This is a genomic window from Periweissella ghanensis (assembly GCF_918814755.1).
GTDB lineage: Bacteria > Bacillota > Bacilli > Lactobacillales > Lactobacillaceae > Periweissella > Periweissella ghanensis.
On sequence record NZ_CAKKNT010000010.1, the window covers coordinates 1 to 57,671 of the forward strand.

At 39.8% G+C, this 57,671-nt stretch carries 61 protein-coding genes, 1 tRNA gene and 1 other annotated feature (1 of these 63 running past the window's edge); of the genes, 2 read left to right on the plus strand and 60 right to left on the minus strand.

The window, feature by feature from the left end; all coding sequences use genetic code 11:
• Positions 1 to 210: 210 nt before the first annotated feature.
• From thrS to LQZ76_RS04600, 6 genes are all read right to left on the minus strand, one after another.
• Positions 211 to 2,160 carry a threonine--tRNA ligase gene (gene thrS / locus LQZ76_RS04575; RefSeq protein WP_230098589.1) on the minus strand — a complete coding sequence of 650 codons (1,950 nt, stop codon included), beginning with the start codon at positions 2,158 to 2,160 and terminating at the stop codon, positions 211 to 213.
• A 319-nt stretch (positions 2,161 to 2,479) separates the two neighbouring features.
• On the minus strand, positions 2,480 to 4,018 hold the full coding sequence (locus tag LQZ76_RS04580) for a UDP-N-acetylmuramoyl-L-alanyl-D-glutamate--2,6-diaminopimelate ligase (RefSeq protein WP_230098590.1): 1,539 nt from the start codon (positions 4,016 to 4,018) through the stop codon (positions 2,480 to 2,482).
• A 24-nt stretch (positions 4,019 to 4,042) separates the two neighbouring features.
• Positions 4,043 to 5,338 (minus strand): bifunctional folylpolyglutamate synthase/dihydrofolate synthase, encoded by a 1,296-nt coding sequence (locus LQZ76_RS04585; protein ID WP_230098591.1) that lies wholly within the window; start codon positions 5,336 to 5,338, stop codon positions 4,043 to 4,045.
• A gap of 124 nt (positions 5,339 to 5,462) precedes the next feature.
• Positions 5,463 to 6,125, minus strand: a complete 663-nt coding sequence (gene trmB / locus LQZ76_RS04590) for a tRNA (guanosine(46)-N7)-methyltransferase TrmB (protein WP_230098592.1) — start codon at positions 6,123 to 6,125, stop codon at positions 5,463 to 5,465.
• Positions 6,126 to 6,141: 16 nt separating this feature from the next.
• Positions 6,142 to 7,347, minus strand: coding sequence for an ABC transporter permease (locus LQZ76_RS04595; RefSeq protein ID WP_230098593.1), 1,206 nt, complete (start codon positions 7,345 to 7,347; stop codon positions 6,142 to 6,144).
• Positions 7,348 to 7,349: 2 nt separating this feature from the next.
• Positions 7,350 to 8,078 carry an ABC transporter ATP-binding protein gene (locus tag LQZ76_RS04600; RefSeq protein WP_230098594.1) on the minus strand — a complete coding sequence of 243 codons (729 nt, stop codon included), beginning with the start codon at positions 8,076 to 8,078 and terminating at the stop codon, positions 7,350 to 7,352.
• 187 nt (positions 8,079 to 8,265) lie between these two features.
• On the opposite strand from LQZ76_RS04600, the gene LQZ76_RS04605 reads away from it, so the two are divergent.
• Complete coding sequence (locus tag LQZ76_RS04605) at positions 8,266 to 8,694, plus strand: HIT family protein (RefSeq protein WP_230098595.1); 429 nt, start codon at positions 8,266 to 8,268, stop codon at positions 8,692 to 8,694.
• An 11-nt stretch (positions 8,695 to 8,705) separates the two neighbouring features.
• Positions 8,706 to 8,993 (plus strand): hypothetical protein, encoded by a 288-nt coding sequence (locus tag LQZ76_RS04610; RefSeq protein ID WP_230098596.1) that lies wholly within the window; start codon positions 8,706 to 8,708, stop codon positions 8,991 to 8,993.
• A gap of 168 nt (positions 8,994 to 9,161) precedes the next feature.
• Here the strand turns inward: LQZ76_RS04610 and LQZ76_RS04615 are convergent, their stop codons facing one another.
• The 54 genes from LQZ76_RS04615 to recA form a co-directional block, all read right to left on the minus strand.
• Positions 9,162 to 10,121 (minus strand): peptidylprolyl isomerase, encoded by a 960-nt coding sequence (locus LQZ76_RS04615; protein ID WP_230098597.1) that lies wholly within the window; start codon positions 10,119 to 10,121, stop codon positions 9,162 to 9,164.
• 223 nt (positions 10,122 to 10,344) lie between these two features.
• Complete coding sequence (locus tag LQZ76_RS04620; protein WP_230098598.1) at positions 10,345 to 11,115, minus strand: YibE/F family protein; 771 nt, start codon at positions 11,113 to 11,115, stop codon at positions 10,345 to 10,347.
• Complete coding sequence (locus tag LQZ76_RS04625; protein WP_230098599.1) at positions 11,112 to 12,239, minus strand: YibE/F family protein; 1,128 nt, start codon at positions 12,237 to 12,239, stop codon at positions 11,112 to 11,114. The genes LQZ76_RS04620 and LQZ76_RS04625 overlap by 4 nt, the downstream gene beginning before the upstream one ends.
• 71 nt (positions 12,240 to 12,310) lie before the next feature.
• Positions 12,311 to 13,246: a primosomal protein DnaI gene (gene dnaI / locus LQZ76_RS04630; protein WP_230098600.1), complete on the minus strand. Its 936-nt coding sequence runs from the start codon at positions 13,244 to 13,246 to the stop codon at positions 12,311 to 12,313.
• Positions 13,246 to 14,646, minus strand: a complete 1,401-nt coding sequence (locus LQZ76_RS04635) for a DnaD domain protein (protein ID WP_230098601.1) — start codon at positions 14,644 to 14,646, stop codon at positions 13,246 to 13,248. The genes dnaI and LQZ76_RS04635 overlap by 1 nt, the downstream gene beginning before the upstream one ends.
• A gap of 17 nt (positions 14,647 to 14,663) precedes the next feature.
• A complete protein-coding gene (gene nrdR, locus LQZ76_RS04640; RefSeq protein ID WP_230098602.1) occupies positions 14,664 to 15,119 on the minus strand; it encodes a transcriptional regulator NrdR in 456 nt (151 codons plus the stop codon).
• A 184-nt stretch (positions 15,120 to 15,303) separates the two neighbouring features.
• Positions 15,304 to 16,239, minus strand: coding sequence for a dihydroorotate oxidase (locus LQZ76_RS04645; RefSeq protein ID WP_230098603.1), 936 nt, complete (start codon positions 16,237 to 16,239; stop codon positions 15,304 to 15,306).
• A gap of 20 nt (positions 16,240 to 16,259) precedes the next feature.
• Complete coding sequence (gene pyrE / locus LQZ76_RS04650; RefSeq protein ID WP_284706019.1) at positions 16,260 to 16,898, minus strand: orotate phosphoribosyltransferase; 639 nt, start codon at positions 16,896 to 16,898, stop codon at positions 16,260 to 16,262.
• A 1-nt stretch (position 16,899) separates the two neighbouring features.
• Entirely contained in the window at positions 16,900 to 17,613 is a 714-nt protein-coding gene (gene pyrF / locus LQZ76_RS04655) for an orotidine-5'-phosphate decarboxylase (RefSeq protein WP_230098604.1), read from the minus strand.
• Positions 17,614 to 17,640: 27 nt separating this feature from the next.
• The gene (carB, locus tag LQZ76_RS04660) at positions 17,641 to 20,814 is read right to left on the minus strand and encodes a carbamoyl-phosphate synthase large subunit (protein WP_230098605.1); all 3,174 of its coding nucleotides are present in this window, start codon (positions 20,812 to 20,814) and stop codon (positions 17,641 to 17,643) included.
• Positions 20,814 to 21,893 carry a carbamoyl phosphate synthase small subunit gene (locus LQZ76_RS04665; RefSeq protein WP_230098606.1) on the minus strand — a complete coding sequence of 360 codons (1,080 nt, stop codon included), beginning with the start codon at positions 21,891 to 21,893 and terminating at the stop codon, positions 20,814 to 20,816. The genes carB and LQZ76_RS04665 overlap by 1 nt, the downstream gene beginning before the upstream one ends.
• Positions 21,894 to 21,903: 10 nt before the next feature.
• Complete coding sequence (locus LQZ76_RS04670) at positions 21,904 to 23,160, minus strand: dihydroorotase (RefSeq protein ID WP_230098607.1); 1,257 nt, start codon at positions 23,158 to 23,160, stop codon at positions 21,904 to 21,906.
• 1 nt (position 23,161) lies between these two features.
• Complete coding sequence (locus LQZ76_RS04675; RefSeq protein WP_230098608.1) at positions 23,162 to 24,085, minus strand: aspartate carbamoyltransferase catalytic subunit; 924 nt, start codon at positions 24,083 to 24,085, stop codon at positions 23,162 to 23,164.
• A gap of 392 nt (positions 24,086 to 24,477) precedes the next feature.
• On the minus strand, positions 24,478 to 24,981 hold the full coding sequence (locus LQZ76_RS04680; protein ID WP_230098609.1) for a hypothetical protein: 504 nt from the start codon (positions 24,979 to 24,981) through the stop codon (positions 24,478 to 24,480).
• 9 nt (positions 24,982 to 24,990) lie between these two features.
• Positions 24,991 to 25,371, minus strand: a complete 381-nt coding sequence (locus LQZ76_RS04685) for a hypothetical protein (RefSeq protein WP_230098610.1) — start codon at positions 25,369 to 25,371, stop codon at positions 24,991 to 24,993.
• A gap of 18 nt (positions 25,372 to 25,389) precedes the next feature.
• On the minus strand, positions 25,390 to 26,400 hold the full coding sequence (gene lplA / locus LQZ76_RS04690) for a lipoate--protein ligase (protein ID WP_230098611.1): 1,011 nt from the start codon (positions 26,398 to 26,400) through the stop codon (positions 25,390 to 25,392).
• 27 nt (positions 26,401 to 26,427) lie between these two features.
• On the minus strand, positions 26,428 to 26,865 hold the full coding sequence (locus LQZ76_RS04695) for a universal stress protein (protein ID WP_230098612.1): 438 nt from the start codon (positions 26,863 to 26,865) through the stop codon (positions 26,428 to 26,430).
• A gap of 120 nt (positions 26,866 to 26,985) precedes the next feature.
• A complete protein-coding gene (locus tag LQZ76_RS04700; protein ID WP_230098613.1) occupies positions 26,986 to 27,558 on the minus strand; it encodes a xanthine phosphoribosyltransferase in 573 nt (190 codons plus the stop codon).
• A gap of 75 nt (positions 27,559 to 27,633) precedes the next feature.
• The gene (gene nusB, locus LQZ76_RS04705) at positions 27,634 to 28,053 is read right to left on the minus strand and encodes a transcription antitermination factor NusB (RefSeq protein WP_230098614.1); all 420 of its coding nucleotides are present in this window, start codon (positions 28,051 to 28,053) and stop codon (positions 27,634 to 27,636) included.
• Between the two features lie 2 nt (positions 28,054 to 28,055).
• Positions 28,056 to 28,490, minus strand: a complete 435-nt coding sequence (locus tag LQZ76_RS04710; protein WP_230098615.1) for an Asp23/Gls24 family envelope stress response protein — start codon at positions 28,488 to 28,490, stop codon at positions 28,056 to 28,058.
• A 106-nt stretch (positions 28,491 to 28,596) separates the two neighbouring features.
• Entirely contained in the window at positions 28,597 to 29,163 is a 567-nt protein-coding gene (gene efp, locus LQZ76_RS04715; protein ID WP_230098616.1) for an elongation factor P, read from the minus strand.
• A gap of 70 nt (positions 29,164 to 29,233) precedes the next feature.
• Positions 29,234 to 30,601, minus strand: coding sequence for a DEAD/DEAH box helicase (locus LQZ76_RS04720; protein WP_230098617.1), 1,368 nt, complete (start codon positions 30,599 to 30,601; stop codon positions 29,234 to 29,236).
• 14 nt (positions 30,602 to 30,615) lie between these two features.
• Positions 30,616 to 31,572, minus strand: a complete 957-nt coding sequence (locus tag LQZ76_RS04725; RefSeq protein ID WP_230098618.1) for a DHH family phosphoesterase — start codon at positions 31,570 to 31,572, stop codon at positions 30,616 to 30,618.
• A gap of 91 nt (positions 31,573 to 31,663) precedes the next feature.
• Positions 31,664 to 32,740: a DNA polymerase IV gene (gene dinB / locus LQZ76_RS04730; protein ID WP_230098619.1), complete on the minus strand. Its 1,077-nt coding sequence runs from the start codon at positions 32,738 to 32,740 to the stop codon at positions 31,664 to 31,666.
• A 114-nt stretch (positions 32,741 to 32,854) separates the two neighbouring features.
• Positions 32,855 to 33,271 (minus strand): preprotein translocase subunit YajC, encoded by a 417-nt coding sequence (gene yajC / locus LQZ76_RS04735; protein ID WP_230098620.1) that lies wholly within the window; start codon positions 33,269 to 33,271, stop codon positions 32,855 to 32,857.
• 95 nt (positions 33,272 to 33,366) lie between these two features.
• Complete coding sequence (gene ruvB, locus LQZ76_RS04740; protein WP_230098621.1) at positions 33,367 to 34,383, minus strand: Holliday junction branch migration DNA helicase RuvB; 1,017 nt, start codon at positions 34,381 to 34,383, stop codon at positions 33,367 to 33,369.
• 22 nt (positions 34,384 to 34,405) lie between these two features.
• Positions 34,406 to 35,002 (minus strand): Holliday junction branch migration protein RuvA, encoded by a 597-nt coding sequence (ruvA, locus tag LQZ76_RS04745; RefSeq protein WP_230098622.1) that lies wholly within the window; start codon positions 35,000 to 35,002, stop codon positions 34,406 to 34,408.
• Between the two features lie 32 nt (positions 35,003 to 35,034).
• Positions 35,035 to 37,086 carry a DNA mismatch repair endonuclease MutL gene (gene mutL / locus LQZ76_RS04750; RefSeq protein WP_230098623.1) on the minus strand — a complete coding sequence of 684 codons (2,052 nt, stop codon included), beginning with the start codon at positions 37,084 to 37,086 and terminating at the stop codon, positions 35,035 to 35,037.
• Between the two features lie 15 nt (positions 37,087 to 37,101).
• The gene (gene mutS, locus LQZ76_RS04755) at positions 37,102 to 39,726 is read right to left on the minus strand and encodes a DNA mismatch repair protein MutS (RefSeq protein WP_230098624.1); all 2,625 of its coding nucleotides are present in this window, start codon (positions 39,724 to 39,726) and stop codon (positions 37,102 to 37,104) included.
• 189 nt (positions 39,727 to 39,915) lie between these two features.
• On the minus strand, positions 39,916 to 40,383 hold the full coding sequence (locus LQZ76_RS04760) for a DUF1453 domain-containing protein (RefSeq protein WP_230098625.1): 468 nt from the start codon (positions 40,381 to 40,383) through the stop codon (positions 39,916 to 39,918).
• Positions 40,384 to 40,591: 208 nt separating this feature from the next.
• Positions 40,592 to 41,479, minus strand: coding sequence for a 3-hydroxyacyl-CoA dehydrogenase (locus tag LQZ76_RS04765; protein WP_230098626.1), 888 nt, complete (start codon positions 41,477 to 41,479; stop codon positions 40,592 to 40,594).
• 28 nt (positions 41,480 to 41,507) lie between these two features.
• Positions 41,508 to 42,395 (minus strand): 3-hydroxyacyl-CoA dehydrogenase, encoded by an 888-nt coding sequence (locus tag LQZ76_RS04770; protein WP_230098646.1) that lies wholly within the window; start codon positions 42,393 to 42,395, stop codon positions 41,508 to 41,510.
• A 172-nt stretch (positions 42,396 to 42,567) separates the two neighbouring features.
• Positions 42,568 to 42,651, minus strand: a tRNA-Leu gene (locus LQZ76_RS04775).
• Positions 42,652 to 42,711: 60 nt separating this feature from the next.
• The gene (locus LQZ76_RS04780; protein WP_230098627.1) at positions 42,712 to 43,248 is read right to left on the minus strand and encodes a 3'-5' exonuclease; all 537 of its coding nucleotides are present in this window, start codon (positions 43,246 to 43,248) and stop codon (positions 42,712 to 42,714) included.
• A 188-nt stretch (positions 43,249 to 43,436) separates the two neighbouring features.
• The gene (locus tag LQZ76_RS04785; protein ID WP_230098628.1) at positions 43,437 to 44,180 is read right to left on the minus strand and encodes a class I SAM-dependent DNA methyltransferase; all 744 of its coding nucleotides are present in this window, start codon (positions 44,178 to 44,180) and stop codon (positions 43,437 to 43,439) included.
• Positions 44,181 to 44,182: 2 nt separating this feature from the next.
• Complete coding sequence (gene rsfS, locus LQZ76_RS04790; protein ID WP_168722101.1) at positions 44,183 to 44,542, minus strand: ribosome silencing factor; 360 nt, start codon at positions 44,540 to 44,542, stop codon at positions 44,183 to 44,185.
• Between the two features lie 42 nt (positions 44,543 to 44,584).
• Positions 44,585 to 45,187 (minus strand): bis(5'-nucleosyl)-tetraphosphatase (symmetrical) YqeK, encoded by a 603-nt coding sequence (gene yqeK / locus LQZ76_RS04795; protein WP_230098629.1) that lies wholly within the window; start codon positions 45,185 to 45,187, stop codon positions 44,585 to 44,587.
• Entirely contained in the window at positions 45,174 to 45,815 is a 642-nt protein-coding gene (locus tag LQZ76_RS04800; protein WP_230098630.1) for a nicotinate-nucleotide adenylyltransferase, read from the minus strand. The genes yqeK and LQZ76_RS04800 overlap by 14 nt, the downstream gene beginning before the upstream one ends.
• A 37-nt stretch (positions 45,816 to 45,852) precedes the next feature.
• Positions 45,853 to 46,167, minus strand: coding sequence for a YhbY family RNA-binding protein (locus LQZ76_RS04805; RefSeq protein ID WP_230098631.1), 315 nt, complete (start codon positions 46,165 to 46,167; stop codon positions 45,853 to 45,855).
• A gap of 16 nt (positions 46,168 to 46,183) precedes the next feature.
• Positions 46,184 to 47,320 carry a ribosome biogenesis GTPase YqeH gene (gene yqeH, locus LQZ76_RS04810; protein WP_230098632.1) on the minus strand — a complete coding sequence of 379 codons (1,137 nt, stop codon included), beginning with the start codon at positions 47,318 to 47,320 and terminating at the stop codon, positions 46,184 to 46,186.
• Complete coding sequence (locus LQZ76_RS04815; RefSeq protein ID WP_230098633.1) at positions 47,313 to 47,843, minus strand: YqeG family HAD IIIA-type phosphatase; 531 nt, start codon at positions 47,841 to 47,843, stop codon at positions 47,313 to 47,315. The genes yqeH and LQZ76_RS04815 overlap by 8 nt, the downstream gene beginning before the upstream one ends.
• Before the next feature lie 94 nt (positions 47,844 to 47,937).
• On the minus strand, positions 47,938 to 48,270 hold the full coding sequence (locus LQZ76_RS04820) for a hypothetical protein (RefSeq protein ID WP_230098634.1): 333 nt from the start codon (positions 48,268 to 48,270) through the stop codon (positions 47,938 to 47,940).
• Between the two features lie 92 nt (positions 48,271 to 48,362).
• The gene (gene rplT, locus LQZ76_RS04825) at positions 48,363 to 48,722 is read right to left on the minus strand and encodes a 50S ribosomal protein L20 (protein WP_230098635.1); all 360 of its coding nucleotides are present in this window, start codon (positions 48,720 to 48,722) and stop codon (positions 48,363 to 48,365) included.
• Positions 48,723 to 48,773: 51 nt separating this feature from the next.
• On the minus strand, positions 48,774 to 48,971 hold the full coding sequence (rpmI, locus tag LQZ76_RS04830; RefSeq protein ID WP_168722109.1) for a 50S ribosomal protein L35: 198 nt from the start codon (positions 48,969 to 48,971) through the stop codon (positions 48,774 to 48,776).
• Positions 48,972 to 49,028: 57 nt separating this feature from the next.
• Positions 49,029 to 49,526 (minus strand): translation initiation factor IF-3, encoded by a 498-nt coding sequence (infC, locus tag LQZ76_RS04835; protein ID WP_230098647.1) that lies wholly within the window; start codon positions 49,524 to 49,526, stop codon positions 49,029 to 49,031.
• 56 nt (positions 49,527 to 49,582) lie between these two features.
• Positions 49,583 to 49,712 (minus strand) — a sequence feature (ribosomal protein L20 leader region).
• A 110-nt stretch (positions 49,713 to 49,822) separates the two neighbouring features.
• The gene (locus LQZ76_RS04840) at positions 49,823 to 50,218 is read right to left on the minus strand and encodes a hypothetical protein (RefSeq protein ID WP_230098636.1); all 396 of its coding nucleotides are present in this window, start codon (positions 50,216 to 50,218) and stop codon (positions 49,823 to 49,825) included.
• Complete coding sequence (gene recN, locus LQZ76_RS04845) at positions 50,211 to 51,911, minus strand: DNA repair protein RecN (protein WP_230098637.1); 1,701 nt, start codon at positions 51,909 to 51,911, stop codon at positions 50,211 to 50,213. Before recN ends, LQZ76_RS04840 begins: the two co-directional genes overlap by 8 nt.
• 22 nt (positions 51,912 to 51,933) lie before the next feature.
• Positions 51,934 to 52,386, minus strand: coding sequence for an arginine repressor (locus tag LQZ76_RS04850; RefSeq protein WP_230098638.1), 453 nt, complete (start codon positions 52,384 to 52,386; stop codon positions 51,934 to 51,936).
• A complete protein-coding gene (locus LQZ76_RS04855; protein ID WP_230098639.1) occupies positions 52,386 to 53,231 on the minus strand; it encodes a TlyA family RNA methyltransferase in 846 nt (281 codons plus the stop codon). Before LQZ76_RS04855 ends, LQZ76_RS04850 begins: the two co-directional genes overlap by 1 nt.
• Before the next feature lie 2 nt (positions 53,232 to 53,233).
• Positions 53,234 to 54,094 carry a polyprenyl synthetase family protein gene (locus LQZ76_RS04860; protein ID WP_230098640.1) on the minus strand — a complete coding sequence of 287 codons (861 nt, stop codon included), beginning with the start codon at positions 54,092 to 54,094 and terminating at the stop codon, positions 53,234 to 53,236.
• Positions 54,095 to 54,106: 12 nt separating this feature from the next.
• Positions 54,107 to 54,340 (minus strand): exodeoxyribonuclease VII small subunit, encoded by a 234-nt coding sequence (locus tag LQZ76_RS04865; protein ID WP_230098641.1) that lies wholly within the window; start codon positions 54,338 to 54,340, stop codon positions 54,107 to 54,109.
• A gap of 1 nt (position 54,341) precedes the next feature.
• Positions 54,342 to 55,679 carry an exodeoxyribonuclease VII large subunit gene (gene xseA / locus LQZ76_RS04870; RefSeq protein WP_230098648.1) on the minus strand — a complete coding sequence of 446 codons (1,338 nt, stop codon included), beginning with the start codon at positions 55,677 to 55,679 and terminating at the stop codon, positions 54,342 to 54,344.
• A gap of 8 nt (positions 55,680 to 55,687) precedes the next feature.
• Positions 55,688 to 56,545, minus strand: coding sequence for a bifunctional 5,10-methylenetetrahydrofolate dehydrogenase/5,10-methenyltetrahydrofolate cyclohydrolase (locus LQZ76_RS04875; protein ID WP_230098642.1), 858 nt, complete (start codon positions 56,543 to 56,545; stop codon positions 55,688 to 55,690).
• Positions 56,546 to 56,752: 207 nt separating this feature from the next.
• Positions 56,753 to 57,671 carry the 3' portion of a recombinase RecA gene (gene recA, locus LQZ76_RS04880; protein WP_284706021.1) on the minus strand. The gene runs 152 nt beyond the window's last position, so only the last 919 of its 1,071 coding nucleotides appear in the window; the start codon falls outside the window, past its right edge; it ends in the stop codon at positions 56,753 to 56,755.

A 57,671-nucleotide genomic window follows, 5' to 3' on the forward strand; every position in this document is an offset into this window, starting at 1 on the left:
TAACAAACGAATTAAAGAAAAATTGGATGGCATGAGTCCGGTTGAATTCCAGAATCATGCCATCCAATTAATCGCTTAAAACATCACTCCAATTTATGGGGGTCAGTTCATGCGCATGTGCGCATCCTTTTTTGACGTACCATTAGCATACGTCCGCTAAACTATTTAATTTTAAGGTTCACATTGGCTAAAGATGATGTGCCTAATTAATTACTTAGTTTCACGTGAGTAATTAGCAATATCACTCAAGATAACATCGTAGAATTCACCAGCGGCCATTGGCGTAGTCTTTTCTTCTCCGTAACGACGAACTGTAACTGTGCCGTTTTCTTTTTCTTGATCCCCAACTACGATTGTGTATGGTACTTTACTTGTTTGGGCATCCCGAATCAAGTAACCCATCTTTTCGTTACGAGTATCAACCGTTGCCCGGACGTTCATTACTTGTAACTTACGCATAATTTCATCAGCGTAAGCTCCGTGAGCTTCTTGGTTAACTGGAATAATAACCACTTGCTTAGGTGCTAACCAAGTTGGGAAAGCCCCCTTGTACAATTCAGTCAAGTAAGCCGTGAACCGTTCCATAGTTGAAATTAAACCACGGTGAATCATTACGGGACGGTGAGTGTTTTGACCATCTTCACCAACGTAAGTTAAATCAAAACGTTCTGGTAACAAGAAGTCTAATTGAATTGTTGAAAGCGTTTCTTCACCACCAAGGGCTGTCTTGATTTGAACATCAAGTTTTGGACCGTAAAAGGCTGCTTCACCTTCAGCTTCAAAATATTCAAGACCCATGTCGTCCATGGCTGTTTTCAACATCTTTTGGCTCTTAATCCACATGTTGTCATCATCAAAGTACTTTTCAGTATTTTCAGGATCACGGTATGAAAGCCGGAAACGGTAGTCAGTAATGTTAAAGTCCGCATATACTTCAACCATCAACTTCAAGATTGATTTGAATTCTTCTTCAACTTGTTCAAGCATCACAAACGTGTGACCATCATTTAATGACATTTCACGCACACGTGATAAACCAGTCAAGGCACCTGATTTTTCGTAACGGTGCATCATCCCAATTTCAGCAATCCGAATTGGCAATTCACGGTATGAGTGTACGTGGTGGTTGTACACTTGGATGTGTGAAGGACAGTTCATTGGCCGTAATTCAAGGAATTCACCATCACCCATATCCATTGGTGGGAACATGTCATCATGGTAGTGGTCCCAGTGGCCTGATTGCTTGTACAAGTTCAAGTTAGACATGATTGGTGTGTAAACGTGTTCGTAACCGTGTTGTAATTCCTTATCAACAATGTAACGTTCCAACGTCCGACGGATTGTAGCCCCATTTGGCATCCAAACTGGTAACCCAGCCCCAACTTCTGGTGAAGTAAAGAACAAGTCTAAATCTTTACCAATCTTACGGTGGTCACGTTCTTTAGCTTCTTCACGACGGGCAAGTTCAGCTTCAACGTCAGCTTCTTTCCATAAGGCTGTTCCGTAAACCCGTTGCATCATTGGGTTTGATGACTTACCACGCCAGTAAGCACCGGCCACTGAAGTAAGCTTAAAGTGCTTGATCAAACCAGTTGAAGCCACGTGGCCGCCACGGCAAAGATCAGTAAATTCACCTTGTGAGTAAACCGTAATTTTTTCATCTTCAGGTAAATCGTTAATTAATTCAACCTTGTATGGATCGTTTTTGAATAATTCCAACGCGTCAGCACGTGAAATTTCACGACCTTCGATTGGTAAGTCTTCTTTAACAATTTTTTTCATTTCCGCTTCAATTGCTGGGAATTCATCAACTGAAATTTGGCCGGCTGGACGATCAGTATCGTAGTAAAAACCGTTCGCAATTGCTGGACCCACACCAAAGTGTGTATCAGGGTGCAAGCGCTTGATAGCTTGCGCTAATAAGTGCGCAGCTGAGTGACGAAGAATTTCTAATGATTCTTCTGAGTCCTTTGTAATGATTTCCAAAGCACCATCAGTGGCTAAAGCATCGTTTAAACCAACAAACTTACCTTCAAACTTACCTGCAATTGACTTCTTAGCTAATGAAGTTGAAATGCTTTTAGCAATTTCAAGTGTTGAGATACCACTTTCAAATGGTTTTACTGAACCATCTGGAAATGTGATTTTAATTTCTGACATTGACTTACTCCTCAAATTTATTTAATAAAAAAAGTCCCCCACGACATAATTAATTATGTCATGAAGGACGTTATATACAAACGTGGTACCACCTAAATTCGCTTTAGTCATCATGCCTAAAGCCTCAGCTGTTTTATAACGGAAACAACCCGAACATAGTTGGCTATGCCATTTCACAAGTAGTCAACATTAGTCCTCTATTCGCAAAGTTCCAGCCATGCTTTGCGTTCTCTGATAATAGAATTCCCTAACGAAGGTATCTTGATCATTAATTTATGCTTTAATTAAAACACGTTTATTTTAATTACGCAAGGATAATTTATAGGCCAGCTTCAATTTCTGCAATGACATCTTTGGCCACTTGCATATCACCACGATATGGTGTGTCAACGCCATTTAATTTTTGGTATGGATCTAAGCCCTTACCAACAATTGCGACCACATCCGTTGGAGTACTCATTAATAGGGCCGCTTTAATCGCCGTTGGTCGATCCATTTCATAGTGTAATTCCACAACACTTTCATCAGTGGCCGCGGCAATTTCAGCAGCAATCGCACGTGGATCTTCATATTGTGGATCATCAGCGGTTAACCAAACAATATCAGCTTTTTCCTCACTAACGGCTTGACCAAAACCAGCCCGGCGTGATTCCCCTTTGTTCCCTGGCGCACCTAAGACGACAATCACTTTGCCTACCGGATGTTGCTGGTGCAAGAAATTTAACAAGGCTTTTACTGAAATATAATTGTGCGCATAATCGACGTATACCATGCCATGGGCTTTGGTAGCAAATGATTCCATCCGACCAGGGACGGTAACTTCGTTTAATCCCGTTACCATACTGGCGTGATCAGCCTGCGCTAAACCAGCAGCAATTAAGACACTAGCGGCATTACTTTCATTATAATCACCGGGCACGTTTAAATTATAAGTTCCTGCCACATCTAATTGTTTGACCTTATCGCTGACAGCCGTAATCATCAACGCACTTTGCGTCAAATCAGCTTGGCCAGTAAAGCTAAGGTCAAGTTGGGCACCGGCAACTAAGGGACACCCTGCATGGCCATAAACAAAAATATCATCAGCCGTGTGCTTAGCTTGAGCATGAGTGTAAATTTCGGTAAAATGATCGCTTTCAGCATTAACAATTACTTGCTCACTATTATCAAGTAGCATCAATTTGTGGGCTAAATAATCTTCAAAAGTTGGGTGTTCTAATGGACCAATGTGATCTGGTGAGATATTTAAGAAAATCCCGACATTATACCGGAGACCGTACACCCGACTTTTTTTGTAAGCTTGAGATGACACTTCCATCACTAAGTGGGTCATTCCATTATCAACGACGCGGCGCATATCATGAAATAAATCTAGTGATTCCGGCGTTGATAAATCAGATTTAAATTGTTCATTAGGGCCTAAAATGCGATCAATGGTTGAAAACAACGCTGTTTTACCATTAGTACTATTTTGTAAAATTTCGTGGGTGAAGTACGCGGCCGTTGTTTTACCTTTGGTACCAGTATAGGCAATAATGAACAAATCATTTTGTGGATAGCCATAAAAAGCGGCACTCAATAATGCCATTGCTTTTTGAACGTCTTTAACAATTAGGGCTGACGTGGCCCCAGCTTCAGGATGACTGGCTTCCGCAACATAGGCTTGGGCCCCTTTGGCAATCGCACTTGTCAAAAATTCGGGTTTGAAATTCCCCTTTACAAAAAATAAGGTATTAGCCGTCACTTTACGTGAGTCATACGCAATCGCCGTAAATTCGACCGGAGCACTTGGAGTCGCACTCACTAATAAATCGTGTTTCGTTAAAATATCAATACTATCTTGCCAACTAATGGCCATATGCTTTCTCTTCTTTCCTTATTCCTAAAAATTAATTCCTTTAACCGCTCGTAACGTATAAAACGAACCCGTAATAACAATCATTGCATCACTAGATTCCCGCACTTGCCGTGCCACGGTAATCGCTGCCGTTGGATCATCTGCAATTGAGACTTCCACATTATCATCCATCTCTAAAATTTGGGCTGCTAATTCGTCAGCCGTTAATGAACGGGTCGGATTAGCCGGCGTAATCGCTATTATGCGTGCGACATGCGGTAACAATGTTTCAAGCATCGTCATATAATTTTTGTCCCGTAATATCCCTAAAACGACCGTGGGTTTAAATGGTAACCGCAAAGCTTTAAGCGATGCAACTAACGCATCCATCCCATCTGGATTATGTGCAGCATCCCGAATAATATTATTCTTAGCATCATATTCCATCCGGCCTGGTAATTTTGCTTGTGCTAGGCCGTTTTTAATTGCCGCAGTTGGAACATTATAATCTAATTGGCGTAACACATTAACAGCTTGTAAAACGGTATTTAAATTAAGTAATTGGAATTGTCCACTCAAGATCAAGAAAACATCCAATTCATCATTAATCTTAACATTTGTACCCGCTGGCGTTGTTTTAACTGGGATGATTAGTGGCCGCGGTCCTGCATATAAAGATGCTCCAATGGCGGCACTTCGCTTTTTAATTACCGCTTGGACTTCTGCTTGTTGGCCACTGTAACTAATTACTTGCGCCCCTGGTCGTAAAATACCACACTTAGCTTCGGCGATTGAAACTAAATCATCACCTAAAATGTTTTGATGATCATAGGTGATTTTAGTAAAAATATTTATCATCGACGTCGTAATGGCATTCGTGGCATCCAAATCACCACCAACCCCCACTTCAACAATCGCTAAATCCAGTTGTTGCTTGGCAAAATAATTTAGTGCGATAATGACCCACCATTCAAAAAACGATAAAGCTTGCATGTCTAAATCATGAGTTTTAAGCATCGCCAGAATCTGTTTAAATTCGGTCACAAATTCATCTTGAGTAATGTAAGTACTATTAACCATGACTTGCTCACGATGAGTATATAGCCCTGGACTCGCAAATTTACCAACCCGATAGCCACTTGCTTGCAAAATTTGATTCAGCATTTCACTGGTTGACCCTTTACCATTGGTCCCAGCAATATGAATTATTTTATACTTTTGGTCCGGGTTACCAAGCCAATTTAAGACTTCCCGTAAAAATGGCACGCGATTTTCATCAATTACGCGCCAACCTTTATCTAATTGTTTGGTTATTTTTAAGTACTCATCATTATTTATCATCTTAAATTTCTCCAACCAGCCTTACAGCTTTAAAACTATTAGTCCAATTTTATCATAATTAAGCATTTACATACGCAAAAAAGGTAGATTCTATCCGAGAATCTACCTTTTTAAAATTAATAATTTACTTCGTTGTAAAGTGACCCAAGTACTTGTAAATTGGGCCTTTCACTTTAAATTTTTGTTCGTATTCAGTTTCAACGTTTTGTGCCAAGTTAGCTGGATCTTCGTTGTGCATATCAAGCCATACTTTATCAAACGTCATGCCGTAGTTTGCAAAACTACCTAATGAGTATTCAAACAAACCGCGATTATCCGTCTTGAATTCAACTTCACCATTTGCCGGTAAAATGTTTTCGTAACTTTGTAAGAACGCTTTGTAAGTTAACCGACGCTTTTCGTGCCCTGACTTAGGCCATGGATCAGAAAAGTTCAAGTAAACTTTGGCAACTTCACCCTTAGCAAAGTAGGTGTCAACCCCAGCTCCATCACCATACACAAAGCGTAAGTTAGGTAATTCATCGGCATCTTCAAAGGCTTTACGGCCCGCAACGGCAACCGCACCTTCTTGAATTTCCATCCCGATAAAGTTAATTTCAGGGAATTTTTTGGCCATTCCAATAATAAATTGGCCTTTCCCAGTTCCAACTTCAATCATAATTGGTTGTTCTTTTGGGAAAATACTTTGCCAGTTGTTTTTTAAAGTTTCTGCCTTAGCTTGTGTAATTACTAAATCAGCTTGGTCAGCAAGCCATTTCACTGCCCAAGGTTTTCGACGTAAACGCATCTGAGTTCCTCAATTTCTATTTCATTAATTCTTTACGTGCAATTCGCTTTGGCACTAACCAATAGCTAAACAACACAATTTCAACAATAATAATTCCTAAACTAATAAAGAAGGTTGACCATGGAGCACTACCGACTAAATTAGCTAGAAGTAAGATAATACCAATCACACTTAATACCTTAGTCATAACGTATTTAAAGTTATTTTGGCGAATTTGTGGATCCACCGGATACAAGTGCGTAAATACTATTTCATCATATTTATGGTAAAGTGGCAACAACTGAATTCCGATTAAGTACAGAATTAACACTAAAATCAATGGCGTGACAATTTGATTATGCACAAAATACGCAATTAATGCCCCAATTGCTGTTAAGCGAACAATTAAACCAAAATATTCACTACTCCGCAATAAGCCGCGCCAGTATAAATTAGTATACACATGTTGCGGATTTTTGGGTAGGCGGTCAAACCAGAAATTCAACCACCGCCGGCGCTTCGTTTGCCCACCAACTTGCGGCACATCAGTAAATAAATTAAAGAACCGTAGCATGTTTAATTGGCGGCCGTTTTCAATGGCAATTGCTTCATTCCAATCAAAAATACCTTGCCAAAATTTATCCCGAATACCAAAGCGGGCCGCGGCCGCAATCAAAACAAAAATAAAAGCCCACGCCATATCAAGTCGAACCCCAAAGAGCGCAAAGGTTAATAATGGTAAGGCCACGCGTAACCATAATAAATTATGATGGCTGTAGTAGCTTTGCATTTGATCATACAAAATCAAAATTTTAAAGACGATAAACGTTGGAATTAACCATAATGTTTCAATAAAGTTAGCTTGGAAGGCCACCTCAATAAATGGTAATAAACAAATTACCCCCACAATTTGGACTAATAAGCTTAACCACAAACTATGGCGTAACGCGGCTTTTAAATACCGTTCCATATTAATTTCTTGGGGTAATAAAAACACTTTATCGGCTGGTTTTAACAATGTTGCTAAGTTACCAAACTGTAATAGCCCAATCATTAAAAACATTGCGATAAATTTTTCCCACCACGCATATTGAAGCGTTTGTAAGAAGCCAGCATACCAATAACCTAAGCCCCCAATTAAGAAAACAAAGGCAATCGTAAACTGATCATTAAAAACGAGCCGTAAATAGCGAAACATGCGTTGCATATGCTTTTGACGCCGTTGTTGAAATAATTTATCCATCTTTAGACCTCTTTCGCAAGTGTCAAATAGATATCATTTAATGATTCACCCGCTTCGGGGAATTGTTGCCGCAAGTAATCAAGTGTGCCATCTGCACGCACTTCACCGTTATGTAACAAAACAAAGCGGTCAGCAATCTTTTCGGCGGTGTCTAGCACGTGCGTTGACATTAATACCGCCGCTCCACGGGCTTTAACTTCAGCAATTAAGCCTAATAAATCATGGACGGCTAACGGATCTAACCCAATAAATGGTTCATCAATAATAAAGACATCCGCATTCGTCATAAACGCATTCACTAACATGACCTTTTGCTTCATCCCTTTTGAAAAATTAGCTGGAAACCAGGCCAATTTATTATCTAAGCGAAAAATTTTCAATAACTTATTCGCACGATTCCATGCGGCCGCATCATCCAACTGATATGCCATAATGGTTAATTCTAAATGTTCTTTGAGTGTTAATTCATCATATAAGACTGGTTGTTCGGGCACATAGGCAATTTTTTGCTTATAAAGTGCTGGGTTGGCCATTAAGGATGTCCCATCAATGGTAACATCCCCATGTTGGGGCGTTAATAAACCAATGATATGATTAATCGTGGTTGACTTACCAGCCCCATTTAGACCAATCAAGGCAACCAACTCTTGATCTGCGACTTCAAAGTTCACATCTTTAATGACTGGAACTTGTGAATATCCACCAACTAAATGATTAATTGTTAATGTCATTACCGTAACTTGCCTCTCGTTTTAAAATAAATTTTAAGTTAATTTTCTCAATAATAATCCTATCAAATCAGTATACCATACTCAATTATCGAAGTTATGTTAGAATTAATTCACTAAAAGTATTACCTTAATTTTATAAATGGGCTAAAATTAGGTTAATAAATAATTTATTTAAAGGAGCTCTTTAATGGAAGATTGTATTTTTTGCAAAATTATAAATGGCGACATTCCTAGCTACAAAGTCTATGAAGATGACGATGTCCTCGCATTCCTTGATATTACTCAAGTTACACCGGGCCACACATTGTTAATTCCTAAAAAACACGTAGCCGATATTTTTGAATATGATGCTGATTTGGCAACCAAGGTTTTTGCTAAATTACCAGAATTAGCCCGGGCTATTAGAGCGATTAACAGTGATATCAAAGGGCTAAATATTATTAATAATAATGGCCAAGTGGCTTATCAATCCGTATTCCACTCACACATCCACTTAATTCCACGTTATAGCTCCGATGATGATATGAGTATTAAGTTTGCTGATAACTCCGCTTTATACAGTCCTGAACAATATGCGGATGTCCAAAAAGCCATCGCAAATCACTTAACTAACTAAAGGAGGTCTTGATGATGTTTGCTCAATTAACTAATCGTTGGCGTCACCTATTGAACCAAATTAAATCAAACTTTCAACAACTAATTGCTCAAGTTAGTCAACTTAAGCAAGCAATCTCAAGCCTTAAAGCATCGAGTGAACAATTACAAGCAACTTTACCCCAACTCGAAGCATTACAAGCTGACTTGGAACGATCAGTTGCTAAATTTGAATTCAAAACCCAACCAAGATTGGAACGGATTCAACAACGTTTGGAGCATATTCAAGCCGAACTTGATAAGTACCAACCAAATAAATAGCCAAATAGAGCTGTGACAGAAGTCGGGCGATATCGAGAAATACACTAAAAATCCTCTATGAAGAAATTCTTCGTAGAGGATTTTGTCGTATTTCGAATATATCGGACTTCTGGAGCGCGTTTTGGTAGCAATTTAGTACTTGAAAAGAGTTATGTCACAACCCCTTATTTAGTTACCGGCTGGATTAGCTGGATTTTGTTGTTGGGCGGCTGCTGAATTTGGGTTCAAGTAAGCTTGTAAAACATCCTTTAAATCGTTGTCTTTGATTTGTGGATCAGCTTTTTGAATAACCTTCTTAATAACTGCTGAAACCTTAGTTTGGTCGTTTAAGTTAGCAGTTGTAAGTTGTTTTTCCAAAATCTTTTTGATAGCAGGCGTAATTGTTGATGGCTTGTCGTTATCACTCTTCATGTAGATAACAAAGTAACCGAATTGTTTTGAGAAGACTGCTTCCTTAGTGTATTCACCCTTCTTAAGCTTAAAAGCGGCAGCCTTAAAAGCTGGGTCGGTATTTGTATCAGTGTTATCAAATGGTGTGTATAAACCACCGTTATTAGCAGTTGATGGATCTGTTGAGAACTTCTTAGCTAATTTAATAAATTCGTCTTGCTTGTCACCCTTAGCATTGTTCAAATCGCTAATAACTTGGGCAGCTTGTTTCTTACCATCATCATTGTTCTTCAATAAGATGTAACGAACCGTAACTTTTGGTTGGTAAGCTTTGAATTGCTTTTCAAGTTGGCTCTTTGATACTGGTGAGTATTGTTGCATCGCAAAGTTCAATAATTTTTGGGTCCGGATATTTTCCTTCAATGAAGCCGCAGTTAAACCAGAAGCTGCCAATTGTTGAGAGAATTGGCTACCATATTGTTTCTTGTAAGTGTTAAATTCAGCGTTAACATCCTTAGCTGACACTTTCTTACCAAATTGAGCATCCAAAGCGTTGTTAATAATCATTGTTGAAAGCACTTGCTTACCTGAAGCAGTTGATTTCAAACTTGAGTAGTATTCACTTTCAGTGATTTTTTGGCCCCCATTGATTGTAGCAATAGTCTTATCACCACAAGCAGCAAGTAACATGGCAGTTGCAACAGCTGCAACTCCTAAAACCGCTTTTTTAAATTTCATTCTAACGACACATCCTTTTCTAAATTAATCAATATGCTTTAATAATACCATACTTCTATTACGATATTAGATTTTATTGTAAGAAAATTAATTGAAGATTAAAAATTTCTTACAGCTTAATTGGTACCTTTTAGGCAAATAAAAAGAGCCATTAAACCCCGCCTGTGCGTGTTCAATATCTCTTTACTTTATCATATATTTTTTTAAATTACTAATAATTACATTAATTATTAACATCAGAACGCGCTTGGCGTTGTAAATCAAGTTTCATAAACCAAGCCGTACATGGTACCGCTAAAATAACGGCAATCATTGAAAAAATTAACAATAAAAATTCGGAAACAAATATCTTAGCATTAATCATATCGGCAAAGCCATAATTCAAACGAATAAACCAAATACTCAAGCCTAGGAAACTCCCCATAAAGCCAAAAAATAACGTATTAATAGCCGTTGAAATAATTTGTTGTCCGATATGCATCCCATGACCAAATAACTTACTCGTCGGAATATCTGGATTGTCACTAATTAATTCTTGCATGCCAGCGGCAACGGCCATGGCTGCTTCGGCAATCGCCCCAAGCGTACTAAGAATCGTTGTGACCATTGTAATTTGTAAGAAATTAACCCCAATATTTAACGACAAGCCTTCTAACGCATCGGAATCCTCATTTGCAAACCCTTGGACTGATGCATAGTGCTCAACTGGTACAATAATGGCAATCAAAATTAACATAATCACCACCCCAGTTGCAAAGGCGACCCGGGTTACTTGATCATTGTCATCACTCAAGAAAATCGTCATGGCTAAAATAATAATTCCCGTAATCGTCACGACAATTAGTGGTGAAAAGCCCCAAGCAATTAAGGTAATTGTCAAAAATAGCCAAAAGAAATTAAAGACTAAACTAACAATTGCTTGGATACCCATTTTACCACCAACGATTAATAGCAAGAGCGCTAGAATAATAAATAAAGCTGTCATTGTACTCATTTGACAACCTCCTTATCATGAGCAAAAAATGCCGCTAAGCCACTCGCAATTGGGACGGCTAAGACAATCCCGATCCCCGCGATAATGGTTTGAACCATCCCTAACACCATATTAATTTCAATCGTGTAACCCCATGTATTACCATTCCGTAAATACAACAAACTCATAGCAAATGTTTCTGATATGAAAATCAAAAATAGGACACTCGTTAGCGCCCCCATAATTGAACGCCCAACACCTAAGCCCGCATTGAATAACTTACGCCGGGAAATTTCCGGGTGGGCTTCTTGAACTTCAAATTGCGTTGCTACGATATCGGTTGAAGCATCCATAATTGCTCCTAAGGCGGCTAAGAAGGCCTCTGCTAAGAAAATTGGCTGTGGCAACTGGGTAATGTAGTCCATCAACTCAAATTCAAGACCCCGTTGATGGGTTAAACTCATAACAATGTTGGCAATAATTAGTGCCGCGACACTACTAATTAAAGTTGCTCCCAGCGTGATGGCCATCTTTTTATTCCAACCAAGGGCTAGACTTAAGGTGACAAATGACATCAAAATCCCAATACCACTAAACAATAAAACAACATTAATATTAGTAATATTCAAATCCAACTTAATGGCAATATAGAGTAAGCCAACATTGACCAAGACACTGATTAACGTTAATAACCCTGGTAACCGCATTAATATCAAAAGTAGGCTAATCGTAATCCATGCCATCAAAGCAACTAAGGTATCCCGCTTTTGACCAATAATACTTATATCATTCCCCGCTTCATGATTTAAAAATAATTGTTGTCCGGGCCGATAAGCCTGATTCAAACCACCACTTTTAAAATAATTGTTTTGCACCCGAACCGTTTGTCCGTGGCGCGCCCCATTTAAAATTTTAATTTTTAAAATTTGGGTAATCGAGTAATCAACGTTATTAAATTGATCAGTCGTCTTTTGTTTACTTTGCTGGGTCGTTGATTCAACTACACCGACAATATGTTGTGAATATAACGGTGCATCATATCGGGTTAAAAATACCCCGATTCCCATTAAAGCAATAATAAGGTACATCAATATTTGGCGGAACGATTTAGGCCGCAGATATTTGATTAAATTTTGTTTGAACATACAATCTCCTTACCAAACACAGAAAAGTGATGGATTACCCACCACTTTTCATTTCGTCAGTATTAAAATATTTAAACCCCTAGCCGGCGATTATGACCATTCATAAAAACTTCTTTGGCTAAGAACCGCACGCGCTGCATTAGGCGTTCAGCCTTAACCGGTTCAACCGCTTGTTTCGTTTCAGCTAGGTGTTCATGTTCTAATTGCTTTAAATCAAAATTTGAAGTGAAGAAAGTTGCTAATTCATTTTGCATGCGGTATTCCAAAATAACCCCCAGAATATCATCGCGAATCCATGAACTCATTGACTCAGCCCCAATATCGTCAATAATCAAAACGGGACTCTCTTTAATCGTTTGAATTTGATCAAGCGTATTAATTTCTTTATTGGCAATTGAATTACGCATTTCAACAGCAAACGTTGGAAAATGGACCATTGTCACAGCAATTCCGTGATCTGCCAATTCATTAGCCAATGCGCCCATTAAATAGGTCTTCCCAATCCCATAATTACCATATAGATACATCCCTTGATGATAATCATTTGGGTGTGCTAAGTATGCTTCCAACCAAGCGACTAATTGGCCCACAATTGGCTGACGACTGGCGTCTAAATCCAATGAGTCAAAACTAGCTTCTCGAATGGTCTTTGGCATATTAATGGCCCGAATACGCGCTTGACGTTTGCGCAATTTATCGGCCATTATTGCTTGTTGGGTTGGACGATAAACGACCGTCGCATAACCTTGTTCCAAGCGTAGTTCTGGTACGTACCCCGGTGCAATGGTTGGTTTACCTTGTGCTAAATTATTTTTTTGTTTAACAAATTCAAAAATTTTCGCCGCTGATTTTTCAAAAAAATCATGCGGTAACTCAACAGTTTGGGCTGCTAAAAAAGCTTGGACTTCCGGATTATTAAATGACTCTTGTAACGCGGCTTGTACCACCGCTCCATATTCTTGATGGTTATCCAAGTATGCCCGTAATTTGGCCCCTAAATCTTCCATTATGCTTGACCTCCGTGCGCTTTATCGTGTTGAATTCGACTCTGCTTAAGGCGCTCCAGGCTAGCCTGCGTAGCTGCTAATTCATTGGCAGTTACGGTTGGTGCGGGCGTTGTAGCATACGTCGGCTTAGTTTCAACTTTTTTACTAGAACGGCCGGTCGCATATTTTTTCGTCACTTTATTTTGTTGTTCACGTTGGAATTTACCTAAAAATTTTAATGCATTTAACGCATCAGCAACATGATTTTGACTTAAAGTATTAGCAATACTATTAAAATATGCCCGGTTAATATTGTCACGACCTAAAGTAATTAATACATAAAAAATTAAGATATTTACAACTTCTAGTGGTAAAACGTTCGCTTCGATAACATCTGTAATTGTTTTAACTTCATTGGCCGTTGGAAAACCATTTTTTTCTTCTTTAACACTTTGTAAAAATTCGCGGGGATTTAATTCCTGAGCGTTTCGTAACACGGTTTGAACCGCCACTGGCAACGTCGCTAATTCGTTTTCGTCAACCTTAGCAGTCGTTGGTGTCGCCGCTATTTTGGTAGCCTCTTTGGCTTGTTTAGGACGTGGACGATACGCATCAATGACTTGTTGTTTAAGTAAGTCATCATTAATTTCAAAGGTATCAAACGTCATCGTTTTCCGAATATATTTGCTTAATTCTAATTCATTAATCCCGACGGTTTGATGGAGTGCAAATAACATATTGCGTTTTAATTCCAACGTTTGGCGGTTAATGCCGGTATTTTGTAAACTATCCACAATTAATTCAAAATCAAACGTTGCACTATTATTAGCCCCAATTTCATCATATGCGATTTTGGCCGTAACTTGGCGTTGGGTCGGCGTCGGTGTTAGGCTTGCGACCTTTTGAAACGCTTCAGAACTCACATTAAAGACATCGGTAATTTTTTGTGAAATATTATCGCCATCAATCTGGACTAATTGGCGTAATTGAAAACGTTGTTGTAACTTTTGGTAGTAACTACTTTCAACCGCACTCAATAATAAAACACTCATTAGTTCGTCCGTAAAAAATTGTTGTGGTTGTAACGGGGCGTGTAATTCATACACATAGTATTCACCAAGCGTATCGGTATTATGCCAAGTTTGCATTAAATTGACCGCTTCTAAGCGTCCACGTGCCGCTACAATGGCTTGGGGGGCTAAATTCACAATATTCATTAATGTCGTATGTAAAATTCGCTCCGAAATTCGTGGTTGTTCCTCGATTAAATTCCAGAAGGTATTTAATAATACCATGGCATCTGGACCAATAATTGGTTGATAAAGTGCCGTAATAATTGACTGATCATAGTCGGTCAACTTAGCTCCTTCAGATAGGATAAAGCCACTCATCGGATTGAGTTGGTGGTTTAAATCAGTCATCGATACTCCTTAAATCATTAATTTTCGTCAATGATATCATGTAATTCGTGTAAAAACACTTCAATACTATCAAAGTGTTTATACACACTTGAAAAGCGAATGTACGCTACTTTATCAATATCTTTCAAATATTTAAGTGCATATTCACCAATAATTTGGCTAGTGACTTCACTTTCTCCAAGTTTACGTAAATCTTTTTCGACTTGGCCAACCACTTCCATTAACTGATCGCTTTTGATTGGTCGTTTTTCAGCCGCCCGAATTAACCCCCGTAACAGCTTGTCACCGTTAAATTCTTCACGGGTACCATCATTTTTTATAACAAATAAACGGGTCATTTCGAGGCGTTCAAACGTCGTAAACCGGGTCCCACAATTTGGACATTCACGCCGACGTCGAATCGCCCGGCCGTCATCAGCGGGACGACTGTCGACAACTCGTGAATCGTTAAAATGACAATTTGGACATTGCATGCGTTCTTACCTTTCTTTCAGGAAAATATTGAGGCTTTTAAACGCCACATTTACTAAATTATAACAGATATTTAGGACACGATATATCTAAATCCCCCCGTGATATCACGCTTTTTTAATTTTTAAACTTTAAAGTTCACAAATGCAAAAAACGAGTTTGGCTTAGCCAAACTCGTTTTTTAATTTAGAAATCTTGTACTTTACCACGGAAGTCTTCGATTGAAGTGTAACCTTTTTCCGCCATAATTGCAGCTAATTCATCAGTTAAACGTTGGAAAATGCCAACCCCTTCATGTAATAAAGCCGTCCCAACACTAACCATGTCAGCTCCACACAATAAGTGCATGAAGACGTCCTTCCCACTAGTTACCCCACCAGTACCAATAATTTTGATACTTGGGTTTAATCGTTGGCGGAACGCACGGACATTGGCCAAAGCAGTTGGCAAAATCATCGCTCCACCAAGACCACCGAAACCTTGTTTAGGCTTGATAACAACTTTTTCAGTATCAATATCAATCCATAAACCATTTCCCACTGAATTAACGGTGTTAATGTGCGTTAATGGGTATTTGTTTAAGATGGCCGCCATTTGATCAAAGTGCACCAAATCAAAGTATGGTGGTAATTTAACCCCTAATGGCTTGGTGTAAAAGCTGAAAATTTCGGCTAAAAGTGCATCCGTTTCTTCAAAATCATACGCAACTTGCGGCTTACCAATCACATTTGGACATGACAAGTTAAGTTCCGTTAAACCAGTGTATTCACTAGCTTGGATTTTGTGGAGTAATTCAATATTGTCAGACATTTGTAATCCGGCAACTGATAAAATCGTAGGCTTAGCATGTTCCTTAGTCACATAGTCCAAGTAGTATGGGAACCCAGCATTTGGTAAGCCCATTGAGTTAATTGAACCGTGTTCTAACTGGTAGTAACGTGGTTGCGGATTGCCCTCGCGTTGTTGTGGTGTGGCACTCTTAGTGACAACCCCACCAGTACATGCTGCGTTAATCATTTCGTCCATTTCAGCAACTGTCATACAGTTAACCCCAGACGCATTCAAGAAAATACTTGGAAATTCTACACTTGCCATCGTTGTTTTAAAATCAATTGCCATCATTAAATCTCCCAATTTTTTTATTATTTTGCTAATTCATTACGCCAGTTAGTTAACATTTCAACATCATCGTGTGAAACGTAAGCTTCATTGGCTGCCGTGTGAATTAAGTTTGAGTAGTTAGTTACTGCAAAGTATTCTAAACCTTGTGCGGCAAAATTTTCATCCGCTTTTGGTAATTCGTAAGTAAAGATGGCGGCCACCCCAAGCATGTTCCCACCTTCAGCGGTCACTGCCTTGGCTGCTCCAAGTACAGAACCACCCGTTGAAATTAAATCATCAATCAAAACCACTTTTTTATCAGTCACATCGTAACCTTCAAGTTGTTTTTTCGCACCGTGATCCTTCGGTTGGGCCCGCACATAGATCATTGGTAAATCAAGAATATCAGCCACTAAAGCGGCGTGAGGAATTCCAGCCGTTGCCACACCCCCAATAACTTCAACATCCGGGAATTTGTTTTTAATCAACGTTGCCAACCCTTGGGCGATAATTGACCGCACTTTAGGGTAACCAATTGTTTGGCGGTTATCCGTGTAAATTGGGCTCTTAATACCGGAAGCCCAAGTGAATGGATCGTTTGGTTGTAACTTAACGGCACCAATTTCTAATAAACCAGCTGAAATCTCAGTGGCAATTGCATTTAAATCAACGTTGCTCATCTTACTTCTCCTCAAATTCTGTTAATACTTGTTGGTAGGCTTGGCGCATGTCGTGGGCTTGGGTGATTGAACGACCAACCACAATCCCATCACTACTAAATTCAGCGGCGCGTTTTGGTGTTACCACACGTTTTTGATCAGACGCGTCATCCCCGGCTAAGCGAATTCCTGGGGTAATAACTTTAAACTCAGGCGTTACATTATCATGAATAAGTTGGGCTTCAAAGGCAGAAGCAACCACACCATCAGCCCCGGAAGTAGCCGCAAGCCGTGCTAAATGAATCACAGAATCTTGCAATGACATGCTAATACCTTGTGTGTATTGCACATCTGCTTCAGAAAATGAGGTTAATTGCGTAATCGCAAGTAACATCGGCGTTGCTTTACCAATTTCAGCAGCACCGGCTTGTAAACCACGTTTAGCAGCTTCAATCATCGCGGGTCCACCAGCGGCGTGAACCGTCACAATATCAACGCCTAACTTCCCAATTTGGAAAGCAGCGTGTTCAACCGTATTAGGAATGTCATACATCTTCACATCGAGGAAAATCTTCACATTAAGTTGCTTTAATTCCTTCACGAATTCAGGGCCATAGGCGTAAAACATTTCCATCCCAACTTTGACGAAAACATTTTCGTAGTTGGCTAATTGTTCGACGCATGCAAAGGCGGCGGCTTTATTATCAAAATCTAGGGCTACAATAACCGGTTTCATGAATATATTCCTCGTTTAACTTATTTCTTAAAGGGCCATCAAACTCAAAGCTTGATCTTCTAACACATCTAGGAAGGCAGCAACTGTGTCAAGTGAAGTAAATAATGGAACCGCATTTTCAATCGCTGCTTCACGAATTTCAGCCCCGTCATTAGTTGTCCGACGGCTGTTATCCATTGTGTTTACAACAATTTGGAGTTTGCGATCTTTTAAAGCTGAAACAGCGTTGTTGTCTGATTCGGCCAATTTACCCATCACATGAGTTTTAACACCACCATCTTCAAAGACGTTAGCAGTATTTTGAGTTGCGTAGATTTGGAAACCAAGCGCACGGAAGCGTTTTGCTAAGCCCATGGCTTCTGGTTTGTCCGCATCGGCAACTGTAAACATAATATTACCATGTTTTGGCACTGAAACATTAGCTGCCAAGAAGGCTTTATATAAAGCTTTAGGGAAGGTAACATCAGAACCCATAACTTCTCCAGTTGATTTCATTTCAGGTCCTAAAGTACTATCAACCATTGGTAATTTATTGAAACTAAAGATTGGGGCTTTAACGTGCACACCCACACTTTCTTTGTACAAGCCCGTTTCAAAACCAAGATCAGCCAATTTAGTTCCTAACATAATCTTAGAAGCAATTTGGGCCATTGGAATCTTCGTAACCTTAGACATAAATGGTACTGTCCGTGATGCTCGTGGGTTTACTTCGATAACGTAGGCAACATCATCATGGATAACAAACTGAATGTTCATCAATCCAAATGTTTGTAATTCTTTCGCTAAAGCAATTGAAGCTTTGATAATTTGATCTTTAACGTTGGCTGACATTGTTTGTGGTGGGTAAACCCCCATTGAGTCCCCTGAGTGCACCCCAGCCCGTTCAATGTGTTCTAAGATTCCAGGAATAACCACAGTTTCACCATCACTGATAACATCAACTTCAGCTTCTGAACCAACCAAGTATGAGTCAATCAAGACCGGGTGTTCATTAGATACTTGCACAGCTCGTTGCATGTAATCACGTAAATCATCATCTGAAGCGACAATTTCCATGGCCCGACCACCAAGCACGTATGAAGGCCGAACTAACACTGGGTAACCAATCTTTTGGGCCACTTCAACGGCTTGTTCAACCGTTGTTGCCGTCGCACCAACTGGTTGTGGTAAAGCTAGCTTTTTAATAACTTGGTCAAATAATTCCCGGTCTTCCGCACGGTCAAGCGCTTCAACACTGGTACCTAAAACTTTAACGCCGTTTTCAACTAATGGCTTGGCTAAGTTAATCGCGGTTTGACCACCAAATTGAACCACAACCCCAATTGGTTGTTCCAAATCAATCACATTCAAGACATCTTCAATCGTCAAAGGTTCAAAGTAAAGCTTATCTGAAATTGAGAAGTCGGTTGACACTGTTTCAGGGTTTGAATTCATGATGATGGCTTCATAACCAGCTTCTTGAATTGCCCGTACTGAGTGTACCGTGGCATAGTCAAATTCCACCCCTTGACCGATCCGGATTGGACCTGAACCAAGGACAAGGACTGATGGTTTGTCATTAACAATCACATCATTTTGTTGTTCGTAAGTACCGTAGTAGTATGGTGTTTTTGACTTGAATTCAGCAGCCACCGTATCAACCATCTTGTAGACTGGTTGCACGTTTTCAGCCTTACGAAGGGCCCGCACTTCACTCGCTGTTTTGTTCCAGAAACCAGCGATGGCTTCATCACTGAAACCGTTCTTTTTAGCTAAAGTTAAGGCCGCAATTGATTGGTCGTTAACTAAAAGAGCTTCGATTTCAACGATGTGAAGTAACTTATCTAAGAACCAAATATCAATTTTAGTGATATCGTGAATTTCTTCAATCGTTACCCCCCGACGAATAAGTTCAAAGAGCATGAACAAACGATCGTCACGGGCTGGTACAAGTGCATCTTTAAGTTCTTGGTCAGAAAGATCAGCGTATTTTAATTCGTTACCGTGGATAACACCAATTTCAAGTGAACGTACGGCTTTAAGTAACGCTTCTTCCATGTTACGACCAATCGCCATAACTTCCCCGGTCGCCTTCATTTGGGTACCAAGTGAACGATCAGCAGCTGTAAACTTATCAAATGGCCAACGTGGAATCTTAGCAACCACATAATCAAGGGCTGGTTCAAATTCAGCTAATGTTGTTCCCGTAACCGGGTTAATGATTTCATCTAAGTTTAAACCAACGGCAATTTTAGCCGCCATCTTAGCAATTGGGTAACCAGTTGCTTTAGAAGCTAAGGCTGATGAACGTGAAACCCGTGGGTTAACTTCAATAATGTAGTATTGCATGCTGAGGGGATCTAACGCCATTTGGATGTTAACCCCACCTTCAATCTTCAAGGCCCGAATAATCTTTAAGGCCACATCCCGCATCATTTGGTATTCACGGTCAGAAAGTGTTTGGACTGGTGACACAACAATTGAGTCCCCAGTGTGGACCCCAACGGGATCAAAGTTTTCCATTGATGCTACGATTAACGCATTATCAACGGCATCACGCATAACTTCAAATTCAATTTCTTTATAACCCGCAATTGATTTTTCAATCAACACTTGGGTAACTGGTGATAATTCCAAACCATTGGCAGCTGTTTCAGCTAATTCTTTTTCGTTGTTGGCAAATCCACCCCCGAAACCACCTAATGTGTAGGCTGGGCGAACAACCACTGGGTAACCAATTTCATTGGCAAAATCAAGTGCTTCTTGAGTTGTCACCGCAATTGTTGATTCAGGAACAGGTTCGTTCAAACGTTCCATCAACATTTTAAATTCTTCACGGTCTTCGGCTTCTTCGATAGCTTCAAGCTTCGTACCAAGTAATTCAACGTTAAATTCGTCTAAAATACCTGATTCAGATAATTGCTTGGCCATGTTCAAACCAGTTTGACCACCAAGCGTTGGTAAGATGGCTTCTGGCAATTCTTGACGAATAATTTTTGAAACGAAGTCTAACGTAATTGGTTCGATGAACACCTTATCAGCAATTTCAACGTCGGTCATAATTGTTGCAGGGTTAGAGTTAATTAGAATAACTTCGTAACCTTCTTCTTTAAGTGAGATACATGCTTGCGCACCTGAGTAATCAAACTCAGCGGCTTGACCAATCACAATTGGACCAGAACCGATAACTAAAATTTTCTTGATGTCAGTACGTTTTGGCATTATTTATCTCCCTTGTTGGCTTCTTTAATCATAGTAATAAAATCGTCAAAGATGTATTCAGCATCGTGTGGACCAGGCGCTGCATCTGGGTGGAATTGGACTGAGAAGGCTGGGCGGCTCTTCAAACGAACCCCTTCAACCGTTTTGTCATTTACTTCAACGTGCGTTACTTCTAAATCAGTACCGACAAGTGAATCGGCATCAACGGCGTAACCGTGGTTTTGTGATGTAAAATCAGCGTGGTCTTTACGTAAGTCACGAACCGCGTGGTTAAAGCCACGGTGACCAAATTTCATTTTATAAGTCGTTGCGCCATTAGCTAATGAGAACAATTGGTGGCCTAAGCAAATTCCCATTAAAGGTAATTGAGCTTGTAAGGCTTGGATCATTGGAAGCGCGTACGCCGCATCTTTAGGATCTCCAGGACCGTTTGAAAGTAAGATTCCATCTGGGTTAGCTGCTAACACAGTTTCAGCATCGACTGTGGCTGGGAAAACTGTTACGTTTACGCCACGCTTAGCAAGGGCGCGTAAGATTGAATTTTTAATCCCAAAGTCAATCACAGCAATCCCAATACCATCAGTTGGCGCTTGATAAATCGTTTTAGTTGACACATCTGCCACTTGTGTTGAAGCAAGTTCCATTGCAAAAGCAGCTTTCACTACTGCTTCATCTAGTGAATCAACAATCACGGCCTCCATCGCACCTGAATCACGAATTTCTTTTGTCAAAGCACGGGTATCGATTCCTGTAATCCCTGGTAAATCTTTTTTCTCAGCAAATTCAGCTAGGCTCATTTGTGAACGGAAGTTACTTGGACGGCGAGCAATTTCGTGAGTAATAATCGCATCAGCCGTTGGTGTTAAGCTTTCAAAATCATCCTTGTTAATCCCATAATTCCCAATCATTGGGTAAGTAAACGTAATCATTTGACCAAGATAACTGGCATCTGTCATTGTTTCTTGGTAACCGGTCATCCCGGTACTAAAAACAATTTCACCGTGTACTGTTTTTGGTGAACCAAAACCTTCACCCGGGTAAACTGAACCATTTTCTAATACTAAATATCGTAATCCCATATCTTCTCTCCTATTTGCTGTATACCATTTGTCCATCTACAAAGGTTGCTAATACTTGTCCGAATACTTTTTCACCAAGAAATGGTGAGTTGGTACCTTTTGAAATAAAATCAGCTGCTTTAATTTCATATTCTTCATCAAAATCGACGATTGTTAAATCAGCAGCTGTCCCGACTGCTAATTTACCAGCCGCTAAGTTAAATGCTTGGGCCGGTTTAACCGCCATCCAATCAAGTAACGTTGCTAAGTTTACTAAGCCACTCTTCACAAAGTGGGTGTACATTAATGCTAGTGATGTTTCGATGCCGACAATTCCAAACGCGGCCGTCTTCATTGAACCACTTTTTTCTTCAACACTGTGTGGTGCATGGTCAGTTGCGACCATGTCAATTGTGCCATCCATCAAACCGGCAATACATGCTAAGCGATCAGCCGTTGCCCGCAATGGGGGATTCATTTTCATAAATGGGTTATCAAATTCAACCATCGTTTCATCTAATAAGACGTGGTGTGGTGATACTTCTGCCGTTACATGCAAGCCTTCACGCTTAGCTTGGCGCACCATTTCAACAGATTCTTTTGTTGAAATATGAGCGACATGATAATGCACCCCCGTTTGTTTAACCATGACTAAATCACGCGCTAATTGCGTTGATTCGCTTAAGCTTTCCATCCCAGGTAAGCCAAGACGGTCAGCAACTGCCCCGGCGTTCATTGCCCCACCGTTTACTAGACTGTCATCTTCAATGTGAGCAACAATTGGCAAATTCAAGTTTTTAGCTTGGCACATTGCTTGGAGCATCGTCATCGATGTTTGCACCCCATGACCATCGTTGGTAAAGCCGGCTGGTTGGTGGTGCGCAATTTCAGCCATATTTGTAACATGATCATCAATTAGACCACCTGAGATTGGGGCAAACTGATATGTTTTAATTACTGAATTTTCCGCATTCCGCTTAATTTGTTCCGCAAACTTATCTGCTGTATCTGGAACTGGATTTAAGTTAGGCATGGCAATTACGGTTGTAAAACCACCATGGGCCGAAGCTTTACTACCAGAAGCAATCGTTTCTTTATATTCAAATCCTGGTTCCCGGAAATGGACGTGTACGTCAACGAGACCTGGTAAAACATCTTTACCTTGGGCATCAAACACTTCACTAGTTGGTGCTTGAATGTCGGCTGCAATTGCTACGACGCGGCCATCTTCAATCAAGATGTCTTGGATTTGGCCATTGATGCGACCATTTTTAATTAAGCGTTGCATGTTATTCCTCCACTAAACCTTTACTTGTTAACACCGCATTTAAAATTGCCATGCGGGCAAAAACACCATTGTGCATTTGCGTGAAAATTTTTGATTTTGGTGCTTCAACTAATTCTGATGAAATTTCAACATCACGATTAACCGGTGCTGGATGCATAATAATGGCATTGTCTTTAAGCACATCGTAGCGTGCTTTGTTTAAGCCATATTGTTGGTGGTATTCCACCGCCGTAAAGGCATTTAAATCATCTTTTTGTAACCGTTCTGTTTGCACCCGTAATAACATTACTACATCTAATTTGGGCAATAATTCGTCAACTTCAACATACGTACCAAAAGCGGCAAAATCTTCATTGAACCATTCTTTAGGCCCACTGAAGAGAACATTGGCTCCCAAACGGTTTAAAATTTCAGCATTTGAGCGGGCCACCCGTGAATGTGCGATATCTCCGATAATCCCAACATTTAAACCGGCAAAAGTTTTAAATTGATCATGGATTGTCATTAAATCAAGTAAGCTTTGTGATGGGTGTTGACCACTCCCATCACCAGCGTTTACAAGGCCCAATTCAATGTTGGTATCTTCAACCATGGGACCATACCAGTTGTTTAACCGGTGGCGGATAACCACAAAGTCAACGCCAATTGCTTGCAAAGTTTTTAATGTATCCCCTAATGACTCACCTTTCGTAACTGAACTTGTTGATGGGTTAATATCAATTAACTTAACGCCTAAACGTTGTTCTGCCATTTGAAATGAGCTGTGTGTCCGTGTACTGTTTTCAAAAAATAAGTTGGCTGTAAATACAGGACGTTTTAACGTTACTTGCTTACCATCGCGGAAGGCATAAGCGCTTGTAAGTAATTCGTGTAACTCACTATCTGATAAATCATTAATATTTAAAAAATTTGCGAATTGTACCATGTCGGTTTCCTTTCAAAAAAAACTGCCTTCTCCAAAGAGAGGGCAGTTTCCGATTGTTGTCATCGTAACGATTAATTGCCTGATTGTGCTCTCTCTGGAGTTTCTTAAATAGACGTTATGAAATTTTATTGGGTGCTGTAAATACAAAAAAACTCTTTGGAATATCCAAAGAGTTTTTAGGTTAGCTTAAATAAAGTGGCAGTATCCCTACTGCTATTTTGAACTTACCTTAGTGACTCTCTGGTCGACCTTTAAAGGACATTTACATTAGAAATTATTATAGCAGAATTATTTTTAAGATGCAACGACCTTTTTGTTAATTTTATTTATTATGCATACATAAAAAGCAAGAAGCCCCTATTGTCTAGCAGGTTTCTTGCTTATATTGTCAATTATTCAGTTGGTTCAATAACGGTTTCTTCTTCAACCGGTGCAAGCAAGCTTTCCCAGCCGCCCGCTTTAATTAACGCTACTTGATCAGTAAAGAATGCTGTAATCCGCTTTTGAACACTCGCTGGATCATCCAAATAATCTGCCACTGAAGCGGCTTTTTGGATAAACAAGCTTGATTGAGAAACCATTGGGTGTTCAATAATCATGTAGATGTTAACTGGATACAACGTTTCTTCATCAATTAATTTGGTCAACGCATTTACATACCGCACTGGTAAGTTAATGGCGGACGTTTCTAAACTAAACGTTAATGGTTCACCTTCAACTAATTCTGTCACCGCAATCGCTACCCGGCTTACCTTTTGGTGCGCAATATTTTGATCTAAATCGGCAAAGGCCGCTGTAAAATCAAGTTCGTTGAGATTAACAAGACTTTCATTTACTTCCAGTACTTGTTGGTCTTTGACAACTTCTAAAAATTCACTACCTAAAATTTCCATCATTTAATCCTTTTATTTCCGAAAGTATATCCCAGCACCACGCCGATATTGAACAGCGGCTTTAATCCACAAGCCAAAGGCGATTAGATTAAGTAACACTATCACCCAGCCTATGCCAAGCATCACACCATGTAATGCTATTTTACCGATGACTAACTGAACCAGTGCCGTTACAATTGTAATCCCGACAAATAACATTGCTAACGCCATTAAATAAATCGCCATTGGGTGCTTACGATAAATCAAAGCGGCGGCGATTATCATAATTGCAAAAACGGTTAGTAAAGAATGCCATTCCGGGTGACCCTTAACCGAAAAAATTAAACTAACGATGGTAAATAAAATAAAGTTTAAAATACCATATCCCACGACTTGTTTTACTTTGCTTACCATATCTACCTCAAATTTAAATTATGCTAATAAATCTAAAATTTGGGCGTGATCAATTCCAAGGAAGTAATTTCCTAACTCAACATTAGCAAGAACCTTTGCTAATTCTTCACGGTTATACTTAATACCAACAAATTTGGCTTCAAGTTCTGAAACATCACTCGTCCCAAAGAAGTCACCATAAAAAGTAACTTTATCAATAATACCATCTTTTACATCCAAACGGGCATCAATTGTCCCTGCCGTGAAATGTTGACGTTTTTGAACGGTAAATGCAGGTGATGTTCCATATACCCAATCCCAGTTGTTATAAACATTTTCATAGATTTCTTCAATTTTAGCTTCTTCAGCGGCTGAAATTTTAACTTCTTTATCTTTGATATCAGCTAAATCATCAACGGCAAACAAGTGCTTTAATAAAGCATCCCGGAAACCTTCAACATCTAAATCTTGATACTGTTCAGCTAAGTAGGGCTTTAAATTCGTAACTCGTGATCGAACTGATTTGATGCCTTTTGAAGCAATCTTATCCGCGGGTACGTTTAACGCTTTCGTAACCACGTCCAAATCAACATCTAACATCAATGTTCCATGGGCGTAAATTTTAGAACCATGCTTAAACATGGCACTACCAGAGAATTTCTTACCATCAACAATCATATCATTTCGACCAGAAACTTCAGCCGTCGTGGCGCCCATTTCATGAAGCGCATTAATAATTGGTGAGACAAACGTTTTAAAGTCACCAAATTCAGCATTTTTGGTGTCTAGTACGAAACTAAAACATAAATTACCTAAATCATGGTAAACTGCTCCGCCACCACTTCGGCGGCGAGTTACAACAATTTTGTTATCATCAATGAATTTTTGGTTAACTTCTTCTTGGGTGTTTTGGTTACGCCCAACAATGATTGAAGGCTTTTCATAGTAAAAAAGCACCAATGGTTCATCAAATTCACGATTGTACATCAAATATTCTTCAGTCGCTAAATTACGGCGAATATCATCGCTTGGCATTACATAGTAAAACATACTAGTTAATCTCCCGAATAATTTAATTTATTTAACAATAATCACATCGCAAGGTGCTGTACGGGTCACAAAATTAGTTACTGAGCCAACTACGAGACGTTCAACGGCATTCATCCCCGTAGTTCCCATGACAATCAAACCAGTCTCATGATCGGCCGGAAAGTCTTTGGCAAGGACTTCTTTAGGATTACCAAAACGAACGTGAATTTCCACGTCTTTAACACCTGCATCAAGGGCTTGTTGTTGATAAACTTTTAAGCGTTTTTCAACTTCATCAACCATTCGATAAACAACGTCACCAGAAACTGCCCCACCGTAACCATCCGCAAATTGGTTAATTTCTAACACGTTTAAAATATCTAAGCGCGTATTATTCCGCTTAGCGACTTGAATGGCGGTTGCTAAAACTTTTTCCGTAATTTTTGATCCGTCAACTGGTGCTAAAATGTTCTTATATTCTTGCATAGGCTTACACTCCTTAAGTAGTTTGAATCTAGCTCAATTATACACTTGATTACTTAGAATGTAAGCGATTCCTTTATATAAATCTAATTATTGGGTAACTTTTTACAAATTATACGATATTTAATCAGCGAACTGAACTTGGTTATCATCAAGGCTAGCAATTTTTACTAATGATTCCACACGGAACCCTTGGGCTTCAATTGTTTGGCGCCCTGGTTGAAAACTTTTCTCAATCACAATGCCCACCCCGGCTAAAGTTGCTTGGGCTTGATTTAAAATATCAATTAAGCCTTCAACCGCTTGCCCATTCGCTAAGAAATCATCAATTACTAAGACATTTTCACCGGGTTGAATAAAGCGCTTATCAACCATCACATCCGTGTATTGTTGCGTTGTATATGAGAATAACTTGGTAGCATAAATATCAGCTGATAACGTCAACGACTTACGTTTACGAGCAAATACTAACGGCACGTGCATCGCTTGGGCCACCATAATGGCTGGGGCAATGCCTGAAGATTCAATCGTTAAAATGCGATCAATTTTTTGATCAGCAAACCGTTTCGCAAATTCTTGTCCAATCGCTGTCATTAATTCAACATCAATTTGTTGGTTGATAAATGAATCAACCTTTAAAACATTCTCTGGTAATACGCGGCCGGCTTCAATAATTTTATGTTTCAATGCTTCCATGTTTGTTCTCCTAATAATATGTTCTAAAAAACGACGGGCAAATTTGCGACGTCGTTTTTTAGTTAAAATATTTTCTTATTGTTGTTTAAAAGCGTGGTCTAAAACACCATTAATAAACTTCCGTGAACGTTCATCACTGAAAGTTTTGGCTAAGTTTAAGGCTTCATCAATCACAACTTTACTTGGAACGGCTTCTTCAGCACTAACGTACTTGTGTTCAAAAATGGCCAATTCCAAAATAATCCGGTCGGCACGGGCCAAACGATCAAAAGTCCAGCCATTAGCAAGTAATGGCGTAATATCTTGTTCAAGCACTTCACGTTGGCTTAAAACACCAGTTACTAATTCTTTCAAGTAATCTGGGACCGCTGGGGTTGGTTCAATATCTTCTAATACATCTTCGTAAAGGGTATCAAGATCAGCTTCAGGATTACCAGCCAATGCAAAGAGAGTCTGGAATGCTTTTTCACGTATTTGATGTCGACTAATAGTCACAATTATTCACCTTTTTCTTCTTCATCATCCCCAAATAAATTATTGGGATCCAATTGTTGGTCAGCCTTTTGGGGCACAATACCTTCAACGTGGATATTAATTTCTGCTACTGTTAAATCGGTCATGGCACTAATTTGTGATTTGATGTGTTCTTGTAACTTCAAGCTCACCTTTGGCACACTGACCCCATATTCAAGATAGACATAAACGTCGAAGATAATAACATCATCGTTCATGCTTACTTTAACGCCTTTACCATGTTCAACGCGGCCAAATAATTCCGATACTTGGTTTCCAATTGAACTTTGCATTTTAATAACACCGTCGATTTCACTTGCGGCAATTCCGGCAATTACTTCTAAGACACTCGGATTTACCTCAGTGTGTCCTAAAACCTTACCGTCATTTGCAAGTGTAATATTTGTCTCTTCTGCCATTTCAGTCTCCTCCATGGATTACTAGTTTAACTAGTCTAAATATACAGGTTTAATTATATCAAAAAAGCCCCTCGCTTTCACGAGAGACTTTTTAAATTGTTAAAAATTAGGCACGTGATTTGTAAGTACCGTTATCATCAGTGTTGATAACAAGCTTGTCACCAGCATTGATAAAGTCAGGCACTTGGATAACTAAACCAGTTTCCATAGTTGCTGGCTTACCACCACCATTGGCAGTAGCACCCTTGATAGCAGGTTGAGTTTCCTTAACTTCAAGTGTAACAACCTTAGGAACTTCAACACCAAGAACTTCGTTACCAAAAGTAGTAACAGAAACTTCCATACCTTCAAGCATGAACTTCAAAGCATCTTTGATGTTTTCTTCGTTCAAGTTAAATTGGTCGTAAGTTTCAACGTTCATGAAGACGTGTTGGTCACCTTCAGCGTACAAGTAAGTAGCTTTTTGTGTCAAGATTTCAGCAGGAACTAATTTTTCAGAAGTGTTACTGAAAGTGATTTCGTTAACTGCACCAGTACGCAAGTTCTTCAACTTTGAACGTACGAAGGCTGAACCTTTACCAGGTTTAACGTGTTGGAATTCAAGCACACGCCAGATAGCGTTGTTGTATTCAATAGTCAAACCAGTTTTTAAATCGTTTGGTGTAATTGCCATTGTAATTATCTCCTTAAAATACGTAATTCTTTCCTATTTTACCAGTCAAAATCCTATTCGACAAGTAAAATTATTTACCACGGGCCTTATCAGCCGCCACCTTGTTAGCTTTCCGTGTGGCCCGTTGTTCCATCCGTTGTTCAATCCGACGATCCATTTGTGCTTTACGCTTAATGGCTTGATTGATTTGGTGTTTGTAACCAGGCTTAATCTTCTTTTTCTTTTTCTTGATTAAACCAATCATCGTTGGATCAAGCTTCTTTTGGGTCTTATTACGTTTTTCACGACGCTTACGGTCAAACGTATCAACAATGTGGTCACCCTTAATCGCTTTTGGTTGGAATTTAACCCCAAGGTTTTCTAATTCAGCAACTTGATCATCATTATCAGGCGTGTATAACGTAATCGCAATTCCGCTCATTCCGTTACGACCAGTCCGACCAACCCGGTGGATAAAGAAGTCTAAATCAGCTGGAATATCATCGTTAATTACGTGTGATACCCCTTCGATATCAATCCCACGAGCAGCCAAATCAGTGGCAACCACATACTGGAAGTCAAGGTTTTGCACTTGCTTCATCACCCGCTTACGTTCACGTGGGGCAATTCCACCGTGGACCGTCGCAACTTTTAAGTTTTGACCACGTAAGAAGTGACTTAATTCATCGGCGCGTTCCTTAGTATTAGTAAAGATTAAAGCTAAGTATGGTTGGCCAAGCGTCAATAATTTTAAGATAACTTCATTTTTTGAAGCACTCTTAGTTGAAATCAACCAGTTTTCAATCGTTGGAGAAATTACCGTAGTTACTGGAATTTCTTCAACAACGGGATTGCTTAAGTATTTACGTAAGAATGGTTGTAACTTTTGCGGAATTGTTGCTGAAAAGACCAACATTTGTAAGTCTTCAGGCATTGCCCCCGCGACAGCATCAACTTCCGGCAAGAACCCTAAATCAAGCGTCATATCAGCTTCATCGACCACCAAAGTCTTACTGAAGTGGACATCAAGGGCTTGGGCCTTTAATAAATCCGCAATCCGGCCAGGTGTTCCAATCACGATGTGGGGTTGGGCGGTTGCTAATTGTTTTAATTGGCGTTCTTTGTCAGTCCCACCAACATAGTTAGCAATTCGAATTTCAGCATCAAAGTGCTTCGCAATTTGTTTAGCGGCATTATAAATTTGTTGGGCTAATTCCCGTGAAGGCGTCGTAATTACGGCTTGTACTTGATTGAAATTAACATCCAAGTTTTGGAAAATTGGCAATAAGAACGTGTGCGTTTTTCCGGAACCAGTTTGTGATTGACCAACTACGGAGCGACCACTAATAACCGTTGGAATTAAGCGTTCTTGCACGGCTGTTGGTGTGTTAAAGTTAATTTCCGCTAAGGCGTCCATAATTGCTGGTTTTAAATTAAAATCAGTAAATTGTTTCGTCATTAAATAAATCCTTTCTATATTAAACGATCATTGTATCGCTTAAGGGCGCGGGCTAATTCATCAATAATATCATTGACCTCGTCCATATCACGCGCTTTAGCCCCCGATGCTAATGGGTGTCCACCACCATCATGATTACGCGCAACCGTGTTAATTACCATATCTTTTGAGCGTAAACGCACACGGTAACTATGGTCATCTTGTTCTTCAAAGACCGCCCATGTTCGGACAGTATCAATGCGACCTGGTAAGGGCACAACAAAGGCTGTTCCACTTTCGCCAAGCTCAAATGAATTAACAAGTTCATTGCTTAAGACCATGTAAGCAAGGCCATTTTCAACAATATTTAGGTTTTGCAATACGTAGCCTGATAACTTAGCAGCTTCAGGACTAATTGCGTCCATTTTTTGATTAACTTTGATAATATCAAAATCAAATTTGAACAATTCCGAAACAACGCGCATGGTTTCACTATCAACTGAATACAAGAAGCGACCAGTATCACCGACAATACCGGCGTATAATACCCGAGCGGCCTCTGCATTCAACGTCATTTTACCACGTGAGTGCTCAGCGAGTTCATAAATTAAACTCGATGTTGAACTAGCCCCGGCAACCACCCATTGTAAATCACCATAAGGTTCATCATTGGGGTGGTGATCAATTTTGATCATTTCTTTCCCAGTTGGGTAGCGTTGATCATCGATCCGCGGTGCATTGGCGGTATCTGTCACAATAACTAAGGCATTTTCATAGCTTGCATCCGCAATTGTTTCCATTTCAGCAATCCAAGCTAACCCTGGCACTGTCTTACCCACAATATGCACATGCTTCTCTGGATATGAATTACGAATAATTTCAGCCAACCCGGCTTGGGACCCAAAGGCATCTGGATCAGGCCGTTGGTGGCGATGAATAATAATCGTGTCATATTCCTCAATTTTGGCAATAATTTGCTCTTGAATCGTCATGCATCTACTCTTTTCATTTTTTTATTATCTGAATAATACGTAATCTCTAAAATTTACCTAACATTTTAGTATACCTTATTTTTACCGTTAATTATTCAAAAAGTGGTAAATTAATATTTTCAAATGTAATTGGGGCCAAACTCGTTAAGGTCACCCCGAGTAGGCGAATCGCTTGGGTCGTAGGTGGCAGGCTGGCAATAATTTCTTCCGCAACTTGCACAATTGGTGTAATTTCATTCGGATAAAAATCAGTTTGCGTCACGCGCTTAGTTAACGTTGTAAAATCACTATAGCGAATTTTTAACACAAGCGTGCGCCCGTGGCGTTGATTACGTTGCATGGCCTTAACTAAATCCGTGGCCAAACTCGTTAAGGCTTTCTTAATTTGGGCCGGTAATTCTAACGGTGGTAAATACGTTGACTCTTTACCAATTGATTTACGTTCTTGTTGCCATTGCACCGGTCGATCATCAATCCCGCGTACCCGCCGATACAAATCATAGCCCAATTTACCAAAATGCTGAATTAAAAAACTTTCCGTTTGTTGATACAAATCCGCGCCAGTTAAAATATCCAAAGCTTCCATTTGTGGGAGTGTTTTTTTACCAATCCCGCGAAACGCCCCGATTGGTTGGTGGGTTAAAAAATCAACGGCATCTTCTTGGCGCACAATGGTCACTCCAACTGGTTTATTGTATTCGGAAGCTAACTTGGCAATAAATTTGTTGTAGCTAATTCCAGTCGAACAAGTTAAATGTAGGCGTTCCCAGATTTCTTGTTGCATCCGATGAGCCAAAATCACCGGATCATCAATACCAAGTTTATTTTCCGTCACATCTAAATACGCTTCATCAAACGCAATTGGTTCAATCATCTCGGTATATTCATGAAAAATAGCATGAACTTGGGCTGAGACTTCTTTATACTTGGTAAAATTAGGTGTTAAAAAGACCCCTTTTGGCGCTAATTTTTTAGCTTCCATTGCACTCATCGCGGAATGAATCCCTAATTGGCGGGCCACATAATTGGCAGTTGCAACCACACCATGACCACCGGTTTTAGCTGGATCTTTAGCTAAAATCAGCGGTACTTGACGTAAAGTAGGATTATCACGCATTTCAACTTGCGCATAAAAAGCATCCATATCAACATGAATTATCTTACGCATTGGCCCCTCCTTTTTTAAATCACTTACCTATATTTTATAATATCCTAACAAAGAAATCCTTATGGTGCAGGCACCATAAGGATTTCTTTGTTAACTATTTAAATATAAAAATAATTATTTGTCAGCGGCGCCATCTTTGGCTTCAGTTGGTGCTGCAGCCATAGTTGGTTCTTCAACCGCCTTAGGTTCGGCTGGCATTGCTTCAGAAGCGGCAGGTTTTTCAGTCGCGGCATCAGTTGCCATTGGTTCAGCTACTGGAGCGGCCGTAGTTGGTTGATCAATCACTTTAGCAATTGCATCCATATCAAATACTAAGAAAATACCATCACAGTCTAACGTAACCGTCTTGTCAGCTTCGTTGATTGAATCAATAATCCCGTGCAACCGACCGATTGTAACGATGTGTGCACCCTTTTGAAGTTTTGACATCATATCATTACGCATATCACGTTGCTTTTTTTGTGAGCGGGTTGTCATGAGCAACATCCCCCCAATTAATACAACTAAAATAACAATGTTAAATAATCCCATTTGTAATACTCCTTTGTCCTAGTTTTAAAAAAACATTAAGTTTATTGTAGCGTACATTACACTAATTTGGTACCTTACATTCAATAATCGCGAACTTAGCTTTCTGTTGGCATTATATATCCTAAATGATCGTATGCCTTAACTGTGGCAACGCGGCCCCGTGGCGTGCGTTGCACAAAGCCAATTTGGAGTAAGTACGGTTCATACATTGATTCTAAAGTTTCAACTTCTTCACCAATATTAGCCGCTAAAGCGCCAATCCCGACCGGACCACCACTATATTGGGTAATCATGGTCGTTAATAACTTAATATCGGTTTGGTCTAAGCCCATTTGGTCAACGTTTAAAATTTGCAAGGCATAATTAACAATTTCAACATCAATCGCGTCCTTGCCAGCCACTAATGCAAAATCCCGCACGCGCTTGAGTAGGCGATTGGCAATCCGTGGCGTCCCCCGAGAACGGCGCCCAATCTCATGCGCCCCAGAAGCGGCAATCGAACTATGGAAAATATCCGCCGTGCGCTTCACAATTTCTTCTAGTTCCGCGACATTATAGTAACTCATGTGTTCAACAATCCCAAAGCGATCACGCAATGGGGCTGATAACATCCCCGCCCTAGTGGTTGCACCAATTAACGTAAATGGGGGTAACGGGAAATGGACCGGATGCGCGGTTGGCCCTTGCCCAATCACAATATCGACAAAATAATCTTCCATCGCTGAATAGAGCATTTCTTCAACCGCCGTTGGTAAGCGGTGAATTTCATCAATAAATAAAATGTCGCCCGGTTGTAATTCATTTAATAACGCTAATAAATCACCGGTCTTTTCAATGGCTGGGCCGGAAGTCGTTTTTAAACCAACTTGCATTTCATTAGCAATTACCATCGCTAAGGTGGTTTTCCCTAACCCTGGCGGACCATACAATAGGACATGATCCAGCGCTTCTTCCCGACTTCGGGCTGCTTTAATATAGACTTGCAGTTCATTTTTGACCGCTTCTTGGCCAATATATTCGGCAAATTTTTGGGGGCGCAATGATTTTTCAAGTGAATTTTCTTGATCATCTTGCACATCTTGTTGGTAGATTTGTTCGTCAAATTCTGCCATCGTAGCCTCCTTTCAGTTTGCTCTAACCCATTAAATATTTTAAGCCCAAACTCAAGTATGTTTGTGTATCCGTTGGGGCTTCTTTGGCCAGTTGCTTTTCAACACGTTTAATATCGGTTTTACCATAACCTAATGATTCTAAAGCTAAAATCGCATCGGTTAAATCTTTGTTAACACTCGCAACGGCGACTGGTTCATTAAATAAATCTAATGCCACCCCTGGAATATCTGCTAACTTGCCTTTTAAATCCAACACAATTTGTTGGGCCGTCTTTTTACCAATCCCAGGGAACTTAACTAAATATTCCACATTTTGACTTTCAACCGCCCCAATTAAGGCGCTTTGATCAGCATTAGCTAAAATAGCTAGCGCGGATTTAGGACCAATTCCTGACACACTCAATAACTTATTAAAAAGCATCTTTGCGGTCATATCAGCAAAGCCGTATAATGAAATTTCATTTTCACGGACGATTTGCTCAACATAAATGGTCACACTTTGACCTTCTTGGTAAACAAACGGGTTAGCCGTTAACAACTTATAACCCATCCCAGCGACTTCCACCACGATATGCGTTGGGTAAATAAGCGTCACCTTACCAGTTAAATATTCATACATCTAGTAAAACCATCGTCTTTCTGTGGTCCATTTTAATAAGGATGACCATCATAATCGATCCAAGAGCCATGCGCATCTTGAATCCGTTTAAACATTTTTTCCATATCTGTTAACGATAACGTTACTAAGACTGGCCGACCATGGGGACAATTATACGGATTCTTAGTCATCCCCAAGTGCTTGATTAATTCTTTAGCTTCTAGCTCACTTAAATGTTGATTGGCTTTAATAGCCCGTTTACAACTCATCATAATCGCGGTTTTTTCGCGAAATTCAGCCGTTGTAATTTGCCCTTCCCGTAAAACCCAATCAATCATTTCACGCGTTGTCGCTTCAACTTGTTCCGGTACAAACCACGTTGGATGGTGATGCAAGATAAAACTATTATCCCCAAACGGTTCTAAATCTAACCCGACCGTCTGTAAGATGGCTAATTTATCCGTAATTTTAACGGCATCAACTAACGGATAGTCTAAGACTAACGGAATTAATAATTGTTGCTTGGCCGTGCCAACATGCCCAATTTCTTCACGATAGTATTCGTAATTAATTCGTTCTTGGGCGGCATGTTGATCAATCAAATACAAGCCTTGGGGGCCTTCTGCGAATAAAAACGTGCCAAACATTTGACCCATGTAGCGTAATTCTGGCCACGGATTAGCTGACATTTCAACCACCGGTTCATCATTAATCGGCGCCACACTTAACGTTGTTTGCTCATTTTTACTTGGCATTGTAACGGGAACTTCAATAAAATGATCAACGGCTTCCTCAGCATATTTGGCTTGAAACGTTTGCACGGCTGGCGTCGTTAAATCCGCTTTCGTTAAAACATTAATCGGCATAACTGGTGCCTTAGGAACTACTACTGGGGGAGCTTTAGGGATATCGTCGTCTTCAATCGTTGGCGCACTCACCGTTGGTAGTTCTTCAGTAACTACCACGGAACGGTCTTCTAATTGATATTTCATCGACGTTTGATTTAACTGATTAATAAAATCTAATCCCATCAAGGGACTCGATGTACTTACTGAATCCGCTTCTTTAAGCGGTTGCTCGGCTGTACTAGTTAAATTCTGGTACCCATCTGGAATCAAACTCATTTGCGTAAAGACGTGTTGAATCGCTTGTGTAATTAATGTCACTAAGCTATCTTCTTGACTCAAACGCACCTCTTGCTTCGTTGGGTGCACGTTAACGTCGACTAATAACGGATCCATTTGGATATTAATAACGGCAAATGGATACCGGCCAACCATTAATTTACTCCCATACCCTTTAATAATGGCTTTAGTGATTTGGAAGTTTTTAATATACCGGCCATTAATTAAGACCGAAATATAATCCCGCGATGCTCGCGTTAACGCCGGCACTGATACAAACCCCGTCACTTCAAAATCATTATCCGTAGTCGTAATTGGCACCATCTTTTGCGCCGTCGTTGGCCCGTAGATTTCCGCAATTACTCGCTTAACATCCCCATTACCGGCTGTGCGTAAAATTTGTTTATCATTGTGCACTAAATGAAACGTCACGGCTGGATAACTCAAGGCTAAGCGATTAACAATATCAACAATTTTCGCCAATTCCGTTTGTTGTGATTTTAAATATTTCAAACGCGCGGGTGTATTAAAAAATAATTCAGTTACTTTAATCCGCGTTCCTTTACGAGCACTGGCAGCAGTTTTCGCTAATACTTCACCACCTTTAATATGCATCGCCGTCCCTGCTTGTTGGCCCGTACTAGTCGTTAATTCAACGTCGGCAATTGAAGCAATACTTGGTAACGCTTCACCGCGAAAGCCGAGGGTTCGGATTTTAAATAAATCTTGCCGGTCATTAATTTTTGAAGTTGCATGGCGCCGAAAAGCCACCTCAACATCCTCGTCATCAATCCCATCGCCATTATCAATAATTTCAATTAACTTCGTCCCGGCAGCTTCAATTAAAATATCAATCTGCGTAGCATGAGCATCAAGCGCATTTTCAAGTAATTCTTTAACCACGGATGCGGGCCGTTCAATTACTTCCCCGGCCGCAATTTGGTTTGCCAGGTTAACTGATAATTCGTGTATTTTAGCCATACATCCTCCTGCTAATTAAAGTTTTTGTTGGAGCGCAAATAGTTTATTCAACGCATCAAGGGGCGTCATCATCGCTAAATTCAGCCCTTTAAGTTCATCCAAAATAGCTTGTTGTTGTGGATCTAGCGCCGGTTGCGCAAATAAATCTAATTGTTCATCATCAACATTGGCCTCTGGTTGCGGTACTGCAACGACTTCGGCCACCGGTGGAACTACTGGTACGCTAGGTTCATCGGCGACTACTTTCATCAATGTTGTCGCTGAACCTTGTTGTTCTAAATGATTTAAGATGACTTCGGCGCGGGCTAAGAGTGGTGCCGGCATGCCTGCTAATTTAGCAACGTTAATCCCATAACTTTGGTCGGCCGGACCTTCTTCCATTTTATGCACAAACACTAAATCACCATCTTGTTCAATCGCCCCCACGTGCATATTTTTCAAACCTGGTAGTTCATCGGCCAACGCGGTTAATTCATGATAGTGCGTACTAAACAACGTCTTTGCGTGCACATTTTGATGGACATATTCAATAATGGCTTGGGCAAGGGCCATCCCATCATAAGTCGCTGTCCCACGACCAAGTTCATCAAATAAAATTAAAGAAGCGGGCGTGGCATGCTTCAAGGCGTTATTGGCTTCGCCCATCTCAACCATAAAGGTTGAATCACCCGAAATTAAATCATCTGCGGCCCCAATGCGCGTGAAAATTTGATCAAAAATTGGTAATGCTGCCGAGGTCGCTGGTACAAACGAACCAACTTGCGCCAAAATCACAATTAACGCCAATTGCCGCATATAAGTTGATTTACCAGACATATTCGGTCCCGTAATAAGCATAATACTATTATCCGGATTCATTTTAATGTCATTTGGCACGTATGCTTGCCGCCCTAATACTTTTTCGACAACCGGGTGGCGGCCGTCGACGATGGCTAAATTAGCATCGTTGGTAAATGTTGGCTGCACGAAATGATAAGTTTCGGCAACCACCGCAAAGCTTTGTAAAACATCTAACTCAGCAATCGCTTGGGCTAATGCTTGAAGGCGCCCAATCATTGTTTTGATAACTTCCCGAATCTCAACAAATAATTGGTACTCTAACTCGGTTGATTTATCTTGGGCTTCTAAAATTAAAGCTTCACGTTCTTTTAATTCGGGCGTACTAAACCGTTCAGCATTCGTTAATGTTTGTTTGCGTTCATAACGTTCTGGGTCAAGCTTAGCAATATTGGCCTTAGTAACTTCAATAAAATAACCAAAAACGCGGTTATAGCCAATTTTTAACCCATTAATACCCGTTACTTCACGTTCACGAGCTTCTAGTTGGGCTAACCATTGCTTTCCATTCTTCATCACATCTCGATATTGATCAAGTTGGTTTGAATAACCATCCGCGATAACGCCACCTTCAGTAATTGATAGTGGCGCCTCATCATTGATGGCGACGGTAATTAGTTCCGTTACTTCACGTACCGGATCAAGAAGTTCAACTAAGGGACCGAAAACATCCCCTGGTAAAGTCTTGAGTGTAGCCCGTAATTTAGGGACTTGCTCTAAACTAGTTTTTAATTGAATTAAATCACGTCCATTAACGGAACCAAAAGCAACGCGACCAACTAAACGTTCTAAATCATAGACCTTCACTAAATCATCTTGAATCGCGGTGCGTTCAAAATAATTTTCTAATAAGCCGGCTACAATTGTTTGGCGGTTAATAATTGTACTTTGGGTTAATAGTGGCCGATCAAGCCATTGCTTCAACATCCGGCCACCCATGGCGGTCTTCGTTTCATCAAGTAACCATAATAAAGTCCCTTGTTTCTTACCGGTCCGAATGTTTTGCGTTAATTCTAAGTTATAACGACTATTGTGATCCATTTTCAAAAAACGCATTGGTTCATAGGCCACAAATTCTTGTAAGTGCGCTAAGGACCGTTTTTGCGTCAGCGTTAAATAGCCAACTAAATTACTAGCAACTAATTGCTGGGTGGCATCGGTTAGGGTTTGCGTTAAAAAGCTCACTTCCGCTTGCGTTGGCGTATTTGGTTGTTGAGACACTAAAATTCCAAGCTTAGTAAGTTTTTCCGTAATAGCTGCTTCAACACTGGTATCAACAACCACTTCTTTAGTTTGGAGATTAAGGATTTCGTTAAAGACCTCTTCGCTTTCCATTAAGGTCGTTACTTTTTCTTCCCCAGTTGATAAATCAGCATAGGCTAACCCATAATGCGTTTGAGTGTGGGTTAACGCCGTAATATAGTTATTTTCTTTAGCATCCGCTTGGGTTCCAAATTTGGTTCCGGGCGTCACTAATTGAACAACGTCACGTTTAACCATCCCCTCGGCTTGTTTCGGGTCTTCCATCTGTTCAACGATAGCTACTTTGTACCCTTTATCCACTAAGATATCGATATAATTTTGGGCCGCGTGGTGCGGAACCCCACACATTGGAATCGGATTATCCGCATTTTTATTTCGCGTCGTTAGCGTTAATTCTAAAATTTGGGCCCCTTTAATCGCATCATCATTAAACAACTCGTAAAAATCACCAAGTCGATAAAATAAAAATGCATCCGGATATTGTGCTTTGATTGCATTATATTGCTGCATCATCGGAGTTTCTTTTGCAGTTTTTGCCATGCTATTTGCCCTTTTCTTTTGTTATTGTCCTTAATATTTTAGCATTTTTTGCCGCTTAATAACATTACAGGGGCAAGTAAATCAACTTTTATCCTTGTGTTTCATGTGAAACATTATTTGTTAAAAAACAAAAAACACCTTAGTTACCTAAGATGTTTCGATCTACTATGCTTAATTATGAACTAGTATTTAAAGACGCTTTTGCGCAGCAGCTCGTTTACTTAAATGTACAAGCCGTCCGCCTAAAATTGATAATCCCATGTGTAGAGTTTGTGTCACACTTGAAATTGAACTCATACCATGTACTAACACATGTGCAATGATTTCATTAACTGCAATCCCAATGATAAAAACTAAAATAGTCATAAATGTTCCGCGGCGCATCCACACACCAGTATTGGTATCTTGATAAATTTTTACGGTTGTTCCGCGTAATACTCCAAAACCAATCCCCGTAGCACATGAAACAATAATTGCCATAATGGTAGCTAAGTTTAAATTCAAACTTGGTAAGGCCTTATATAAACTATATAAACCAATCACAATAATAATAGCAATTCCTTTAAACGAATCTTTTAATTCTTGTTCACGTAACATCCGCATCAAAATAAACAAAAAAATCAGAATTAGACCGATGTAATCACTTAAGTTAAACATTTCTTTCACCCCTAATTATATTTATTAATTATTGTAGCACTCACTGACAAGTGATGTTGAGATTACAGATAAGATGCATAAAAACCGACTTAACAGGTATTTAATGCTTGGCAAAAAACAAAAGCTTAGTCATTGTACAACGACTAAGCTTTTATAATTAAACTTGCTAGTATATTACTTGGTTAGCGTAAGTATCAGAAAATACCCACTATTTAACAAAATCAGCTTGTTCGAATGCTGGGTTAGGATACTTGTAAAAACCTTCGCCGGTTTCAGTTCCTAGCTTCCCTTGATCAACAAATTCTTTTTGAATTTTTTGACCAATTTTGTACATAATTGAATCTTGTTCATATGCACTTAACACATTGCAAATGGTCCGTAACCCAATCATATCAATTGAACCAAAGGGCCCCATTGGAATTTCTAAGTCGATTAAGTATGTCCGATCAATCGTTTCATAATCGGCTACGCCCGTGTACCACATGATCAAAGCGGCATTCGTCATCGGATTTAATAATCCGTTTAGCACATAGCCCGGATTTTCTTTTTTGATCATGATTGGAACCATGCCAATTTCACGAGCAAAATCGTGTAACGTTGTCACGACTTGGGCATCTGTACAGGCATGGCCCATAACTTCAATCGTGTTATGTTTCCAAACAAGGTTAGCAAAGTGAAAGGCTAAAAATTTACCCGGCCGATCAACAAATTTAACTAAGTTACTTGGTAATAACGTTGATGAATTAGTTGCAAAAATAGTTTTTTCCGGAGCTACTTTGCTTGCTTTCGTCCAAAAATCTTCTTTGATATGCATACTTTCAGGAACGGCTTCAATTACTAAATCAATATCTGCCAAACCAGCGGCTAAGTCCGTTGTGTACTTAATTGTCGCAATTCGCGCAGTGGCATCTTGGTCAGAGATATCTTCCATATCAGCCACTAATAAATCTTTGTAATTTTCAATCCGTTGTTTAGCCTTAGTGATTGCGTCATCAGCAACATCATAAACCGTTACTTGCTTACCATGGACCGCATTTTGGAGGGCAATTTGACTCCCTAAAACACCACCACCAGCTACTAATACTTTGTTTAACATTTTAATTCCCCCAAATTAAAAATTTATTTTACTTCAAAAAGTCGGCTTGTTGGAACGCTGGATTAGGATACTTGTAGAACCCTTCACCGGTTTCTGTGCCTAACTTACCTTGGTCAACAAATTCTTTTTGCAATTTTTCAGCAATTCCTTGTGATTCTGCATCTTGGCTAGTTTTTAAAATATTACCAACCGTGCGAAGGCCCACAACATCCAAAATTCCAAAGGGACCATATGGTGACCCGGTTGCAATCATCCACGTCTTATCAATCTTATCTGGGTCAGCAATTCCGTGATACCAAAGATACATGCCGGCACTTAAAAATGGCATCAAAATGGTATTAAGGACATAACCTGGTTGTTCTTTTTTAACTAAAATCGGCACCATGCCAATTTCTTGGGCAAACGTTTCCATTTGCGCGGGTAAATCGGCATCAGTTTTAGGTTGAGCCATGATTTCAGCAGTATTATGTGACCATACAATATTGGCAAAGTGTAAGGCGATAAATTTAGTTGGTCGATCAACAAATTCTGCAATCTTACTTGGTAATAATGATGATGAATTTGTCGCAAAGACGGTTTGTTCATCAGCTGCTTCAGACGCCTTATTCCAGAAATCTTTTTTTATCGCTAAACTTTCTGGGACCGCTTCGATTACTAAATCAATTCCTTTAAGGGCACTTGCTAAATCGGAAGTATACGTAATTTTCGCAATATCAGCTTGCGCTTGTTCATCACTAATTTCCTTAATATCGGCTACTAGTAAATCCTTAAAACTAGCGACGCGCTTTTTAGCCGCAGCGACCGCATCGTCTGAAATATCATAAACGGTGACTTCTTTACCATGAACAGCATTTTGTAAGGCAATTTGACTACCTAACACACCACCACCAGCAATTAAAACTTTTTTAAACATCAGCATTCTCCTGTAAGTGAATTTAAAGTTGTAACTGCCATGATAATAGCATTATCAAATTATGAGGGTCAAATTATTGAACTATCACGATAGTCCTTGCTAATGTGCTTTTTTCCGACAAAAAAATTCGTCGAGCATCTCTGCCAAACGAATTCTTTTGTTTTATCTAATTTACTGCCTATAACAGGAGTCGAACCTGCACGAGGTTGCCCTCACTGCGACCTGAACGCAGCGCGTCTGCCAATTCCGCCATATAGGCATAGCTTAACTAACTACCTAAGTGTACTCGTTTTTGCCATCTTTTTAAAGCTTTTAATTATCAATTAATTATTTTACTAATAACGTCAGTCCCGTACTTAGTTTGCATCGCCACTAACACTTGGGCCGTTAATTGGGCATCATCTAACGCCGCATGATCAGCGGTCATTGGTAATTTAAAATAATCAGCCAAATAGTTAACATTATATTTAGGTAAATCGGGTAATAATTTTTTGGCTAAGGTTAACGTATCAATGTATTTAAATGCTTGCAACGGTAAATCATAAAAGCGGCAATTTGTGATAATCGCATGCTGTTCATTTTTAACCCCATGCACCACTAACGGTAAATCACCAACAAAAGATATAATTTGGGGCCAAATCGTAGCAAAAGTTGGGGCAAACAACACATCGCTCGCATAAATATGATGAATATTATCCGATGCGTAGCCGTCTAATTTAGACTCTGGATTAACTAACGTTTGCCAGTTATCCACAAGTTTTCCCCCAACGACCTTTTGCATCCCGATTTCAACAATTGAGATGCGGTCGCTCATGTGTAAACCAAATTCAAAATCTAATGCAACAAAATCTAACATTGTTTCCCCTCAAAAAACGGGCGTGTGAAAAAAGCGGCTAGCTACAGTATAAAACTAGAAAATCCCGACTGAATCAAAATTCGGTCGGGATTTTAGTAGTGTATGCTAGTATTGGCCTTTGAAACACATTCTAGCAGCAAATTAATACTAGAGCAGTGTTATGTCACAACCCCGTTTTAACTTTTCATTTATTTATGGGCTTTAAAGAACCACCGCGTTGTGGTCTCAGATACCGGTGCCTGACCAAAATCAGCATGCACTTCAATATCTTTAAAACCAACTTCCGCTAAGAGGTCCTTAATTTCAGCTAAAGTATAGGCATATTCATAATGTAATTCTTGAAGTTGTTGATAACCATCAATTTCTTCTTGATAAACAAAGAACGTTAACTCATGTTCAACTGAATTAGGCCGTTCACCTTCATATGAACTCCATAAAAACGCTGTTTCTTCGTCATGCCAATTATACATGTAACCCGGATAAACTTCCTTAATTTGATATGGCGTAATCATATCAAATAAGAATTGGCCATCTGCAAGTAAATGTTGATAAACTTGGGTGAACGTTTCTTTTAACTGGGCTTTTTTACCTAAGTAGTTAAAAGAATCTGCAAATGATGTGATGGTTTGATATTGAATTGGTAAATCTGACCATTCTGTCATATCACCTTCAATTAAAGGAATCGTTACCTTAGCTTCTTCAGCGTGTTTCATCGCTAAAGATAACATTTCTGGTGATAAATCAAAGACACTCACATCTTGATAGCCTGCTTGCGCTAATAAAACGGCCAAGCGACCAGCACCACCAGCTAAATCAAGTAATTTACCTTGCTTATCTGGGACATTAACTTGGACATAATCACGCCATTGTAAATACAATTCACCATCAAACAAATTATCATATAATTGAGCAAACGTTTGATAATTAGCCATAATTAGTCCTCAACGATGTAATCAGTCAAGTCAACGTAAGGTGCGTCACCCCAAAGTTTTTCTAAGTTGTAGTGGCTACGAGTTTCATCGTCAAAGACGTGCACGATAATATCAGTAAAATCAAGTAATACCCAACTACCTTCAGCCTTACCTTCGATTTGCTTAGCGAAGATACCGTTTTCGTTTAATTGATCTTCAATTTCGTCAACAATCGCCTTAACTTGACGCTTTGAACCTGCATTCATAATTACAAAGTAATCAGCAAGCAATGAAACTGATTGAACATCAAGGGCTACAATATCTTCGGCGCGCTTGCTATCAGCGGCTTTAACGGCAATTTCTAACATTTTTTCTGAATTCATTTTATACCTCTTTATTGTGGTTAGTTATGACTAACCGTGCGTTTATTTGTTATTTGCAACAAATGCGTTATATGTTAACACTGTTTTTGGATGGATTGGTGTTTGTTTAGCTAAAAGATAGTTTAACGTATGCTTAAGTTGCCAAGCAACCCCAGCATCCAAGTCAGCAAACGTTGTTGCGCGACAATCATCAACTCCAGTAAAATCACGACCATCCTCAATATAATCAGCCATAAAAATTAATTTATCATAGATTGTCATATATGGCGCCCCCGTCGTGTGGCGACGCACCGCATTTAAAATATCTTCGTCAGTAATGGCTAATTCATCATGAATCATTTCCGCCCCAACAAAACCATGCCAGACGTAATTACCCCAATTTAACATATCCTGATCAAGATGCTTGCGCACAATAATCGTTTTAAATTCATCATCGGGACGTTCTTTGGCGTAATCATGAACGAGTGCGGCGACCGAAACTTTTTCTAAGTCAGCAATTGCAAAATGCTTTGCTAACTCCAGGGCTTTTGCTTCGACGCGTAAAACATGTTGAAAGCGAAATTCAGATAAAGCATCTGCTAAAATCGCCACCAACTCGTCACGAGTTCCCGCATAGTAATGTTTTTGATAATTAATGTTTGTCATCTTGATATAATCCATTCTTTACAATATATTCGGCAACTTTTACTGGTACGAGATAACGAATCGAACGTTGTTGTTCAATGCGTTGCCGTAAATCAGTTGAAGAAATTTCTACCAGCGGCGTATCAATCCAGATAACCGGATAAGTACTTGGCTGGGTGAATCCCGTGCGTTTGACCGCGACAAAAGTAACCATGGTTACTAATTCTTCAATCCGATGCCATTTAGGTAAATAAGCGACCTCATCAGCCCCAATAATGAAATAATATTCCGTATCTGGGTGTTGTTGTTTTAATTGGGCAATCGTTTCAATCGAATAACTCACCCCACCTTTAGTTAACTCAATCCGATCTAAGTTAAAATGGGGATTATCAGCAATTGCTAGCTCAATTAAATGGGCGCGCGTTTCACCATCAATGGCGGTCTTAGTATCAATATGGGGTGGAATATTATTCGGAATAAACAATATTTCATCCAAGCCTAACTGTGAGTGCACTTGTTCGGCCATAATTAAATGCCCGTTATGAATGGGATTAAAAGTGCCTCCCATAATCCCTACACGACGCTTAACTTCATCGGGTTCACTTTCAAGCGCCAAAGCTACATCTGGTTCAAAAACCGTCGTTACCACTTCGTTCACCTCGCTATTGTTATTTGGACAATATCAATTAGATTCCATCAACTTCATTTGAAAATTCACGGTTATCAGGATTGTTTGAACGCTTGTAAACCACAAGAATGCGGCCAATCGTTTGCACAATTTCAATTGGTGAATTTGCTTCGATGTATGCTTTTACTTCTGTAACATCAACATCTGCATTTTGTAAAATGGCGATTTTAAATAATTCGCGCTTTTCAATAGCATCTTCAACTTGGTCCAACCAAATTTTTGATAAACCATTTTTACCAACATTTACCAACGGGTGCATTGAGTGGGCTTGGGCCCGAAGGTAACGTTTTTGTTTTCCACGTAAAGTACTCATTTTTATCTCTCTATTCTTAAATCATGGCGGCACGCACAAGAACGGAAACGCCCTTTGGTGCCCAACCTGCTACGGTAACATTTGCTGGTACGGTTACCCATCCTAAACCATTAATCACAATATCTGACTTAACTTTAGTCCGGAATTCGTGACGTTGTAAGGCTGGGAAATCAGTCATTTCTTCACTTGTTGGTGGTACTAATAACTCACCAGCATGCTTGGCATAAAAGCTATCAGCATTAGCTAACTTGGTCCGGTGAATCATCAAGTTATTTTCAAAGTAGGCGACAAAGGAATTCCGTTCACCTTGAATAAAGTCCAACCGTGCTAAACCACCAAAGAATAAAGTTTGTTCCGCATTCAATTGGAAGACAACCGGCTTTAATTCCTTTTGGGGTGAAACATATTTCAATTCCTTGGCACCAAGATAGTGCGCCATTTGGTCTTGGTGAATAATTCCTGGCGTATCAATCAAACTCGTATTGTCATCAAAAGGAATTTCAATTTTATCCAAAGTTGTGCCTGGGAAACGTGATGTCGTAATCAAGTCTTGAATTCCAGTTTGTTGTTTAATAATTGAGTTAATTAAAGTTGATTTACCAACGTTAGTAACCCCCACAACGTACACATCGCGACCATCACGGTATTTATCAATCTTGGCTAACAATTGATCAATTGAATGGTTTTTAGCGGCTGATACAAGCGCGACATCAATCGGACGAATCCCGTTAATGTTAGCTTGTTGGCGCATCCAATCAGTTAACTTAGTGCGTTTTAATGAACTAGGCATCACGTCAGCTTTATTTCCGACTAATAAAACAGGGTTATCACCAACAAACCGATGTAAACCAGGAATTAATGAACCAGTGAAATCAAAGATATCAACCACATACACAATCAAAGATTTAGTATCGGCAATTTGGCCAAGTAAACGACGGAAATCATCATCGGTTAAAGAAACCGGTTGAATTTCGTTGTAGTGCCGTAAACGGAAACACCGTTGGCAATAAACTTCATCCATTTCTAACCCTTTTTTCAAAGCGCTCATTGGTGTAAAACCAAGTTCACCTTTGTGTTCTGTTTGCAATTGAACCCCACAGCCGACACAGTTAATACCTTCAGCAAGGGCTACTTGTAATTCTTCATCAGTCATTAATTTTATCCATCCATTTCAAGTTCGGAAACTTCTTCAACATTGAACGTTTAACCGGCTTTTCAATAAAGCGGTTAATACGGGTATTCCATTGATCAGTTTCAATCAATGGTTTTACTAAAATACTACGGACACCCGCATTGTTAGCGGCCCAAACATCAGTCATCAATTGATCACCGACCATGACCACTTCACTTGGATCCAAATTTAGTTGGCGAATTGCTTGCTTAATTCCACGTGTTAATGGTTTTAACGCTCGTGAAACGTATTGTGCTCCTAATGGGGCCACGGCTTTGCTAATTCGTTCTTCTGAGTTATTTGAAACTACAATCAAAGGAATGCCAGCTTGCTCCAAATCACGTAACCATTGGCGTAATTCGTTAGTTCCTTCGGGATTATTCCATGCAATTAACGTGTTATCTAAATCAGTTAACACAGCTTTAATGCCTTGCGCCTTTAGTTGTGCTGGCGTGACATTATAAATAACATCAACCATCCAAGTCGGTGCAAATTTATTTATCATTCAAATTATCCTTTTATATTTCACTTTTCGTTTTTATTGCAATTACTATATTATAGAGTATTTTGGCATTAAAAACTAGTTTACAAGCTGGCCATTAATCTTTGTCCGCAATTATTTTATTCGCTGGGCTAAGCAAAAAACTAGCTTTCGTAAATACTGGCGCAACGACTAAAGTTACTTCAATATTGCCTGCAAATTTCAAACGTAAAAAGCTCGGCGTCGTGGCATCATTTGCAATGCGGGTTTCAACTAATTCATACGGTGGTAAAAATTCTAACCACGTTGTGTTATTAAACAGCGACATTTGCGTCACAAACAACGTAATACTTAAATCAAATTGATTAGTATCGGTCTGACCAAATGCGCGCACCCGCGAATCACGACTACTAAACGTTTGTAATGCGGAAAAGATTGTTTCTTTACTCATTAATACTTGCCTCCATAAAAGTTACTTCCCTTCTATTTTAGCATGCAAACAAAAAAGAGTTGCAGAGAATTCAACCCACAACTCTTTTTTAATTACTTAGTTTCAAGTGCTTTCTTAGCAGCTTCTGCTAACTTAGCAAATGATGCTTCGTCAGTAACTGCGATGTCAGCTAACATCTTACGGTTCAATGCTGAACCTGAAAGTGCCAAACCGTGCATAAACTTGCTGTATGACAAACCGTTGATACGAGCAGCCGCATTGATACGAGCAATCCATAATTTACGGAAGTTGCTCTTAGTCTTACGACGGTCACGGAATGCGTAGTAGTAAGATTGCATAACTGATTGCTTAGCAACCTTAAAGTTGATGTGACGTTGACCACGGTAACCCTTAGCCAACTTAATCATTTTCTTGCGACGAGCACGCGTCACTGTTCCACCCTTAACACGCATGGGAAAGTCCTCCTAAAAATACTTGTTTTTTGTTTACGATTTAAATTTAAATTAGATAGTTGAAAGAAGCTTGTTGTAAGTCTTCAAAGTAGTGTGGTTCATCATTGAAGTACCACGAAGTTGACGACGTTGCTTCTTAGTCTTACCGTGGAAACGGTGTGAAGTAAAGGCGTTACCTGACTTCAAACCACCATTGGCAGTCTTCTTGAAACGCTTTGCTGAAGCGCGGTGTGTCTTTTGCTTAGGCATAATACAATTCCTCCGAATAATTTAGTAGCTTTCTTTTATTAACTCGTAGACGCGACTCTACTTGCTATCTTTTGGCGCAAGAACCAAGAACATGCTACGACCGTCCATCTTTGCACGTTGTTCTACTTTAGCAACTTCAGCAGTTGCTTCCGCTAAACGATCTAAGACAGCACGTCCAATTTCCTTGTGCGTAATGGCACGTCCCTTAAAACGAATTGACGCTTTAACTTTGTTACCTTGACCCAAGAACTTAAGCGCTGCTTTCAAACGGGTGTTAAAATCGTTGTCATCAATAACTGGTGAAAGACGAACTTCCTTAACAGTTACGATTTTTTGGTTCTTACGGGCTTCACGTTGACGTTTTTGGGCGTCAAACTTGAACTTACCGTAATCCATGATTTTAGCGACCGGTGGCTTGGCGTTAGCTTGCACTAATACCAAATCCAAATCTTGATCTTCAGCGAGCTTCAAAGCTTCTGACGTAGGCATGATACCTTTATCACCAGCATCTGTAATCAAGCGAACTTCACGTGCGCGAATTTTATCATTAATCAAATCTTGTTGTGGTCGAGCTTGTGCTATGGTTTTGTCCTCCAAATTTTATTTTGCGTGAAAACAAAAGAGGGTTCGCGTATAAATACGCAAACCCGCTTATAAAATCATTCATCATGGTTTTAAAAATATCTAGCCTAGCAACGCAATTATCACTGAGGCGAGAAGCGGGTGCTCCTACTTTGTTTTCTCAACAAAATATATCTTACCGTAAGCCCAAAGCTAAGTCAAGCATTTTAACTTGTTTTGGACTAACAATATTGATTGTATCACAAATCTTACTTGGCGACACTAAGATTTTACTTTTTTTGTGGTGGTAATTTTTCATTTTGGCCAATCCCAACTTCCGCTGGTTGTGGAAATGGCACCTTGCCACGCATTTGTTGGCGATAACGGCGATAATCAGCGCGTTTCATCCGGCGAATCCGGTTTGAATCAGCATCAATAATTGATACGACTGAACCAAATCCCATCCAAAATAACCACACGATGAGCATGATTAATCCAAACAGCGCGATTTTTTCGTGAATCGTCCGATACGTAAAAATCGCCCATATCAAAAACCACAACATTTCATACATCCCTAATCGGCGGAGCAATCGGGGTTTATCATAACCATTCCGATAAGCTACTCGCCATAAGTCATCTAGTTTGACAATGGGTTCTAAACGAAATAATCCAATTAATTTATGCATGCGACTCCTTTTTCTTACTGTTGGCTAATGCTAATAACTCGGTTGCATTGGCTAGCGATAAATCGGTAACTTCCGCCCCACTAATCATGCGCGCCAATTCACGGGCCCGTTGTTGTTCATCGAGTAAATTAATTGACGTCTCTGTTCGTTCGTTAATAACTGTTTTTTGAATTAAATAATGTTGATCGGCCATCGCCGCTACTTGTGGTAAATGGGTAATCGTTAAAACTTGTGAGTGATCCGCAATTGTTGCAATTTTTTCAGCAATCGCTTGCGCAACCCGCCCTGAAACTCCGGTATCAACTTCATCAAATACAATTGAGGTCACGCCTTGATTTTGGGCAAAAATCGTTTTCATTGCTAACATCATCCGTGATAATTCACCACCGGATGCGATTTTAGCTAATGGTTTGGCTGTTTCACCAGGATTAGTTTGAATATAAAATTCAACTTCATCGATACCATCAAGTTGGAAGGTTGTACGTGGTTTAAAATTAACGCTAAACCGGGCCTTTTCCATATAGAGATCTTTAAGTTGTTGATGAATTTTATCTGCTAACGTCACCGCACTTGCTTGCCGTAAAGCAGATAGCGCCGCCCCTCGTTTTTGTAACTGTTGCGTAATGGCCGCTAACTGTTCTTCAAGTTGGTCACTATTAGCACTTACATTTTCCATCTTGGTAAATTCGGCTTTGATTTTTGTCAAATATGCGAGCATTGCTTCAACGTCTGGGCCGTATTTGCGTTCCAGTTGATGAATCAAATCAAGTCTTTGCTCAATTTGATTTAACCGTTCCTCATCATATTCGAGTAAATCAATTTGGTTACTGACATCTTTAACAATTTCTTGCAAGGCATAAAAGCTGCTATCAATCGTTTCACTAATTTCGTGGTAACTTTCATCAATATTTTCGATACTTTGCATCGCCTGCATCGCTTCACCCAGATTATCAAGAGCCCCGGCGGCTTCATCACCGCTAAGTTTGATACTAACTAATTCCAACGCACTCATAATTTTTTGAAAATTATTAAGCCGGGAACGTTCCGCTAACAGTTGATCTTCTTCACCAATCGTCAAAGCAGCATCTTCTAGCTCTTCGACTTGAAATTTTAACATATCAAATCGTTGCGCCCAAGCTTGTTGGTTTTGTTGTTTTTCATTAACCGCCTTTAAAACTTGGCGGTATTCGTGAAATGTCTGTTGATATTGATCCTTTAAATCAACTAATTGACTACCAACATATTCATCAAGCATGGCTAAGTGCTTTTCAGGTTGCATTAATTCTTGGTGTTCATTTTGACCATGAATATCAACTAGAAATTCCCCCACTTGCTTTAACGTTGTAAGGTTTAATAACATCCCATTGACCCGAATAACATTCCGGCCACTCCGATGAATTTCACGTTGAATAATTAATTGCTCATCACTTACTTCAATGCCTAAATCAGCTAACACTTGCATCAATTTTTGGTTAGTTGCATCAATTACAAAAGCTGCTTGTAAAACTGCTTTAGGACTACCTGTTCGAATAAATTCTTGCGAACCACGACCACCAGCAAGGAGACCAACCGCATCAATAATAATCGATTTACCGGCACCCGTTTCTCCGGAAAGAACGGTCATTCCTTGGTTGAAATCAATTTGCAGATGGGGGATAATCGCAAAATTATCAATTGATAATTCTTGTAACATGCCATCATCTCCTCATTTTTTATTAGAGTAAATCCCGAATTTTATTAGCTACCAACTTACTATCACAGTGGTCTTTAATAAATAACATTACTTTGGCATCATTGACCATAATGGCAAAAATTTCATCAATGCCCAAGGCTTCAATTAGATTCCCAATAACTTCACCCGTACCTGGAATTACTTTTAATAAAATCAATGAATCTTGAATTGCCAAAGATTCAACATTTCGACTCAATAGTCGGGCTAAGCGACTACGGTCAAGTGAAAATTCATTTGGTGCAAATTGATAGTTAAAATTACCGTTATTATTTCGCACCTTTATCAAATTAAGCTCCCGTAAATCCCGACTAATCGTTGCTTGGGTTACTTTTTTACCAATTTGTTCTTCAATCGCATATACCAATTGATCTTGGCGTTCAAATGATTGCGACTGTACCAATCGGCGTATCAGCTCATGTCGTTCTTGCTTTCTCATTACGCATTCCCCTTCTCAAGGCTTTCATCTTTTCGGTTTAATTGCTCGTAAGCACTTGTTTGAACGGCCTCAATACTCACATTGGTTGCCACTTGGGGTGCGGGAGTAGCCTTCAAATGTGCTAAGAATTCAATATTACCTTCTCCACCCTTAATCGGTGAAAAATCTAAATGTTCAACCGTAAAGCCGGCTGAAACTGCAAATTTAACAATATCTTCAAGAACGGCTTTGTGAACGGCTGGATCACGGACAATCCCATGCTTACCAACATTTTCACGGCCGGCTTCAAATTGAGGTTTGATTAAGGCAACGACTTCACCATTTTCAGCAATAATTTCGCGTAACGGTGGCAAAATAAGATGTAATGAAATAAACGAAACATCGATGGTCGCGAAATTAGGTTGACCATGGGTAAAGTCAGCTAATTTTGCATAACGGAAATTCGTATTTTCCATAACGATCACTCGTTCATCCGAGCGTAATTTCCAAGCTAATTGATTAGTTCCGACATCTAAGGCATATGACTTACTTGCGCCATTTTGTAAAACAACATCCGTAAAACCACCCGTTGAAGAACCGATATCTAAAACAATCCGGTCAGTAACATCAATGTCAAACGCTGTTAACGCTTTTGCTAACTTGAAACCACCCCGTGAAACATATGGCATGGGCGTGCCTTTTAAATGTAATTCTGTCGTTACTGGTATTTTGACACCGGGTTTATCTAACCGTTCCTCATTTTCACCTAAAACAAGTCCGGCCATAATTGCCCGTTTGGCTTGTTCACGAGTTGGAAATACTCCTTGTTGTACCAATAAAATATCGACGCGTTCCTTATCCGCCATCCTTAATCATTTTTCCTTTCAAAATAACTCAATAATCCTGCCACCAATTCATGATCAAATGGTTGCATAGCTGCAATCGTTGCTAATGTTGCACGGGTATCAGCTAACACTAAGGCTAACTCATCTTGCGCCCCGGCAAGTCCTAATAAGTGCGGATAAGTATTTTTAACCAAATCAACACTGTCATTAGCATCTAAAATATCATCTTCAATTTGGAATGCTAACCCATACTTTAATCCAAAGGCCTTTAATTCTGTTTGGACTGGTAAAGTAACGTGGGCTAAAATCCCCCCAGCCAACGCCGCATAACTCAATAGCGCTCCGGTCTTTAGATTATGCACCCCCACTAATTCAGTGTGCGTGTACGTTAAGTCATTGCCCAACATATCGGCTACTTGACCACCAACCATGCCAACTGGCCCCGCATTATGAGCCAAACTTGCCATTAAAGCGACTTTACTCGTAGCGTCAATATCACTCTCAGCAATCCAACTAAAGGCTAACGTTAGCAAGCCATCCCCGGCTAAAATCGCTTGGGCTTCACCAAATTGTTTGTGGCTAGTTGGTTTACCACGACGATAATCATCATTATCCATGGCTGGTAAATCATCATGAATTAATGAGTAGGTGTGAATTAATTCCACCGCACAGGCCACGCGAATAATACTATCGGTGATAACCCCACCAAACGCTTGAAAAATTGCTAACGTCATAATTGGTCGCAGCCGTTTGCCACCCGCATTCACTGAATAACGCATGGCTTCAATCAAACTTGCGGGCCCATCAAGCGTCAATAACGTTTTATCCATCACTTGTTCAATTTTAGGTACATATTCCTGATAGAAGTTTTGATATTTTTGCATCTTCAAAGTTCCTTAATTTGCATCACTAGTATCAAAAGCAACCGCTTGCCCTTGATCGTTAATCATTTTAGTGAGTGTTTTTTCTGCTTCCGCAAGGGTTTTTTGCAATTCTTGACTCAAACCAACCCCGGCTTGAAATTGGGTTAACGCTTCTTCAAGCGGAACATCGCCACGTTCCAAACGCGTGACAATCGCTTCAAGATCAGTTAAGTTCTCTTCAAATGTTTTTTTATCGTTAGCTGGCATTTTACGATTCCTTCCTAATTTCCGTTACTTGCGCTATTAACGTCCCATCATTTACTCGTAACGTAATTTCATCATTAACTTGCACGCTACTAGTATTTTTAATAACTTGGTTATCTTTGGTAGCTAATGCATACCCCCGACCCAAGATATTTAAGGGCGACACTAAGTTCAATGCTTGCATTTGCTTAGCGACTTGTTGTTGTTTATCTTTGACAATGCGATCACTTGCTTGCATTAGTTGCCGTTGTGTCACATTGATATGCTTTTCAAGTTGCAAAACTTGTTGCCGATATTGTAATAACGGTAGCCGACGCGTTGCTAATTGGTAACGATTGTTAGCGCTCACTACCCGTTGTTGCATCGCTTTAATTAAGCGTTCGGTTGCCAAATCGACTCGTTGCATGTAACCATCATACAACCGTTGGGGATTGCTAAAAACCACTGACTGCATTTGTCGGGCAACTTGTTGTTTCGCAAATTTAACCCGATTTAACATCGCTGTTTGTAAGCGATTTTCAAGTTGTTGGAGGTTAATCAATTCTTCATCCAAACGTGGCGTGACCAATTCAGCGGCTGCTGTTGGGGTGGCAGCTCGAACATCAGCCACCAAATCAGCAATCGTGGTATCAGTTTCGTGACCAACTGAGCTCACCACGGGCATCGGCATTGCGACAATTGCCCGGGCGACAGCTTCCTCATTAAACGGCCACAAATCTTCAATCGAACCACCACCTCGGCCAATAATGACTGCATCATAGTCGCCTTGTGCAACTTGTTGTAACCGGGAAACTAAACTGGCTGCCGCGTTATCACCTTGTACGACGGCTGGATATAGCACTAACTGTGCAATTGGATACCGCCGTTGCGTGGTCGTAATAATATCACGAATAACTGCTCCACTAGGGGAAGTTATCACTGCAATCCGTTTAGGAAAACGCGTTAGTGGCCGTTTTGGTCGATCAAATAAACCTTCATTTTGTAATTTCTGTTTTAATTGTTCGTATGCTTGATATAACGCACCAACCCCATCCGGTTGCATTGAATCAACAATAATTTGATATGATCCCGATGGTCCATACAAGGAAATACGGCCCGTAACGAGGACTTTCATCCCTTCTTCCGGTTGAAATTTTATTTTTTTAAAATTACCTTGAAACATGGTCGCATTAATTTTGGCGTTGTCATCTTTCAAGCTAAAGTATTGGTGTGTTGGTCGCAACCGCCAATTTGATATCTCACCAGTTAAAAAAACTTTTTCCAAATATGGATCAGCATCAAATTTGCGTTTCAAATAATTGGTCAAACCACTAATTGATAAGTATTGTTGTTTTTCCATAATCAGGTCCTTTATTCAAAGGTACTGTGTTGGCGAGCTAATTCAATCGTTGTTTGCATAAGCATTGCAATCGTCATCGGACCAACCCCACCGGGTACTGGCGTTAACAATTGGGCTGAGTCAGGCATATCATCTAAGACATCCCCTACTAAGCTGCCGTCTTCTAAGCGATTAATACCAACGTCAATCACAACAGCATCGGCTTTAGCGGCACTCATTTTAAGAAAATGAGGTTCACCAACCGCCACCACGATTAGATCAGCCGTCGCAATTAATTGGTCTAAATCTTGCGTGTGCCGGTGAGCTAATGTCACAGTCGCATCGGCATTATTTAGCATGGCCATCATCGGCCGACCAACTAAAATTGAACGGCCAATTACTAAGGCCTTTTTACCAACTAAATCAGGCATGTATTCTGCCAATAAAGTCATAATTCCACGTGGCGTATTCGCTTGTGGATAATAGCTTTTAGCGTTGTTATATAATGCCCCGACATTTTGGGGATGGAAGCCATCGACATCTTTTTCTGGGGCAATCGCACTTTGAACACGCTCTTCATTAATGTGGGCTGGTAATGGCGCTTGCACTAAGATGGCGTCAATCGCTGGATTAGCATTTAATTGGTCAATTTTTGCTAATAATTTAGCTTCGCTCGTGGTGGTTGGTAAATTGATTAGTTCCGAATCGATTCCCAACTGTTCCGCGGCGCGTTGTTTATTTCGAACGTAAATTTGTGACGCCGGATCTTCACCGACTAAAATTACGGCAATTCCTGGTGTAATACCTAATGCTATCAATTTTTTTACACTGCTAGCAATTTGTACTTTGAGGTCATTTGCGACCTGTTTTCCGTCAATTAATTTTGTCATCTTAAAATCCCTTTCACAAATAATAGTGCTTAATTATAACATTTTTATGATATTGATTGCTGATATATTGGATATTTTATCAATAATCTCAAGTAAACATTCGGTATTAACGTAAAAGCAAGAATTATCTTACTTAAATTACGGTAAAATGAATTTTTTTCGACAAAAAAAGTCCACGCTTAATCAGCATGAACTTTTGATTATTTACTATTCTTCGTCATTCAAAATATCCGCTTCACTATCGGCAACGACTGGTTGTTCAATGTAGACTTCATCTATATCATCACCAATGCCGTAAGCTGAACGAACACGATTATAGATTTCTAAGCGCATTTCAGCATGTTCTGGCGCATCTAGGTACTTTTTAACGTTTTCACGTCCTTGACCCACCCGTTCACCATTATAAGCAAACCATGAACCTGATTTATCAACGATATCTTTTTCAACTGCTAAATCAATTAATTCACCAGTTTGTGATACCCCTTCACCATACATAATATCAACTTCAGCAACTTTAAATGGTGGCGCAACCTTATTTTTAACAACTTTAATCTTCGTGTTGTTACCAATAATATCGGTACCATCTTTAATTTGTGCTGAACGTCGAACTTCAAGACGGACGGTTGAGTAGAACTTAAGTGCGCGACCACCCGGTGTCGTTTCAGGATTACCAAACATAACCCCAACTTTTTCACGAATTTGGTTGATAAAAATCGCAATCGTACCAGTCTTGTTAATTGAACCGGAAAGCTTACGTAAGGCTTGTGACATCAAACGTGCTTGAAGACCAACGTGAGCATCCCCCATTTCACCTTCAATTTCGGCCCGTGGAACTAATGCCGCCACGGAATCGACAACTAAAATATCAATCGCTCCTGAAGAAACCAAGGCATCGGCAATTTCAAGTCCTTGCTCCCCAGTATCAGGTTGTGATAAAAGCAAGTCGTCAATTTTAACCCCTAAATTTTCAGCATACTTTGAATCCAAAGCATTTTCCGCATCGATATAAGCAGCCGTACCACCAGCTTTTTGAATTTCTGCAACAGCGTGTAAGGCTAAGGTTGTCTTACCAGATGATTCTGGTCCATAGATTTCAACAATCCGGCCCTTTGGATAACCACCAACC

Bases quoted from the DNA above. Each gene is read 5' to 3' on its own strand.
- LQZ76_RS04855 (WP_230098639.1), bottom strand. From the start codon at position 53,231: ATGGCGGATAAGGAACGCGTCGATATTTTATTGGTACAACAAGGAGTA.
- LQZ76_RS04875 (WP_230098642.1), bottom strand. From the start codon at position 56,545: ATGACAAAATTAATTGACGGAAAACAGGTCGCAAATGACCTCAAAGTA.
- LQZ76_RS04710 (WP_230098615.1), bottom strand. From the start codon at position 28,490: ATGGCAGAAGAGACAAATATTACACTTGCAAATGACGGTAAGGTTTTA.
- thrS (WP_230098589.1), bottom strand. From the start codon at position 2,160: ATGTCAGAAATTAAAATCACATTTCCAGATGGTTCAGTAAAACCATTT.
- yqeH (WP_230098632.1), bottom strand. From the start codon at position 47,320: ATGACTGATGAAGAATTACAAGTAGCCCTTGCTGAAGGTATTAACTGT.
- LQZ76_RS04620 (WP_230098598.1), bottom strand. From the start codon at position 11,115: ATGAGTACAATGACAGCTTTATTTATTATTCTAGCGCTCTTGCTATTA.
- LQZ76_RS04820 (WP_230098634.1), bottom strand. From the start codon at position 48,270: ATGAGTAAAGAAACAATCTTTTCCGCATTACAAACGTTTAGTAGTCGT.
- nrdR (WP_230098602.1), bottom strand. From the start codon at position 15,119: ATGCAATGTCCAAATTGTCATTTTAACGATTCACGAGTTGTCGACAGT.
- LQZ76_RS04645 (WP_230098603.1), bottom strand. From the start codon at position 16,239: ATGATGGCAATTGATTTTAAAACAACGATGGCAAGTGTAGAATTTCCA.
- trmB (WP_230098592.1), bottom strand. From the start codon at position 6,125: ATGCGTTTACGTCGAAAACCTTGGGCAGTGAAATGGCTTGCTGACCAA.
- lplA (WP_230098611.1), bottom strand. From the start codon at position 26,400: ATGTTTTACTATGTAATGCCAAGCGATGATATTCGCCGTAATTTAGCG.
- LQZ76_RS04785 (WP_230098628.1), bottom strand. From the start codon at position 44,180: ATGGCTAATTATCAAACGTTTGCTCAATTATATGATAATTTGTTTGAT.
- LQZ76_RS04675 (WP_230098608.1), bottom strand. From the start codon at position 24,085: ATGGTACAATTCGCAAATTTTTTAAATATTAATGATTTATCAGATAGT.
- LQZ76_RS04780 (WP_230098627.1), bottom strand. From the start codon at position 43,248: ATGTTAGATTTTGTTGCATTAGATTTTGAATTTGGTTTACACATGAGC.
- ruvB (WP_230098621.1), bottom strand. From the start codon at position 34,383: ATGGCAGAATTTGACGAACAAATCTACCAACAAGATGTGCAAGATGAT.
- LQZ76_RS04700 (WP_230098613.1), bottom strand. From the start codon at position 27,558: ATGGAAGCATTGAAACATAAAATTATTGAAGCCGGCCGCGTATTACCA.
- ruvA (WP_230098622.1), bottom strand. From the start codon at position 35,002: ATGTATGAATATTTAACTGGTAAGGTGACGCTTATTTACCCAACGCAT.
- LQZ76_RS04595 (WP_230098593.1), bottom strand. From the start codon at position 7,347: ATGGATAAATTATTTCAACAACGGCGTCAAAAGCATATGCAACGCATG.
- LQZ76_RS04680 (WP_230098609.1), bottom strand. From the start codon at position 24,981: ATGATGGAAATTTTAGGTAGTGAATTTTTAGAAGTTGTCAAAGACCAA.
- carB (WP_230098605.1), bottom strand. From the start codon at position 20,814: ATGCCAAAACGTACTGACATCAAGAAAATTTTAGTTATCGGTTCTGGT.
- LQZ76_RS04605 (WP_230098595.1), top strand. From the start codon at position 8,266: ATGGAAGATTGTATTTTTTGCAAAATTATAAATGGCGACATTCCTAGC.
- LQZ76_RS04805 (WP_230098631.1), bottom strand. From the start codon at position 46,167: ATGAGTACTTTACGTGGAAAACAAAAACGTTACCTTCGGGCCCAAGCC.
- LQZ76_RS04610 (WP_230098596.1), top strand. From the start codon at position 8,706: ATGATGTTTGCTCAATTAACTAATCGTTGGCGTCACCTATTGAACCAA.
- pyrE (WP_284706019.1), bottom strand. From the start codon at position 16,898: ATGAGCAACGTTGATTTAAATGCAATTGCCACTGAGATTTCAGCTGGT.
- recN (WP_230098637.1), bottom strand. From the start codon at position 51,911: ATGTTACAAGAATTATCAATTGATAATTTTGCGATTATCCCCCATCTG.
- yqeK (WP_230098629.1), bottom strand. From the start codon at position 45,187: ATGACAAACATTAATTATCAAAAACATTACTATGCGGGAACTCGTGAC.
- LQZ76_RS04580 (WP_230098590.1), bottom strand. From the start codon at position 4,018: ATGGCCATTAGTTGGCAAGATAGTATTGATATTTTAACGAAACACGAT.
- LQZ76_RS04760 (WP_230098625.1), bottom strand. From the start codon at position 40,383: ATGTTTAACTTAAGTGATTACATCGGTCTAATTCTGATTTTTTTGTTT.
- LQZ76_RS04840 (WP_230098636.1), bottom strand. From the start codon at position 50,218: ATGCATAAATTAATTGGATTATTTCGTTTAGAACCCATTGTCAAACTA.
- LQZ76_RS04725 (WP_230098618.1), bottom strand. From the start codon at position 31,572: ATGACGATTCAAGAGCAAATTATTGCCAAAATTGAGGAATATGACACG.
- LQZ76_RS04815 (WP_230098633.1), bottom strand. From the start codon at position 47,843: ATGATAAATAAATTTGCACCGACTTGGATGGTTGATGTTATTTATAAT.
- LQZ76_RS04860 (WP_230098640.1), bottom strand. From the start codon at position 54,094: ATGCAAAAATATCAAAACTTCTATCAGGAATATGTACCTAAAATTGAA.
- mutL (WP_230098623.1), bottom strand. From the start codon at position 37,086: ATGGCTAAAATACACGAATTATCAGTTAACCTGGCAAACCAAATTGCG.
- LQZ76_RS04695 (WP_230098612.1), bottom strand. From the start codon at position 26,865: ATGCAAGAATATAAGAACATTTTAGCACCAGTTGACGGATCAAAAATT.
- LQZ76_RS04635 (WP_230098601.1), bottom strand. From the start codon at position 14,646: ATGACTGATTTAAACCACCAACTCAATCCGATGAGTGGCTTTATCCTA.
- LQZ76_RS04670 (WP_230098607.1), bottom strand. From the start codon at position 23,160: ATGCAACGCTTAATTAAAAATGGTCGCATCAATGGCCAAATCCAAGAC.
- efp (WP_230098616.1), bottom strand. From the start codon at position 29,163: ATGGCAATTACACCAAACGATTTAAAAACTGGTTTGACTATTGAATAC.
- rplT (WP_230098635.1), bottom strand. From the start codon at position 48,722: ATGCGTGTTAAGGGTGGAACAGTGACGCGTGCTCGTCGCAAGAAAATG.
- rpmI (WP_168722109.1), bottom strand. From the start codon at position 48,971: ATGCCTAAGCAAAAGACACACCGCGCTTCAGCAAAGCGTTTCAAGAAG.
- LQZ76_RS04765 (WP_230098626.1), bottom strand. From the start codon at position 41,479: ATGTTAAACAAAGTATTAGTAGCTGGTGGTGGTGTTTTAGGGAGTCAA.
- LQZ76_RS04850 (WP_230098638.1), bottom strand. From the start codon at position 52,386: ATGAGAAAGCAAGAACGACATGAGCTGATACGCCGATTGGTACAGTCG.
- LQZ76_RS04720 (WP_230098617.1), bottom strand. From the start codon at position 30,601: ATGACGAAACAATTTACTGATTTTAATTTAAAACCAGCAATTATGGAC.
- LQZ76_RS04865 (WP_230098641.1), bottom strand. From the start codon at position 54,340: ATGCCAGCTAACGATAAAAAAACATTTGAAGAGAACTTAACTGATCTT.
- LQZ76_RS04585 (WP_230098591.1), bottom strand. From the start codon at position 5,338: ATGATAAATAATGATGAGTACTTAAAAATAACCAAACAATTAGATAAA.
- LQZ76_RS04665 (WP_230098606.1), bottom strand. From the start codon at position 21,893: ATGGGATTACGATATTTAGTATTAGAAAATGGTTCAGTTTACCCGGGT.
- mutS (WP_230098624.1), bottom strand. From the start codon at position 39,726: ATGGCAAAAACTGCAAAAGAAACTCCGATGATGCAGCAATATAATGCA.
- dnaI (WP_230098600.1), bottom strand. From the start codon at position 13,246: ATGGAAGATTTAGGGGCCAAATTACGGGCATACTTGGATAACCATCAA.
- dinB (WP_230098619.1), bottom strand. From the start codon at position 32,740: ATGCGTAAGATAATTCATGTTGATATGGATGCTTTTTATGCGCAAGTT.
- LQZ76_RS04625 (WP_230098599.1), bottom strand. From the start codon at position 12,239: ATGTTCAAACAAAATTTAATCAAATATCTGCGGCCTAAATCGTTCCGC.
- LQZ76_RS04685 (WP_230098610.1), bottom strand. From the start codon at position 25,371: ATGGTAAGCAAAGTAAAACAAGTCGTGGGATATGGTATTTTAAACTTT.
- yajC (WP_230098620.1), bottom strand. From the start codon at position 33,271: ATGGGATTATTTAACATTGTTATTTTAGTTGTATTAATTGGGGGGATG.
- pyrF (WP_230098604.1), bottom strand. From the start codon at position 17,613: ATGAAACCGGTTATTGTAGCCCTAGATTTTGATAATAAAGCCGCCGCC.
- LQZ76_RS04615 (WP_230098597.1), bottom strand. From the start codon at position 10,121: ATGAAATTTAAAAAAGCGGTTTTAGGAGTTGCAGCTGTTGCAACTGCC.
- LQZ76_RS04600 (WP_230098594.1), bottom strand. From the start codon at position 8,078: ATGACATTAACAATTAATCATTTAGTTGGTGGATATTCACAAGTTCCA.
- rsfS (WP_168722101.1), bottom strand. From the start codon at position 44,542: ATGAATTCAGAAAAAATGTTAGAAATTGCCGTTAAAGCCGCTGATAGC.